Annotated in this window: 43 protein-coding genes; 19 read left to right on the forward strand and 24 right to left on the reverse strand. The window is 65.4% G+C overall.

Translation table 11 applies throughout. From position 1 onward, the window contains the following. The 4 genes from GJ698_RS28125 to GJ698_RS28140 form a co-directional block, all read right to left on the reverse strand. Positions 1-216 (reverse strand): hypothetical protein (locus tag GJ698_RS28125; RefSeq protein WP_154361161.1); only part of this gene is annotated, 216 nt, incomplete at its 3' end. Beyond that, positions 213-1832 (reverse strand): ATP-dependent DNA ligase, encoded by a 1620-nt coding sequence (locus GJ698_RS28130; RefSeq protein WP_154361162.1) that lies wholly within the window; start codon positions 1830-1832, stop codon positions 213-215. The genes GJ698_RS28125 and GJ698_RS28130, both read right to left, overlap by 4 nt. Next, positions 1825-2862, reverse strand: coding sequence for a ligase-associated DNA damage response exonuclease (locus tag GJ698_RS28135; protein WP_154361163.1), 1038 nt, complete (start codon positions 2860-2862; stop codon positions 1825-1827). The genes GJ698_RS28130 and GJ698_RS28135 overlap by 8 nt, the downstream gene beginning before the upstream one ends. Positions 2863-2937: 75 nt before the next feature. Next, positions 2938-3123 (reverse strand): hypothetical protein, encoded by a 186-nt coding sequence (locus tag GJ698_RS28140; RefSeq protein ID WP_154361164.1) that lies wholly within the window; start codon positions 3121-3123, stop codon positions 2938-2940. 167 nt (positions 3124-3290) lie between these two features. On the opposite strand from GJ698_RS28140, the gene msrC reads away from it, so the two are divergent. Continuing rightward, entirely contained in the window at positions 3291-3794 is a 504-nt protein-coding gene (gene msrC, locus GJ698_RS28145) for a free L-methionine (R)-S-oxide reductase MsrC (RefSeq protein ID WP_154361165.1), read from the forward strand. Positions 3795-3844: 50 nt separating this feature from the next. Here the strand turns inward: msrC and GJ698_RS28150 are convergent, their stop codons facing one another. The 7 genes from GJ698_RS28150 to GJ698_RS28180 form a co-directional block, all read right to left on the reverse strand. Next, complete coding sequence (locus GJ698_RS28150) at positions 3845-5104, reverse strand: RNA polymerase sigma factor (protein WP_154361197.1); 1260 nt, start codon at positions 5102-5104, stop codon at positions 3845-3847. A gap of 31 nt (positions 5105-5135) precedes the next feature. Further along, a complete protein-coding gene (locus tag GJ698_RS28155) occupies positions 5136-5978 on the reverse strand; it encodes a YciI family protein (protein ID WP_229260200.1) in 843 nt (280 codons plus the stop codon). A gap of 7 nt (positions 5979-5985) precedes the next feature. After that, complete coding sequence (locus GJ698_RS28160) at positions 5986-6399, reverse strand: YciI family protein (RefSeq protein WP_154361166.1); 414 nt, start codon at positions 6397-6399, stop codon at positions 5986-5988. A gap of 10 nt (positions 6400-6409) precedes the next feature. Beyond that, a complete protein-coding gene (locus GJ698_RS28165; protein ID WP_208023891.1) occupies positions 6410-6859 on the reverse strand; it encodes a VOC family protein in 450 nt (149 codons plus the stop codon). Between the two features lie 71 nt (positions 6860-6930). Beyond that, complete coding sequence (locus GJ698_RS28170; protein ID WP_371865461.1) at positions 6931-8349, reverse strand: heavy metal sensor histidine kinase; 1419 nt, start codon at positions 8347-8349, stop codon at positions 6931-6933. Beyond that, the gene (locus GJ698_RS28175; protein ID WP_154361167.1) at positions 8346-9017 is read right to left on the reverse strand and encodes a heavy metal response regulator transcription factor; all 672 of its coding nucleotides are present in this window, start codon (positions 9015-9017) and stop codon (positions 8346-8348) included. Before GJ698_RS28175 ends, GJ698_RS28170 begins: the two co-directional genes overlap by 4 nt. A 118-nt stretch (positions 9018-9135) precedes the next feature. Continuing rightward, positions 9136-9870, reverse strand: a complete 735-nt coding sequence (locus tag GJ698_RS28180) for an alpha/beta fold hydrolase (protein WP_154361168.1) — start codon at positions 9868-9870, stop codon at positions 9136-9138. A 271-nt stretch (positions 9871-10141) separates the two neighbouring features. Between GJ698_RS28180 and GJ698_RS28185 the strand changes: the two genes are divergently transcribed. The 4 genes from GJ698_RS28185 (at position 10142) to GJ698_RS28200 (ending at position 16551) form a co-directional block, all read left to right on the forward strand. After that, the gene (locus tag GJ698_RS28185) at positions 10142-13438 is read left to right on the forward strand and encodes an efflux RND transporter permease subunit (RefSeq protein WP_154361169.1); all 3297 of its coding nucleotides are present in this window, start codon (positions 10142-10144) and stop codon (positions 13436-13438) included. After that, positions 13428-14582, forward strand: a complete 1155-nt coding sequence (locus GJ698_RS28190; protein WP_154361170.1) for an efflux RND transporter periplasmic adaptor subunit — start codon at positions 13428-13430, stop codon at positions 14580-14582. The genes GJ698_RS28185 and GJ698_RS28190 overlap by 11 nt, the downstream gene beginning before the upstream one ends. Continuing rightward, positions 14579-15985 (forward strand): efflux transporter outer membrane subunit, encoded by a 1407-nt coding sequence (locus GJ698_RS28195; protein WP_371865462.1) that lies wholly within the window; start codon positions 14579-14581, stop codon positions 15983-15985. The genes GJ698_RS28190 and GJ698_RS28195 overlap by 4 nt, the downstream gene beginning before the upstream one ends. Before the next feature lie 83 nt (positions 15986-16068). Further along, positions 16069-16551, forward strand: coding sequence for a Dps family protein (locus GJ698_RS28200; RefSeq protein ID WP_154361171.1), 483 nt, complete (start codon positions 16069-16071; stop codon positions 16549-16551). A 38-nt stretch (positions 16552-16589) separates the two neighbouring features. Here GJ698_RS28200 and GJ698_RS28205 read toward each other — a convergent pair whose 3' ends face one another. After that, positions 16590-18317: a methyl-accepting chemotaxis protein gene (locus GJ698_RS28205; protein ID WP_154361172.1), complete on the reverse strand. Its 1728-nt coding sequence runs from the start codon at positions 18315-18317 to the stop codon at positions 16590-16592. 354 nt (positions 18318-18671) lie between these two features. On the opposite strand from GJ698_RS28205, the gene GJ698_RS28210 reads away from it, so the two are divergent. Genes GJ698_RS28210 through GJ698_RS28250 form a run of 9 tightly spaced genes read left to right on the forward strand, consistent with a single transcriptional unit; the run spans position 18672 to position 29477 of the window. After that, a complete protein-coding gene (locus GJ698_RS28210; protein WP_166454956.1) occupies positions 18672-21110 on the forward strand; it encodes a TonB-dependent receptor in 2439 nt (812 codons plus the stop codon). Positions 21111-21135: 25 nt separating this feature from the next. Next, on the forward strand, positions 21136-22173 hold the full coding sequence (locus tag GJ698_RS28215; protein WP_154361174.1) for a LacI family DNA-binding transcriptional regulator: 1038 nt from the start codon (positions 21136-21138) through the stop codon (positions 22171-22173). 33 nt (positions 22174-22206) lie between these two features. Then, a complete protein-coding gene (locus tag GJ698_RS28220; protein WP_154361175.1) occupies positions 22207-22962 on the forward strand; it encodes an SDR family NAD(P)-dependent oxidoreductase in 756 nt (251 codons plus the stop codon). A 19-nt stretch (positions 22963-22981) separates the two neighbouring features. Further along, positions 22982-24976 (forward strand): DUF4962 domain-containing protein, encoded by a 1995-nt coding sequence (locus GJ698_RS28225; RefSeq protein WP_154361176.1) that lies wholly within the window; start codon positions 22982-22984, stop codon positions 24974-24976. Positions 24977-24988: 12 nt separating this feature from the next. After that, the gene (locus tag GJ698_RS28230; RefSeq protein ID WP_154361177.1) at positions 24989-25933 is read left to right on the forward strand and encodes a sugar kinase; all 945 of its coding nucleotides are present in this window, start codon (positions 24989-24991) and stop codon (positions 25931-25933) included. Positions 25934-25968: 35 nt separating this feature from the next. Continuing rightward, positions 25969-27240 (forward strand): MFS transporter, encoded by a 1272-nt coding sequence (locus tag GJ698_RS28235; RefSeq protein WP_154361178.1) that lies wholly within the window; start codon positions 25969-25971, stop codon positions 27238-27240. A gap of 13 nt (positions 27241-27253) precedes the next feature. Next, on the forward strand, positions 27254-28006 hold the full coding sequence (locus GJ698_RS28240) for a GDSL-type esterase/lipase family protein (protein ID WP_154361179.1): 753 nt from the start codon (positions 27254-27256) through the stop codon (positions 28004-28006). Beyond that, positions 28003-28767 (forward strand): polysaccharide lyase family 7 protein, encoded by a 765-nt coding sequence (locus tag GJ698_RS28245; RefSeq protein WP_154361180.1) that lies wholly within the window; start codon positions 28003-28005, stop codon positions 28765-28767. The genes GJ698_RS28240 and GJ698_RS28245 overlap by 4 nt, the downstream gene beginning before the upstream one ends. Further along, positions 28764-29477, forward strand: a complete 714-nt coding sequence (locus GJ698_RS28250; protein ID WP_154361181.1) for a ribonuclease activity regulator RraA — start codon at positions 28764-28766, stop codon at positions 29475-29477. The genes GJ698_RS28245 and GJ698_RS28250 overlap by 4 nt, the downstream gene beginning before the upstream one ends. 4 nt (positions 29478-29481) lie before the next feature. Here GJ698_RS28250 and GJ698_RS28255 read toward each other — a convergent pair whose 3' ends face one another. Continuing rightward, positions 29482-30330: an oxidoreductase gene (locus GJ698_RS28255; RefSeq protein ID WP_154361182.1), complete on the reverse strand. Its 849-nt coding sequence runs from the start codon at positions 30328-30330 to the stop codon at positions 29482-29484. Positions 30331-30427: 97 nt separating this feature from the next. On the opposite strand from GJ698_RS28255, the gene GJ698_RS28260 reads away from it, so the two are divergent. Beyond that, positions 30428-31333: a LysR family transcriptional regulator gene (locus GJ698_RS28260; protein WP_229260202.1), complete on the forward strand. Its 906-nt coding sequence runs from the start codon at positions 30428-30430 to the stop codon at positions 31331-31333. Here GJ698_RS28260 and GJ698_RS28265 read toward each other — a convergent pair. Together GJ698_RS28265 and GJ698_RS28270 are read right to left on the reverse strand one after the other, a co-directional pair. Next, positions 31330-31983: a hydrolase gene (locus GJ698_RS28265; RefSeq protein WP_154361183.1), complete on the reverse strand. Its 654-nt coding sequence runs from the start codon at positions 31981-31983 to the stop codon at positions 31330-31332. The genes GJ698_RS28260 and GJ698_RS28265 overlap by 4 nt on opposite strands. Before the next feature lie 139 nt (positions 31984-32122). Then, positions 32123-33130 carry a glycoside hydrolase family 53 protein gene (locus tag GJ698_RS28270; RefSeq protein ID WP_154361184.1) on the reverse strand — a complete coding sequence of 336 codons (1008 nt, stop codon included), beginning with the start codon at positions 33128-33130 and terminating at the stop codon, positions 32123-32125. A gap of 112 nt (positions 33131-33242) precedes the next feature. Here GJ698_RS28270 and GJ698_RS28275 point away from each other — a divergent pair, with 112 nt between their 5' ends. Next, positions 33243-34115 carry an ion transporter gene (locus tag GJ698_RS28275; RefSeq protein ID WP_154361185.1) on the forward strand — a complete coding sequence of 291 codons (873 nt, stop codon included), beginning with the start codon at positions 33243-33245 and terminating at the stop codon, positions 34113-34115. Here GJ698_RS28275 and GJ698_RS28280 read toward each other — a convergent pair. After that, positions 34079-35107 (reverse strand): zinc-binding dehydrogenase, encoded by a 1029-nt coding sequence (locus GJ698_RS28280; RefSeq protein WP_154361186.1) that lies wholly within the window; start codon positions 35105-35107, stop codon positions 34079-34081. The genes GJ698_RS28275 and GJ698_RS28280 overlap by 37 nt on opposite strands. 115 nt (positions 35108-35222) lie before the next feature. On the opposite strand from GJ698_RS28280, the gene GJ698_RS28285 reads away from it, so the two are divergent. Then, complete coding sequence (locus tag GJ698_RS28285; protein WP_154361187.1) at positions 35223-36098, forward strand: LysR family transcriptional regulator; 876 nt, start codon at positions 35223-35225, stop codon at positions 36096-36098. Between the two features lie 51 nt (positions 36099-36149). Here GJ698_RS28285 and GJ698_RS28290 read toward each other — a convergent pair whose 3' ends face one another. Both GJ698_RS28290 and GJ698_RS28295 read right to left on the reverse strand, forming a co-directional pair. Continuing rightward, complete coding sequence (locus GJ698_RS28290; RefSeq protein ID WP_154361188.1) at positions 36150-38906, reverse strand: TonB-dependent receptor; 2757 nt, start codon at positions 38904-38906, stop codon at positions 36150-36152. A gap of 368 nt (positions 38907-39274) precedes the next feature. Next, the gene (locus GJ698_RS28295) at positions 39275-39913 is read right to left on the reverse strand and encodes a TetR/AcrR family transcriptional regulator (protein ID WP_154361189.1); all 639 of its coding nucleotides are present in this window, start codon (positions 39911-39913) and stop codon (positions 39275-39277) included. Between the two features lie 71 nt (positions 39914-39984). Here GJ698_RS28295 and GJ698_RS28300 point away from each other — a divergent pair, with 71 nt between their 5' ends. Together GJ698_RS28300 and GJ698_RS28305 are read left to right on the forward strand one after the other, a co-directional pair. Beyond that, positions 39985-40791, forward strand: coding sequence for an inositol monophosphatase family protein (locus tag GJ698_RS28300; RefSeq protein ID WP_154361190.1), 807 nt, complete (start codon positions 39985-39987; stop codon positions 40789-40791). Continuing rightward, entirely contained in the window at positions 40757-41404 is a 648-nt protein-coding gene (locus GJ698_RS28305) for an NAD(P)-dependent oxidoreductase (RefSeq protein WP_166454957.1), read from the forward strand. The genes GJ698_RS28300 and GJ698_RS28305 overlap by 35 nt, the downstream gene beginning before the upstream one ends. Here GJ698_RS28305 and GJ698_RS28310 read toward each other — a convergent pair. From GJ698_RS28310 to GJ698_RS28335, 6 genes are all read right to left on the reverse strand, one after another. Further along, positions 41401-42153 carry an alpha/beta fold hydrolase gene (locus GJ698_RS28310; protein WP_154361192.1) on the reverse strand — a complete coding sequence of 251 codons (753 nt, stop codon included), beginning with the start codon at positions 42151-42153 and terminating at the stop codon, positions 41401-41403. The two genes, GJ698_RS28305 and GJ698_RS28310, sit on opposite strands and share 4 nt — an antisense overlap. Positions 42154-42177: 24 nt before the next feature. Continuing rightward, positions 42178-43302: an alkene reductase gene (locus tag GJ698_RS28315; RefSeq protein ID WP_154361193.1), complete on the reverse strand. Its 1125-nt coding sequence runs from the start codon at positions 43300-43302 to the stop codon at positions 42178-42180. Positions 43303-43304: 2 nt separating this feature from the next. Next, positions 43305-43985, reverse strand: a complete 681-nt coding sequence (locus tag GJ698_RS28320) for a type 1 glutamine amidotransferase domain-containing protein (protein WP_154361194.1) — start codon at positions 43983-43985, stop codon at positions 43305-43307. A gap of 111 nt (positions 43986-44096) precedes the next feature. Further along, positions 44097-44702, reverse strand: a complete 606-nt coding sequence (locus tag GJ698_RS28325) for a TetR/AcrR family transcriptional regulator (RefSeq protein ID WP_154361195.1) — start codon at positions 44700-44702, stop codon at positions 44097-44099. Positions 44703-44741: 39 nt separating this feature from the next. Beyond that, on the reverse strand, positions 44742-45335 hold the full coding sequence (locus tag GJ698_RS28330) for a TetR/AcrR family transcriptional regulator (protein WP_166454958.1): 594 nt from the start codon (positions 45333-45335) through the stop codon (positions 44742-44744). A gap of 132 nt (positions 45336-45467) precedes the next feature. Continuing rightward, positions 45468-46087, reverse strand: a 620-nt coding sequence (locus tag GJ698_RS28335; RefSeq protein ID WP_166454959.1) for a TolC family protein, incomplete at its 5' end; no start/stop codon positions are given.

The following is a 46087-nucleotide window of genomic DNA, read 5'->3' on the forward strand; positions in this document are numbered from 1 at the left end:
GCCGGCACGGCGCGCCCTGGCGCCGCCGCGGACCGGCGGCGCGGCTTCGCCATAGCCGGCGCGCTGCAAGGCGGCGAACCAGACGGCGTAGGTCTTGCCGGCGCCGGTGGTCGCATGCAGCAGGCCGGAGCGGCCGGCTGCCGCCGCCGCCCACACTTCGCGCTGAAACGGAAACACCGTCCAGCCGCGCGCGGCGAACCAGGCGTCCGCGTTCATGGCGCCACGAGCAGGTTCTTCAGCGACTCCAGCGTATCGGCCTCGTCCACCGATTTGTCTTCACGCCGCCGCAGAATGCGCGGGAAACGCACGGCGATGCCCGACTTGTGACGCGGCGAACTGGCGATGCCTTCAAAACCGATTTCAAACACCATGCTTGGCGTCACGCTGCGCACCGGCCCGAATTTCTCGATGGTGGTCTTGCGGATCGCCTGGTCCACCTGCGCGATCTCCGCATCGGTCAGGCCGGAATACGCCTTGGCGAAAGGCACCAACCGATGCTCGTTATCCCACACGGCAAACGTATAGTCGGTGTACAGCGAGGCGCGCCGCCCATGGCCGGCCTGCGCGTAGATCAGCACCGCGTCGATGCTGTAGGGATCGATCTTCCACTTCCACCATGTACCGACGCTCTTGGTGCGGCCCACGCCGTAGCGGGCGTCGACCGCCTTCAGCATCATGCCTTCGACGCCGCGATCGCGCGACTCGGCGCGGATCAGCGCCAGCTGCTCCCAGCTGTCCGCCACGATCACCGGCGCCAGCCGCAACTGCGGCGCGCCTTGCAGGCTGGCCATCAGCTGTTCCAGCAGCATGCGGCGCTCGGACTGCGGCAGGTCGCGCAGGTCGCGGCCGTCCAGCTCCAGCAGATCGTAGGCCAGCAGCACCGCCGGCATCTCCCCCAGCAAGCGCGCCGACACCTGCTTGCGGCCCATGCGCTTTTGCAGGTCGGCAAACGGCGCCGGCGTCGCGCCGCCGTGCCAGATCAGGATTTCACCGTCCAGCACCACGCCGTCCGGCAAGCGCAGCGCGGCCAGCTCGGGGAAGCGCTCGGTGATCAGGTCCTCGCCGCGCGACCACAGCCAGTTCTTGCCCTCGCGCCGCACCAGCTGGGCGCGCATACCGTCGTACTTCCATTCGACCTGCCAGTCCGACAGCTCGCCCAGCGTGGATGGATCGCGCTCCAGCTGGTGCGCCAGGAAGAAGGGATACGGCTGGCCGCCGCGCTGCGCCAGTTCCTCCGGCGCATGTGCGGCGGTCAGCTGCTTAAAGCCGGCCGCCGTCGGACTGACACTACCGTCAGTCCACCCCATCAGGCGCTGCGCGATCAGTTTGCTGTCCAGTCCGGCGATGGCGCTCAGGGCGCGCGTCACCAGCAGCCGCGACACGCCGACGCGGAAGCCGCCGCCGATCAGCTTGGTCAGCAGGAAACGTTCGCGCGTGTCGAGCTGGTCCCAGTAGGTGAACAGCGCTGCCCGCACCGCTTCCGGCGTGGCGCCGCGCAACGGCGCGATACCCAGCTCGACCCAGTCGGCCAGGCCGATTTCGCTGGGATGCTTGGGCGGCGGCAGGATCAGGGCGATGGTCTCGGCCAGGTCGCCCACCGCGTGGTAGCACTCGTCGAACAGCCACTCGTCCAGGCCGGCGTACTCGATCGCGTACTGGCGCAGCAGCTTGGTCGGCACCGCCTGGCGCGGCTTGCCGCCGGCCAGGAAATACACGGCCCACGCGGCATCCTGCGGCGCGGCGCTCGTGAAATAGCCCTGCAAGGCGGCCAGCTTGCGGCTGGTGGCGGTGGTTTCGTCCAGTTCGGCATACAGGCGGGCGAAGTCACGCATGCTCGGCCTCCCCGGCAGCCGGGAGCGGCGGACCGCTGTCCTCGGCCTCATCGTCGCCATATTCGGTATCGAAACCGCTGGCCTGCAAGCCCTGCTGCTGAAGCCAGCGCACCAGCACCGCAATCGAACCGTGCGTGACGATCACGCGCTGCGCGCCAGTGGCGGCAATGGCCTCCAGCAGCCCCGGCCAATCCGCATGGTCGGACAGCGCAAAGCCGCGATCGACGCCGCGCCGGCGGCGCGCGCCGCGCAACTGCATCCAGCCGCTGGCAAAGCCGTCGCTGAAATCGCCGAAGCGCTTGATCCACGGCGAGCCGGCGGCCGACGGCGGCGCCAGCACAATCGACTTGCCGATCTCGCTCTTCGGCACATCCCCCACCATGACGGTCGGCGGCAGCCACACGCCCTCGTCGCGGTAGACCTGGTTCAAGGTCTGCACCGCGCCGTGGCAGATGATGGGACCGATGCCGGAATCCAGCCCGCTCAACAGCCGCTGCGCCTTGCCGAAGCTGTAGCCCAGCAGCACGGTGGCGCGGCCCTGCTCGGCATTGGACTGCCACCAGGCGTTGACGTCGTCAAAGATTTCCTGCTCCGGCTGCCAGCGGTAGATCGGCAGGCCGAACGTCGATTCGGTGATGAAGGTATCGCAGCGCACCGGCTCGAAGGGCGCGCAGGTGCGGTCCGGTTCGACCTTGTAGTCGCCCGAAACCACCCACACTTCGCCGCGATATTCCATGCGCACCTGCGCCGAACCCAGCACGTGGCCGGCCGGATGCAGCGACACGGTGACGCCGTTGTGCACCACCTGCTCGCCATAGGCCAGCCCGGTGATGTTGATCGGCCCCAGCCGCGATTTCATGACATTCACGCCGGGCGTTGCCGCCAGGTAGTGCTGGTGGCCGCCGCGCGCATGGTCGCCGTGCGCATGGGTGATGACAGCGCGTTCCACCGGCCGCCACGGGTCGATGTAAAACTGGCCGGGCACGCAATACAGGCCCTCCTTGCGGACTACCACCATATCTGCGGACATAGAGCGCTTTCGACGGAGACGATGGCCGATTGTGGCGCCGCAATACGTCCCCGTCTGTCACCCAACGCACCGAGGCTAGACGGTATCGATCAATTCCGACATAAAGCTAATATTGTCGTCTTCTTCACAGACGATATGCACACGTTCCTCGCCGATGGTCAGCAAGGCATCGATGTCAATGGCGCAAGGCGAAGTCGGCGGCATGGCGGGCCTGGCCTTGTTTTGACGCGGCGGTTCTGCGTTCTTTTTTCTGGTGGACATATTTACCCCGCTTGGTTTATGACGCGCTGCACACCAGAGTATCCTGCGCGTGGCGGGCGCGCTATCGGATACTGCCTACAAAAAGGGTAGGAAGTCTTCGTAATTTCGACGGATCGGCTAACATAGAGGCCTCGGCGCGCCTGCGCTTATCTACTGAACAACACATCATGACCTTCACCCTCAGCGACACCGCCTACGGCACCGACAGCGCCGATGCCAAAAACGCCATGTACAACGACCTGCGCCCGCAGCTGCAAGGCCTGCTGCACGGCGAGACCGACCTGATCGCCAACACCGCCAATTTCAGTTCGCTGGTGTTCAACAGCATGCCGGGCCTGAACTGGGCCGGCTTCTACTTCCTCAAGGGTGACGAGCTGGTCCTGGGGCCATTCCAGGGCAAGCCGGCCTGCATCCGCATCAAGAAAGGCCGCGGCGTCTGCGGCACCACCGTGGTGGAAGGCAAATCCATCGTCGTGCCGGACGTGCACGCCTTCCCTGGCCACATCGCCTGCGACGTCAATTCGCGTTCGGAACTGGTGGTACCGGTGCGCGGCCCGGACGGCGCCATCGTCGGCGTGTTCGACCTGGACAGCCCGCTGCCGAACCGTTTCGACCAGACCGACGCCGACGGCATCGAATCGTTGGTCAAGCTGTTGGAAGCCACGTTGTAAAAACCGGGGTCAGTTCTGCCAATCGCACACGAGCCCTGCCGTAGCGGTCGCTACGGCAGGGCTCGTGTGCGATTGGCAGAACTGACCCCGGTTTGGGTGGCACGGGCCAGCAGCAGCTGGCGCTCGCGCTCGTTTTGCGTCAGCGACGCGGCGCGCTCGAACTCGGTGCGCGCTTCGTCGTGACGGCCCAGCTTGGCGAGCAAGTCGCCACGCACGCTGGGCAGCAGATGGTAGTTCTTCAAGGCCGGCGCATCCAGCAGGCCATCCACCACTTCCAGTCCCGCCTGCGGTCCGTAGGCCATCGACAGCGCCACCGCGCGGTTCAACTCCACAATCGGCGACGGCGACAGCTGCGCCAGCGCGTCATACAGCGCGGCGATGCGCTGCCAGTCGGTGTCGCCCGCCTGCCGGGCGCGCGCGTGGCAGGCGGCAATGGCGGCTTGCAGGCCATACGGCCCGAGTCCGCGCCCTGTCCGTCCCGCGCGCTCCAAGGCAGCCAGACCGCGCCGGATCAGCAACTGGTCCCAGCGCGCGCGGTCCTGCTCCAGCAACAGGATAGGCTCGCCCTGCGGCCCGACACGGGCGCGGGCGCGCGAGGACTGGATTTCCATCAGCGCCACCAGCCCGTGCACTTCCGGCTCGTCCGGCTGCAGCCCCGCCAGGATGCGTCCCAGCCGCAGCGCTTCCTCGCACAGCGCCGGCCGCATCCAGTCCGCGCCGGCGCTGGCGGAGTAGCCTTCGTTATAGATCAGGTAGATGACTTGCAGCACCGAGGCCAGCCGTTCGCCCAGCTCGTGCGCGCGCGGCGCTTCGAACGGCACCCTGGCTTCGGCCAGCGTGCGCTTGGCGCGCACGATGCGCTGCGCCACGGTTTTTTCCGGCACCAGGAAGGCGCGGGCGATTTCGTCCGTGCTCAGGCCGCCCAGCATGCGCAAAGTCAGCGCCACGCGTCCGTCGGTGGACAGCACCGGATGGCAGGCCACGAACACCAGCCGCAACAAATCGTCGCCGATATCGTTTTCCAGCGCATCGGCCACCGCTGCGTCCAGATCCGGCGCGGCATCCTGCAACTGGCTGTCGATTTCGTAGCTGATGGCCGCTTCTTTTTGCTGATGCATCTGGCGATGGCGCAGCACATCCAGCGCGCGGTTCTTCGCCACCGCGGTCAGCCAGGCGGCCGGCTGCTCCGGCACGCCGTTGGCCGGCCAGCGCTCCAGCGCCAGCACCAGGGCGTCCTGCGCCAGTTCCTCGGCCTGGCCGACGTCGCGCAACATGCGCGCCAGCACAGCGATGATCCTGGCGGACTCCATCCGCCATACCGCCTCGATGATTTTGTGGACGTCAGCCGCCACGGGCCGCCGCGGTGAAGGCGTCGCGCAGGCCCGCTTCCAGCAGTTCGGCGCGCAGCCGTTCTTCCGCCTTGACCATCTCGGGCGTGAACTCGGCGTGCGCGATGCGTTCGCAGGCCTCGCGGATTTCCAGCGTGATATCGCCCGGCTGCGGATACGGATAACCCTTGGCCCAGGCAATCGCCGCCTCGCGCGAGGCGGCCTGTATCATCCAGTAACCAGCGATCAGCTCCTTCACCTCCGTGAACGGACCGTCGACCACCGAGGTTTTGGAATTAGCGTAGTGCACGCGCACCGCGCTGCCCGTGCCTTTCAGGCCTTCGCCGGCCAGCAGCACGCCCTGCTGCACGCCGGCTTCGTTGAATTCGTTCATCACGTCGATGACTTCCGGCGGCGGCACGGCGTCGGTTTCCGCATCGGCGTCGGAGCGCAGGAAGATCACGTAGCGCGTCAGTTCCTCCTTGCGCTGCGGCAGCGTGCCAGCCGCCGTGCCGCGCTCGTCGAAGCCGACGCAGTTGCCGGGACAGCCGGCGTCGCGGATTTCATACACCGCGCCGCTGTCGAACAAGGGCCACCAGCGCACCTGCTCGACGATGTCCTCGCGCGATTCCGCCTCCAGCAGCACGAAGCCGGCGACCAGTTCCTTGGGCGGAAACGGTCCCTTGACTTCGCTCCACTCGCCGTCCCGGCGCTGCAGCCGCACCGCTTCCACGCTGGGGCGCAGAAAGGTGCCCGGCTCCAGCGCGGGCGGTTGCGTTCCTCGTTCCGTGCTTTGATTCGCGCGGCGCAGTACCATGAATTCCATTACATCGAGCTCCAGACTGGTGTCAGCCATAAAGGTATCACAGCCGGGCGCGCAAAGCCTCCTCCTGAGCCACCAATTCCGGTGTGGCGGCGTCGCCGAAGTCGCTCATTTCATACACCTGGCGGATTTCGATTTCCGACGGGCCGTCGAACGGGTTCGGACAGCGCTTCATCCACTCGATCGCCTCTTCCTTGGATTTCACCTGGATCAGCCAGAAGCCGGCGATCAGCTCCTTGGTCTCGGCGAACGGACCGTCAATCACGGTGCGGCTGGCGCCGTCGTAGCGGATGCGCGCGCCCCTGGAACTCGGGTGCAGGCCCTCGCCCGCCAGCAGCACGCCGGCGTTGACCAGTTCCTCGTTGAACTTGCCCATCGCCGTCATCAGCTCCACGCTCGGCATCTTGCCGGCTTCGGAATCGGCGGTGGCTTTTACGATGATCATGAATCGCATGGACGGCTCCTTATTGGCAATCGGATTGTTGTTTCATCGCAGCCATCATTTCTTCCGGCGTCATGTCCTTGATGTGGGTGGCGATCGACCAGTGGTGGCCGAAGGGATCCGTCACCTGGCCGTAGCGGTCGCCCCAGAACATGTCGGCCACCGGCATGCGCACCGTGGCGCCGGCATCCACCGCCTGCTGGAAGGCGGCATCCACGTCGGGCGAATACATGTGCAGCGTGACCGGGCTACCGTTCAGCGCTTTCGGTCCCTTGCCGCCGTACTCGGGGAACGCGTCGGCCAGCATGAGGGTGGAATCGCCGATCTTCAGCGCGGCGTGCATGATGCGGCCGTCCTCGCCCGGCATGCGCATCATTTCCTCGGCGTTAAAGGCCTTTTTATAGAATTCAATCGCGTCCGCTGCGCCTTCGCAAACCAGGTGCGGGATGATGTGGGTGCTTTGCATTGCCATGGTGGTCTCCTCGGTTAAAGTGTCAATCTATACCTACGACGACCCGGCACCACAGAAATCGACACGGATTTCTAATTATTTTTGGCTTTTTTGAACAACAGGCAAAAAGTGGTGCTGGCGCCCGGCTGGCTGTCCACTGAAATTTTACCGCCATGCAAATCCACGATGGCGCGGACGATGGACAGGCCCAGCCCGGCCGAATGGGCCTGGTCGGAGCGCGCCTGGTCGGCCCGGTAGTAACGATCGAAGATGTGCGGCAGGTGTTCGGGCGCGATGCCGGGGCCGGTGTTGCAGACGGCCAGCTCCACGCCCTCCGCCACCTCGCGCGCCGACAGCCGCACCGAGCCGCCCGGCGGCGTATAGCGAATGGCGTTCGACACCAGGTTGTTGATGGCGCGCTGCAATAGCACCGGGTCGATGTCGGCGCGCAGCGGCGCGGCGTCCACGGTCAGGCGCACGCCCACGTCGTCGGCCAGGATTTCGAAATAATCGTGGATGCGCTGCAACTCGACCTGCAGGTCCAGCGACTCGCGCTGCAGCGCCAGCTGGGCGTTGTCGACGCGCGCCAGGAACAGCGTGTTCTCGATCATGCGCGCCAGCCGTTCGTACTCTTCCGAATTGGATGCCAGCAGCGCCTGGTATTCCTCCACCGTGCGCGGCCGCGACAGCGCCACCTGGGTTTCCACCATCAGCGTGTTGACCGGCGTGCGCATGTCGTGCGCCAGGTCGGCGGCAAAGCCGGACAGGCGCTGCACGCCGTCCTCCAGCCGGTCCAGCATGGCGTTGAAGGCGGCGCCCATCTGCCGCAGCTCCACCGGCGCGTCCTGCACCGACAGCCGCGTGTTGAGGCGGCTGGTGTTGATTTCATCGGCCTTGGCGATCACCGAGCGGAACTGGCGCATGCTGTAGCGCACCACCGCGTAGCCCAGCGCCGTCGCCAGCAAGGCGCCGCCGCACAGCGCCACCAGCAGGTCGACCACGTAGTCGCGCAGCAGTTTCAGGCGATCCGAGCGCTCGCGCGCCAGCGTGATCTGCACCGGCTCGGCGCCGGAGCGGCCGTCGTCCACCAGCGCGGCGGCGCGCACCATGCGGCCGATGCCGCTGGCGGGTTGCCAGTCGTGGATGTCGTCCAGCGTCAGCTCGCGCTTGGCCGGCACGCTGTCCACCTGCGGCAGCGGGCGCGAGGTGGTCGAGGTTTGCAGCAGCGGCTTGCCGTCTGCCGCGTTCACCCGCAGCATGAAATCGTTATGGCCGAACAGGGTGTCAGTCAGCAGCCTGGCGTTCTGTTCGATGGCGACGTCCGACGGCAGCGCGGCGATCACGCGGCGCAACTGGTCCACCTTGGCGATCAGCTCGACGTCGTCGCGGCTGGCCATCTGCCGCTGCAAGGTGTGGTACAGGTAGGCGCCCACCGCCAGGAAGGTGGTCACGGCCACCGCCGACAGCAGCAGCGCCACGCGCAGGGTCAGCGACAGCGGCCGGCGCTTCACGTGCGCTCTTCCAGCAGATAGCCCATGCCGCGCACGGTTTGCACCAGCTTGAGCGGATACGGATCGTCGACCTTGACGCGCAGGCGGCGGATCGCCACGTCGACCACATTGGTGTCGGAATCGAAGTTCATGTCCCATACCATGGAAGCGATCTGGGTGCGCGACAGCACTTCGCCCTGGCGCTTGGCCAGCAGGTGCAGCAGCGCGAATTCCTTGGCGGTCAGCTCGATGCGCTGGCCGGCGCGCGTGACGCGACGGCGCAGCACGTCGATTTCCAGGTCGGCTACGCGGATCACCTCGGCTTCGCGCACCGGGCCACGGCGCAGCAGCGTTTTGACGCGGGCCAGCAGTTCGGCGAAAGCGAACGGCTTGACCAGGTAATCGTCGGCGCCCAGTTCCAGGCCCTTGACGCGGTCGATCACGTCGTCGCGGGCGGTGAGGAACAGCACCGGCGTTTCCTTGCGCTCGCGCAGCTTGCTGAGGACGGTCCAGCCATCCATTTGCGGCAGCATCACGTCCAGCACGATCAGTTCGTAGTCGTGCTCCAGCGCCAGCGACAGGCCGTCGACGCCGTTGCGCGCGAGGTCGGCCACGTAGCCGGACTCATGCAGGCCCTTGACCAGGTAGTCGCCGGCTTTCGGTTCGTCTTCAATGATTAGTATTTTCATGGTGCATTCATTATCGGCTGTTTTGTGCTGCCAGTCATAACCCGCACTGCCAGGTGGGGGCCGGCCCACCTGGCAGGCGGGCGAAGCCCTATCCGGCCCCTGGATCAGCCTTGCGGGTTTACTTTGCGGCCTCGAGGATCAGGTTGGCGATCTCGTCGGCGTGGGAGATCATCGACAGGTGGCTGGACGCCAGCTCTATGGTCTTGGCCCCCATGCGCTTGGCCAGGAAACGCTCCAGATCCGGCGACGTCGTCCGGTCATTGGTCGACACCGCATAATAGGTCGGCTTGACCTTCCACGCCGCCTGCGTGGTGCGGGCGCTGAACAGCGTCTGCGAGATGCGCCCCTGCCCCGCATACAGCACCCGCGCCTTGGCCGGGTCCAGATCGCCGCCGAAATCGCGCACAAACGCCTCTTCGCTCAGCTGGGCAAAACCGTCCGCCGACTTCACCAGCCCGGCGCTGGCAGGCGGTGCCGGGAACTTGGCGGCCAGGGCGCCGTAGTCCTCGCCCGCGTCCGGCGCGCGCGCCGCCACGTACACCAGCGCCTTGACCTTCGGATCGACGCCGGTCTCGCTGATCACCGTGCCGGCCCACGAATGGCCCACCAGAATCGTCGGCCCATCCTGCAACGCCAGCACCCGGCGCGTCGCTTCGGCGTCATCCGCGAGCGACGTCAGCGGATTTTGCACAGATGTGACATGCTTACCTGCTTTTTGCAAACGCGCGATGACGTCGTTCCAGCACGATCCGTCCGCGTATGCGCCATGCACAAGCACGATATTATTAACCGCAGCCGACGCCGCGCCGGAAAACAGGGCGGCAAACGCGCCGGCAAGTAACAGCTTTTTCATGACGATTTCCTTGGTGAATGAGAGTGATCCCAGTATAGAAATGTCGCGCTGACGGCAACATGACGCCAAGATTACAAACAGATGACATTCCACCAGATACAGGCTGATACATGCCAGAAACAATTCTTAAGGCAACTATAACGATTAAAACGATAAAATTATTCACTAATGTAGCAAAAGTCAGTAATTCCGCTGCACTACATTATCCGCATCACCTCGGCATTGATTAGCCTGGCTCATAAGGTCATGCGATTCCGCCGCATTATTCAAAATGCTGCACCGCGCTATATTGTCCGGTCAGTCTGTCCCTGGGGGTAATTTTGTGTTAATTGATATCGTCCGCGTGGCGCTCCGGCGTCCCTATACATTTGTGGTCATGGCCTTGCTGCTGCTGATCGCCGGTCCGCTGGCGGCTTTGCGCACGCCGACCGACATTTTCCCCGACATTAAGATCCCGGTGATCGCGGTGGCGTGGCAGTACACCGGCCAGCCGCCGGACCAGATGGCGGGGCGCGTGTCCACCCTGTTCCAGCGCGCGCTGACCACCACCGTCAACGACATCGAGCACATCGAAGCGAACACCTTCACCGGCGTGTCCATCGTGAAGATCTTCTTCCAGCCCGGCGTCAACGTGGCGGTGGCGAATGCCCAGGTGACGGCGATCTCGCAGGCGCTGCTCAAGCAGATGCCGGCCGGTATCACGCCTCCACTGATCATCAACTACAACGCCGCCACCGTGCCTATCCTCCAGGTGGCGCTGTCCGGCAAGGGTCTGTCGGAACAGCAGCTGTCCGACCTCGGCACCAATACGGTGCGGACGCCGCTGGTTAGCGTACCGGGCGCGGCAATCCCGCTGCCGTATGGCGGTAAGCAGCGCCAGGTGCAGATCGACGTCGATCCGGCCCTGCTGCAGGCCCGCGGCCTGTCGGCGCAGGACATCGCCAACGCGCTGGCGGCACAGAACGTGCTGACCCCGGTCGGCACGCAGAAAATCGACTCGCTGGAATACACCATCCAGCTGAACAGCGCGCCGTCGGCCATCGCCGACCTGGCGCGCCTGCCGGTGAAAGTGGTCAACGGCGCCACCATCTACCTGGGCGACATCGCCAACGTCCACGACGGCAACGCGCCGCAGACCAACGTGGTGCACGTCGACGGCAGCCGCTCGGTGCTGATGTCGGTGCTGAAGAACGGTTCGGCCTCGACCCTGGCCATCGTCGATGGCATCCGCTCGAAAATCGACACGCTGAAGGCCGGCTGGCCGGACGCGCTGAAAGTCACGCCGATCAATGACCAGTCCGTATTCGTGCGCGCTGCGATCAAGGGCGTGGCCTCGGAAGGCGTGATCGCCGCCGCGCTGACCAGCCTGATGATCCTGCTGTTCCTCGGCAGCTGGCGCTCGACCATCATCATCGCGGTTTCCATCCCGCTGTCGATTCTCGGCTCGATCGTCGCCCTGGCGGCCATCGGCGAATCGCTGAACCTGATGACCCTCGGCGGCCTGGCGCTGGCCGTGGGTATCCTGGTCGATGACGCCACCGTGACCATCGAAAACATCAACTGGCACCTGGAACAGGGCAAGTCGGTGGAAAACGCGATTCTGGACGGCGCCGCGCAGATCGTCACGCCGGCCTTCGTTTCGCTGCTGTGTATCTGTATCGTGTTCGTGCCGATGTTCTTCCTGGACGGCGTGTCGCGCTTCCTGTTCGTGCCGATGGCCGAAGCGGTGATCTTCGCGATGATCTGCTCATTCATCCTGTCGCGTACCCTGGTGCCGACCATGGCCAACTACCTGCTGAAACCGCACGACACCGGCGAGGGCCATGCCCACGCCCACGGCGGCCACGGTGCGCCGCCACCATCGAGCAATCCGCTGGTGCGTTTCCAGCGCGGCTTCGAAGCGCGCTTCGAGAAGGTCCGCGCCGGCTACATGGGCATCCTGGAATCGGCCATCGGCAACCGTCCGAAGTTCGTGATCGGCTTCCTGGTGGTGGTGCTGGCCTCGTTCGTGCTGGTGCCTTTCCTGGGCAGTAACTTCTTCCCGTCGGTCGACTCCGGCCAGGTGCTGATCCACGTGCGCGTGCCGGTCGGCACCCGTATCGAGGAAACCGCCGCCCGCTTCGCCCGCATCGACCAGGCCATCCGCCGCGTGATTCCGGCCAAGGAAATCGTCACCATGACCGACAACATCGGCATGCCGGCCAGCGCGATCAACATGGTGTACAACAACACCGGCATGATGGGCACGCAGGACGGCGACTTCCAGATCGCCCTCGGCGAAGAACACGAGCCGACCGCCGAGTACGTGCGCAAGCTGCGCAAGGTGCTGCCGGAAGAATTCCCGGACACCACCTTCTCGTTCCCGCCAGCCGACATCGTCGGCCAGATCCTGAACTTCGGTTCGCCGGCCCCGATCGACGTGCAAATCCGCGGCGGCAAGATCGACGAGAACTACGCCTACGCCGACAAGCTGCTGAAACGCATCCGCGCCATCCCTGGCGTGGCCGACGCCCGCATCCAGCAGTCCAACAAGGCGCCGGTGTTCAACGTCGACGTCGACCGCAGCCAGGCGCAGCAGCTGGGCCTGACCACGCGCGACGTCACCAACAGCATGGTGGTCAACCTGGCCGGTTCCTCGCAGGTGGCGCCGACCTTCTGGCTGAATCCGGCCAACGGCGTCAGCTACCCGATCGTCATGCAGACGCCGCAACCGCAGCTCGATTCGCTGTCGTCGCTGGCCAACCTGCCGGTCGGTAACGGCGCCAACACCAGCGGCGCCACGCTGGGCGGCGTCGCCCGCTTCCAGCGCGGCACCGCCTCGGCGCTGGTCAGCCAGTACGACATCGCGCCGATGGTGCAGATCTACGCCACCACCCAGGACCGCGACCTCGGCGCCGTCGCCAAGGACATCAACAAGATCCTGGAAGAAACCAAGGCCGAGCTGCCGAAGGGTTCGTCGGCGCAGATGCTGGGCCAGGTGAAAACCATGGACCGCGCCTTCTCCGGCCTGCTGTTCGGCCTGCTGGGCGCCGTGGTGCTGATCTACTTCCTGATCGTGGTCAACTTCCAGTCGTGGCTGGACCCGGCCGTGATCGTCTCGGCGCTGCCGGCCGCGCTGGCCGGCATCGTCTGGATGCTGTTCGCCACCAACACCACGCTGTCGGTGCCGGCGCTGACCGGCGCCATCATGTGCATGGGCGTGGCCACCGCCAACTCGGTGCTGGTGATCTCGTTCGCCCGGGAACGTCTGGACGAACTGGGCGACGCCACCGCCGCCGCGCTGGAAGCCGGCTCGGTCCGCTTCCGTCCGGTGCTGATGACGGCGCTGTCGATGATTATCGGTATGTTGCCGATGGCCCTGGGCCTGGGCGACGGCGGCGAGCAGAATGCGCCGCTGGGCCGCGCCGTGATCGGCGGCCTGATCTTCGCCACCACGGCCACGCTGCTGTTTGTACCGGTGGTGTTCAGCATCGTCCACAAAAAACATGCGCCGGGGACCAAGTCCTCGCCGTCGCCGCAACCTCATAACGACCAACCTATTTCCGGAGCACCTGTCCATGCAAACTAAAACTTCTCGTATGGGGCACAAGCCGCTGACCCTGGGTCTGATCGTCCTTGCCGCCGCGCTGGTCGCGGCCGGGGTGCTCAGCCGCCGTTCGGTGGCCGAACAAGTCAAGGAAGCCAGCACGCCGGTCGTTCCGGCGGTCAGCATCCTGCCGGCCGGCCAGATGGCCGGCGCGCCGATCGACCTGTCGGCCCGCATCGAACCCTGGGCGCGCGCGCCGATCTACGCCCGCGTCAGCGGCTACCTGAAAAGCTGGAACGTCGACATCGGCGCGCCGGTGAAATCCGGCCAGACGCTGGCCGACATCGAAACGCCCGACCTCGACCAGCAGCTGCTGCAAGCCAAGGCCGAACTGGCCACCGCGCGCAGCAACCTGACGCTGGCGGCCAGCACCGCCAAGCGCTGGCAGGGCCTGCTGACGGCGGACGCCGTCTCGCACCAGGAAGCCGACGAGAAAGCCGGCGACCTGGCGGCCAAGCAGTCGGCGGTCAACGCCATGCAGGCCAATGTCGACCGGGTGCAGGCGCTGCAGCGCTACACCCGCCTGGTGGCGCCGTTCGACGGCGTGGTCACCGCGCGCAACACCGACGTCGGCGCGCTGATCAACGTCGGCGGCACGCCGGGCAGCGAGCTGTTCGTGGTGTCCGACATCAGCCGCCTGCGCGTCTACGTCAACGTGCCGCAGCGCCAGGTGGCCGCCATCAAGGTCGGCGACAAGGCCGAGCTGACCGTGCCTGAACGTCCGGGCAAGACCTTCACCGCCACCGTGCAGTCGCTGTCGCAGGCCATCAACGCCAGCTCCGGCGCCATGCTGATCCAGCTGACCGTGCAGAACGACAGCCGCGAGCTGCTGCCGGGCGGCTACGCCTCGATCCACTTCGACGCGCCGCAGGCCACCGCCTCGCTGAGCATTCCGCCAAGCGCGCTGATCTTCAACAAGGCCGGCACGCAAGTGGCGACCCTGGGCAAGGACAACCGCGTGGTGGTGAAACAGGTCACCGTCGGCCGCGACCTCGGCAACGTGGTCGAAGTCGCCTCCGGCCTCGACAAAGGCGACCAGGTCATCGCCAATCCGCCGGACGGCGTCGCCACCGGCGACATGGTCCGCGTGGCTGCCGCAACCGCTAACGCCAAGGCCAAGCCGTGAAGATCCTCTACGCCACTACCCTCGCCCTGGCCCTCGCCGCGTGCGCCGAGGCCCCGGTCCAGGCGCCGCCAGCGGTGCCGATGGCCGACAGCTTCCGCGACGTGCCGCCCGGCTGGAGCGCCGCCAGCGACAAGGCGCCGATGCTGCCCGCCGACTGGTGGAAGATGTACGCCGATCCGCAACTCGACCAGCTGCAACAGCAGCTGATCGACAACAGCCCGGACCTTGCCAGCGCGCTGGCGCGCTACCGCCAGGCGCAGGCCGCCACCGGCGTGCTGCGCTCGGCGCAGTCGCCGACGCTGGGCGCTTCGCTCAACAGCCAGCGCATCCGCCAGTCGGATCTCAAGCCGCTGCGCGGCGCCACCTCGCCGGCTGAATACAACAGCGGCACGCTGGAGTTCGACCTCGGCTACGAAGTCGACCTGTGGGGCCGCATCAGCAAGCAGGTCAGCGCCGGCGTGGCGCAGGAACGCGCCGCCAACGCCGACCTGGCCGCGGCGCGCCTGTCGCTGCAAACCCAGCTGGCCGACACGCTGCTGGCCCTGCGCGGCGCCGACGCCGACCTCAAGCTGCTGCGCGAGACCGAAGTCGCCTACAAGCGCCAGGCCGACCTGATCACCCAGCGCCACAACGGCGGCACCGCCTCCGGCCTGGACCTGGCGCGCGCCGAAACCCAGCTGGAATCGACCCGGTCGCAACTGCGCCAGCGCCAGGCGCAGCGCAATACGCAGGAACACGCGATCGCCGCGCTGGTCGGCGCCAATGCCGCCAGCTTCACCGTCGCGCCGATGGACAGCAATGCCTTCGTCACGCCGGCGGTGCCGCTGGGCCTGCCGTCGCAGCTGCTGCAGCGCCGCCCGGACATCGCCGCCGCCGCGCTGCGCGTGGCGGCCGCCAGCGACCAGGTGGGCGTGGCCCGCACCGCGCTGTTCCCGTCGCTGACCTTGAACGCCGCCGCCGGCTACCAGTCCAGCGACTTCGACAAGTTTGCCCGCGCTTCCAACCTGTTCTGGGCGGTCGGTCCGACCCTGGCCGTCAGCCTGCTCGACGGCGGCCGCCGCAAGGCGCAGATCGCCGGCGCCGAAGCGCAGCTGGATGAAGCCGGCCAGCGCTACCGTTCGGTGGTGCTGACCGCCTTCCAGCAGGTGTCCGACCAGCTGTCGCTGCTGACCAACTACGACGAAGCGGCCAAGTCCGACCACCTGGCGGCCACCGCCGCCAAGCGTGCGCTGGACCTGGCGCAGAAGCGTTACGACGAAGGCGCGGCCAGCTATCTGGAAGTGGTGACGGCGCAAACGGCCTACCTGCAATCGGCCCGCAGCGAGCTGGACCTGACGACCCGCTACCGCCAGGCCGGCGTGCAGCTGGTCAAGGCCATCGGCGGCGGCTGGACCGAAGGCTAAGGAGACTCTGGCAACCGGGACAGGCAAGATCGGCGTCGTGGCGCTACAATGACTGAGTCCAAGACTAACCAAGGAGCGACACGATGGCTAAAGCAATCAAGATCGATATCGGTCTGACCGATAAAAGCCGCGCGAAAATCGCGGCTGGCCTGTCCGGCCTGCTGGCCGACAGCTACACGCTGTACCTGATGACCCACAACTTCCACTGGAACGTCAAAGGTCCGATGTTCAACTCGCTGCACCAGATGTTCATGACGCAGTACACCGAACAATGGACCGCGCTGGACCAGATCGCCGAACGCATCCGCGCGCTCGGCTACCCGGCGCCCGGCACCTACGCCCAGTTCTCGAAGCTGGCGACCATCAAGGAAGTGGAAGGCGTGCCGGTCGCGCTGGACATGGTGCGCCACCTGGTGGCCGCGCAGGAAGCCACCGCCCGCACCGCGCGCAAGCTGCTGCCGGTGGTCGACGAATGCGACGACCAGCCTACCGCCGACCTGCTGACCCAGCGCCTGGACGTCCACGAGAAGACCGCGTGGATGTTGCGCAGCCTGCTGGAAGAATAAACGTCATCAAATAAAAAGGGCCGCAAGGCCCTTTTTATTTAGAACTCTTCCCATTCCTGACTGTTGTCGGCTGGCGCCTTGCGTGGCGCTGCGGCGGCGGCCGGTTTGGCAGCAGGCTTGGGCGCCTTCAGCGCCGGCTTGCGCGCTGCCGGTGCCGCCGGCGCCGGGCGGGCTGCGGTGCGCACCGGCGCCGAAGCGGTCTTGCGGGCGGCGATATTGCCGCCTTCGACCTGGAACACCGCTACCATCTCGGCCAGCCTGGCGGCCTGCTCCTGCATCGCCTGCGAGGCGGCGGCGGCCTGCTCCACCAGCGCCGCGTTCTGCTGCGTGACAGTATCCATCTCGGCCACGGCGGTGTTGATCTGCTCGATGCCGACTTCCTGCTCGCGGCCGGCCGAGCTGATCTCGCTGATGATGTCGGTCACGCGCTTCACGCTGGTGACGATCTCTTCCATCGTGGTGCCGGCCTCGTTGACCAGCGCGCTGCCGCTGCCGACCTTCTCCACCGAATCGGTGATCAGCGCCTTGATGTCCTTGGCCGCCGCCGCCGAGCGCTGCGCCAGGTTGCGCACCTCGGTGGCGACCACCGCGAAGCCACGGCCCTGCTCGCCCGCACGTGCAGCTTCCACCGCCGCGTTCAACGCCAGAATATTCGTCTGGAAAGCGATGCCGTCGATCACGCCGATGATGTCGGCGATCTTGTCCGACGATTGCGTGATCGACCCCATGGTGTCGATCACCCGCGTCACCAGCTCGCCGCCCTTGACGGCGATGTCGGACGCCGACGAGGCCAGCGTGTTGGCCTGGCGCGCGTTGTCCGAATTCTGTTTGACGGTGGAGGTCAGTTCCTCCAGCGACGACGCGGTCTCTTCCAGGCTGGCGGCCTGCTGCTCGGTGCGACGCGACAGGTCCAGGTTGCCGGCGGCGATTTCGCTGCTGGCGGTGGCGATGGCGTCGCTGCCCTCGCGTACGCTGCGCACGGTGCCGGCCAGGCGTTCCTGCATCTGCGCCAGGCCTTCCATCATCTCGCCCATCTCATCCTTGCGGCCCAGCTGGATATGGTTCGACAGGTTGCCATGCGCCATGGCCTGGAAGTAGCCGATGGCCTGGTTCAGCGGCGCCATCACCGCGCGCAGCAACAGCACGCCGGAGACGGCGGCCAGCAGGATGCCGATCACGATGGCGGCGATCGCCAGCGCCATGTTGCGCTGGTAGGCGGCCTGGCTCTGGTTGTACTGCTCGGCCGAGGCGTCCAGCTGGTAGGTGCTGAGCTTTTCCGAACTGTCGGTGTAGAGGCGGAACAGGCGCGTGACTTCGCTCAGCATCATGCGCTCGATTTCCGGCTTGTTCCTGTCGTTGATGGCCTTGATCGCCACCATCAGGCCATCCTTGACCAGCGCCTCGCGCTGCGCGGCGACCTTGTCGGCCAGCGCCTTTTCGCCGTCGCCGAACGGCAGCGCATAGTAGGTTTTCCAGAACTTCTCGCTGTTGTCGATGAAGTCCTGGGTGCGCTTCAGCGTTTCCGGCACGTTGGCCGCGTCCGGCGCCATGGCGACACGGTCGAGCGACAGGCGGGCGCGGTCGATCTGGATCTGCGCTTCATAAATGGCCTTCATCGAGACCATGGAATTGCTGTACACATCCTTCAGCACGTCGTTGGAGGTGCGCAGCGTCTGGATGCCGCGCACGCCGATAAAGATGATGAGCAGGCCCAGCAAGGCCATGGTGCCGATGAGGCGGGTGCGTATCGTCAGGTTTGCAAACATGATTTGTATCCAATCGAAAGAACATCGATATTCGGACACGGCAGGGATGGGGCCGTATGGCTAGCTGCGGAGGCTAAAGTGCCAGTAGCTTATCGGATTACTTTCTCCGTAACAAGGTATATCCGGCAGGCGCCGCCATGGACGCAACAGCGGCTGGCGCACCGCAACATCGAAAATGTTTGACTTCTGCAATCGATGCTTTATGCTTACTGCATCGTTACAGTAAATCGATACAGTAGCGATTTGAAGCCGCTAGCCATACGTTCCATCCATATTTTTTTTCCCGAGTTACTGTAACGATACAGTAAATCGTTGCAGTACCCAGATGATAAATATAAGATAACGGAGACTATGATGACTGGACCAATAACGCCCGGCGCCCCGCGCTGCCGCCTGACCCCGATCGCTGCCGCCGTGGCCTTGGCCCTGCTGGGCGCCCTGCCCGCGCACGCCCAGCAAGCCGGCGACGCCGCAGCGGCCGCCGCGCCCGAGCAGCTGAAGCTGGAATCGGTGGTGGTGACCGCCAACCGCCGCGTCGAACGGCTGGAAGACGTGCCGGCCTCGATCTCGGTGCTCAGCGAGGAAGCCATGCAGCGTAACAATGTGCGCGAGCTGGTCGACATCATCAACCTGTCGCCGGCGCTGTCGGTGTCGGTCGGCACCCAGGTCGGCACCAACAGCATCAATATGCGCGGCATCGGCACCACCTCGAACAACCTCGGCATTGAAGGCGACGTCGCCATCCTGGTTGACGACATCCCGTATTCGCAGACCCAGCAGGCGTTCAAGGACATGACCGACATGGCCCGCGTCGAAGTGCTGAAAGGCCCGCAAAGCACGCTGTTCGGCAAGAGCGCGATCGCCGGCGCGGTGGTGATGACCACCAAGCCGATCGGCGCCGGCCCGATGCAGACCCGCGTCAGCGTCTACGACACCAGCGACCACGAATACCGCGTCGCCGCCTCGCTCAGCGGCCGCCTGAGCGACACCGTCGGCCTGCGCCTGTACGCCAGCAAGACCAACTTCCCCGGCATGCTGCACAACCTGACCAACGACAGCATGCAGAACGGCTCCGGCGCCAAGACCTTCATGGCCAAGCTGCAATGGAAAATCTCCAACGACCTGGACGTGCTGATCACGCCGCGCTTCGACCATTCGCTGGCCACCGGCAACACCGCCGCCATCACCTCGATCGGCGACGGCGTCGGCTATCTGTACAACAAGAACTACACGGCGCTGTCCAACACCGCCGTGCTGCGCGGCATCCATGTCAGCCAGTGGAACCGCGAGATCCGCAACGATTCGCCGACCGGGCTGGAAGCCACCGACCGCGCGCTGGGCGTGCGCGTCAACTACCTGTTCCCGGACAGCTCGCCGCTGGCCGGCCACGCGCTGACCTCGATCACCTCGGTGGACAACAACCTGTCGAACGACTTCCGCGACAACGACAACATCGACCTGATCTCGACCTATTACCAGGTCAACGCCGCCGGCAAGCCGTCCGGCATCGCCGATGCGCCGATGATCAACGGCACGCTGGCAAGCAAGACCTCGACCCAGGAATTCCGCCTGACCTCGCCGGACAGCGGCAACTTCCGCTACCTGGTGGGCCTGTGGGCGGCGCGTAACACGCTGTACCGCACCTATTTGCGCGGCAACGCCTTCGTCAAGGAAACCAACTACACCAACTACGACACCAACTCCGGCAGCCTGACGCACGCGATCTACGCCAACACCAACTGGGACTTCGCGCCGAAGCAGAGCCTGAGCGCCGGCCTGCGCTACAACCACGAGGCCAACGACTACTCGTTCCACACCATCGACAGCCTGTCGTCGACCGCCGCCAACAATGTGCACACCGGCGAGAACCTGTACGTGGCGCCGCAGAACAAGGAAAACGCCGTCACCGGCAAGCTCGGCTACACCTATCACCTGAACGAAGAGATGATGGTGTACGGCACCGCCTCCACCGGCCACAAGGGCGTGGCCTACGACATGACCAGCGGCGCCAACAACGTCAACGTGTTCGCCCACCTGCCGCTGGCGCCGGAAAAAGCCACCAGCTTCGAGGCCGGCTTCAAGGCCAACCTGTGGAACAACCGCGCGACGCTGAACGCGGCCATCTTCCAGACCCGCTTCCGCGACTACCAGACCTCGGCCACCGAGCGCTTCACCGACGGCAGCCAGGCCAGCGTGCTGTACAGCATTCCGTCGCTGCAGACGCGCGGCTTCGAGGCCGACGCCACCGTGCTGGCCACCCGCGCGCTGCTGTTCAACGCCAGCATGGCCTACACCCGCGCCGTGGTGCGCGACTGGACCCAGGGTCCGTGCTACAGCGGCGCCACCGACTGCACCATTCCCAACCTGCTGGTGCCCGGCTCCTTCCTGCGCGACGCCAGCGGCGGCATGATGCCGAACGCGCCGAAATGGAAGGCCAGCATGGGCGGCGAGTACACGCTGCCGACGGTGTCGTGGATGCCCTACGTGGCGGCGATCAACGCCCAGTGGCGCACCCAGACCAAGGTGCAGGGCGCGATCAGCCAGGACCCGTCGCTGCAACGTCCCGGCTATGGCATCTTCGACCTCGGCGCCTCGATCAAGGACGCCAAGGGCAAATATAAATTGTCGTTCGGCGTCAAAAACCTGTTCGACCACCATTATGCTGTCGGCAATGTCGGCTCCTTCCTGAACTTCAAGAAGGCCGCCGGCGGCTCCGATATCAGATCATACGGCTGGCAACCCGCCCGCGACGCGTTCCGCTACACCTCGATCCGCCTGGACGTGGCGTTCTGAGCGCATAACACTCAACAAGGAAATCATGAGCGAACCAAAAATTCAGGATGTAGCGAGACTGGCCGGCGTATCGACCACCAGCATCTCGAATTTTCTGAACAACCGCATGGAGCAGATGCGGCCCGACACCCAGCGCAAGATCCAGCAGGCGATCGAGCAACTGGGCTACCGGCCCAACAACGCCGCCCGCCAGCTGAAGACCGGCGTCGCCTCCATGGTGGGACTGCTGGTGCCGTCGCTGGCCAATCAGTTCTTCGGTTCGCTGGCCTGCGCGGTGGAGACGGCCGCCGCGCGCCACCACTGCCACGTGATGACCTTCAGCACCTTCCGCGATCCGGAGCGTGAACGCGCCGTGATGGCCGACCTGCTGGCCTACGGCGCGCAGGGCATCATCACCGGCTCGGCGCTGAACGACACCGACCACCTGGTGGCGATGACGGCGCGCTGCCCGGTGGTGGCGTTCGACATCAAGCGTTCCGACGACAGCCACGAACGCATCACCACCATCTCGGTCGACAACGTGGCGGCCACCACCAAGGCGGTGGAACACCTGGTGGCGCTGGGCCACCGCGCCATCGCGCTGGTGACGCCGCCGCCGTACACGCTGAACCGCCAGGACCGCGTCAAGGGCTTCCAGCAGGCGACGGCGGCGGCCGGCGTCAGCGGCGAGCTGGTGATCGCCGACGCCACCGAGGCGCCCACCGACCTGCACGGCGACACCCAGCTGTTCGAACTGGGACGCAGCGCGGCGGCGCGCCTGCTATCGGCCACCAGCAAGCCGACCGCCGCCATCGCCATCAACGACATGATGGCGATCGGCATCGGCATCGGCCTCAAGCAGCTGGGCAAGCGGCTGCCGCAGGATTTTTCGCTGATCGGCATCGACGATATTTTCTTCTCCGCCGCCAACGACCCGCCGCTGACCACGCTGCGCCAGCCGATCCAGGCCATGGCCGACGCGGCGGTGCAACGCATCCTCGCGCCGAACACGGCGACGGCGGGCGGCGAGCTGTTTGCGCCGGAACTGATCGTCCGGGCGTCCACCGCGGCGCCACCAAAGTAGTTTCTTCAACCTTTTACCTGAAAGAGCATAGCCATGGAACTTATCGGAAAACGCGCACTTGTGATGGGCGGCGCCTCGGGCATCGGCAAAGCCAGCTCGCTGGCCTTGGCGCAAGCCGGCGCCGACGTCGTGCTGACCTACTGGAGCAGCGCCGACGAAGCAGCGGAAGTGGTGGCGCAGATCCGCGCCCTCGGCCGCAACGCCCAGGCCATCAAGGCCGACCTGACCGATGACAAGATCGCCGAACAGGTGTTCGCCGAAGCGGAAGGCGCCATCGGCGAGATCGACATCCTGTTCGCCAACATCGGCGGCCTGATCCAGCGCTGCCGCGTATCGGAAATGCCGCTGACCTTGTGGAACGAGGCGCTGAACCTGAACCTCACCACCACCTTCCTGATCAGCCAGGCGGCGCTGAAGCGCATGGAACCGCGCGGCCGCGGCGCCATCATCACCATGTCGTCGCTGGCGGCGTTCGACGGCGGCGGACCGGGTTCGGCGCACTATGCGGCCTCCAAGGCGGCGATTGCCACCTTCACCCGCGCGCTGGCCAAGGAAGTCGGCCCGCTGGGCATCCGCGTCAACGGCGTCTCGCCGGGCCTGATCGCGACCCGCTTCCACGACACCTTTAACACGCCGGCCAACCGCCAGGCCATCGCCGAACGCACGCCGGCCCGCCGCGAAGGCACGCCGGAAGACGTCGCCAACGTGGTGGTGTTCCTGGCGTCCGAACGCGCCGCTTTCCTGGCCGGCGAAATCATCCAGGTCAACGGCGGCCTTGGCCTCTACTGATTCCCTTCCGGAGCCATCGATGAATCAAACCTTCACACGGCGCCGTTTCCTTGGCGCTGCGGCCCTCTCCTTGCCGGCGTTTTCGCTGACCAGCGCGCTGGCGCAGGATGCGCGCGAGTCGCTGGGCACCATGCAGGGCAAGGCGATGTCCGGCCCGCATCCGCTGGAAACGCTGATGAAAGCGCATCCGGCGGCATTGCGCCCCGAACTGCGCGGCGTGCATCCGCGCGTCTACACCACCAAGGCCGGGCTCGAAGACCTGCGCCAGCGCGCCAAGGGCAGCCAGCGCGCCGAATGGCAGAAAGGCCTCGCCGGCCTGGTCGCCATGCGCGAAGCGCCAGCCGCCGCGCCGGCGCAGAAGCGCCGCGCGCAGAACAACACCGCTATCGGCATCATCGGCGCGGCGCTGGCCTACCAGATCGAGGGCGACGCCAAGTACCTGGAAGCGGCCAAGCGCTACATGGACGCGGCAGTCAGCTACGAAGTCTGGGGCTACACCTTCAGCAAGCCGGACATCGACCTCGCGGCCGGCCACCTGCTGTACGGCCTGGGCGCCGGCTACGACCTGCTGTACGACGCACTGACCGAGGAAGAACGCAAGCGCTACCGCGACAAGCTGATACGCCAGGCCGGCATCCTGGCCAAGCACTTCTCGCCGAAGCCGGGCAAGTCGTACTCGTACAGCCAGAACCACTGCTTCATCCCGATCGCCGGCCTGGCCGTCGCGGCCTATGCAGTGTGGGACGACACGCCGGAAGCGGCGCAATGGGCGGCGCTGTCGCGCGCCATCTTCACCCGCGTGCTGGAAGTGGCCTCGCCGGACGGTTATTTCTACGAAGGCGTGGAATACTGGATCTTCTCCATGCCGTGGATCATCCACGCGCTGGACGCCTTCGCCCACGCCGCCGGCGACGACCTGTACGACACGCCGGCATTAAGCAAGGCGCACCTGTACATCGCCCACTCGATCACGCCGAACGGCCAGGACATCTACGACTTCGGCGACGCCTTCGAAGGCCCGATCACGCGTTCCCGCGTCGGCGAGGAACCGGCGCGCACGCATCCCGACGGCAAGCTCAATTCCAACTACAATCTGCTGTACCGCCTGGCGGCGCGCTTCAGGAATCCGGAAGCACAAGGCGTGGCGGACTGGATGGCATCGCTGGGCCACGTCTGCGCCGAGGATTTCTGGACCTTGCTGTGGCGCGATCCCGCGCTGAAATCGTCGCCGATGTCGGCCATGACGCCGCACCACCATTTCGAGGACCTCGGCACCGTCTACTGGCGCAGCGACTGGACGACCAAGGCCACCGCCTTCGCCTTCCGCGCCGGCCCGCCGGAAGGCCACCACGTGGCGCACGTGATCGACAAGCTGCCCGACTGGCACCTGGAAATGGGCCACTCGCATCCCGACGCGGGCAGCTTCATCCTGTTCGGCGGCGGCAGCTACCTGACCGGTCCGATGGGCTACGCCGGCATCCCGAAAAGCAACCTGAGCAACACGCTGCTGATCGACGACCAGGGCCAGGCCAACGAAGGCGGCGGCCATGACGCCTTCCACGACTATCCGTACGCGCGGCTGGACAGCATCCGCATCGCCAGCGCCAAGCTGGAACGCGACCGCGCCGACATCGTCGCCGAACTGGCCGGCGCCTACCGTCAGGAACTGGGCGTGGAGAAGCTGGAGCGCCGCTTCAGCTATGCACGCGGCGTCTGGACCGTGACCGACACACTGCGCGCCAGCAAGGCGGTGGTGCTGACGGCGCAAGTGCATGGCGACCGCGCCATTACCCAGGCCAGCGCACAAAGCTTCATCGTGCCGGGTCAGCCGGCATCGCTGAAAGTGGATGTCGCCACCGCCGGCGCCAAAGCCGTCATCGCGCCGGGCATCGTGGTGGCGGCCGGCCCGCCGGGCAATGTCGACAAGGGACCAAAGGAAGAACGCGGCTCCGTGCTGCGCCTGTCCCTGCCGGCCAGCAAGGCCGCCACGCTGACCACCACACTGAAGTTCTAAGGAGCCGCACGCATGCAGATACCCGATGTAGTCACCATGGGCGAGGCGATGGCCTTGATGATCGCCCGCCAGCCCGGCCTGCTGGAGGAGGTGCGCGAATTCGAGCGCGCCACCGCCGGCGCCGAGCTGAATGTGGCGGTGGGACTGAGCCGGCTGGGCTTTCAGGTCGGCTACATCAGCAGCCTGGGGCAGGACAGCCTGGGCCGGCATCTGCGCGCGTTCATGGCGGCCGAGGGCCTGGACCTGCGCCACCTGCGCACGGACGAGCGCTATCCCACCGGCTTCATGCTCAAGCAGATGGTGGCCGACGGCAGCGATCCGCAGGTGGAGTATTTCCGGCGCGGTTCGGCCGCCAGCCATCTGTCGCTGCTGGACATGCCAGCGCCGGGCAGCGCATTCCAGCAGGCGCGCCTGCTGCACCTGACGGGGATTTCGCCAGCGCTGTCGACCGACTGCGGCGAGCTGGCGTTCGCGCTGGCGCGGCAGGCGCGCGCGGATGGGCGGCTGGTCAGCTTCGATCCCAACCTGCGGCCGCGCCTGTGGCCGTCGCGGGAAGAGATGATCGCCACCATCAACGCGCTGGCCAGCCAGGCGGATGTCGTCATGCCCGGCCTGGCGGAAGGACGCTTGCTCACCGGCTGCGAGGACGCCGCCGGCATCGCCGACTGGTATCTGGCGCGCGGCGCGCGCCATGTGGTCGTCAAGCTGGGACCGGAAGGCGCTTACGCCGCCAGCGCAGGCGGTGACGGCTGCATCGTCCCCGGCCTGCCGGTGCGCGAGGTGGTCGATACGGTCGGCGCCGGCGACGGCTTCGCGGTCGGCGTCATCAGCGGCCTGCTCGACGGCCTGTCGCTCAGCGACGCCGCCGCGCGCGGCAACGCCATCGGCGCCCGCGTGGTGCAGTTCCGCGGCGACTGCGAAGGCCTGCCCACCCGCGCACAACTGGCTTCAGCCTGACACGCCTGCCCCACAAAAATAACGGAGACAAAGGCATGAAAACAATCAAAGGTTTGCGCTGGCTGGTCATCACCCTGGTCGCCATCGCCACCATCATCAACTACATCGACCGCTCGGCGCTGGCGGTAATGTGGCCGGGCATCGCGGCCGACCTGGGCATGGACAAGCGCGACTACGCCAACATCATCACCGTGTTCCTGATCGGCTACGCGGTCGGCCAGTCGCTGTTCGGCAAACTGTTCGACGCGCTCGGTACGCGCATCGGCTTTCTGCTGTCGATCGTGGTCTGGTCCGGCGCCATCGCCCTGCACTTCGTGGCGCGTTCGGCGCTGTCGTTCAGCCTGTTCAGGATCATGCTGGGCGTGGGCGAGGCCGGCAACTGGCCGGGCGCAACCAAGGCCATTGCCGAATGGTTTCCGGTGCGCGAACGGGCACTGGGACAAGGCATCTTCGGCGCCGGCGCCTCGCTCGGCTCTGTCATCGCGCCGCCGCTGGTGGCTTTCCTGTACGCCTATGTCGGCTGGAAAAGCACCTTCATCCTGATCGGCGGCCTGGGCTTCATCTGGATCGTGCCATGGCTGATCGTCTACAAGTCCGGTCCCGGCAGCCATCCGTGGATCAGCGAAGAGGAACGCCAGTACATCCTGAACGGCCAGCAGCAGACCGTGCAAGCCGTGCAGGATGAATACGTGCCGACGCTGGGCCAGCTGCTGCGCCATCGCCAGAGCTGGAGCGTGATCGCGGCGCGCTTCTTCATCGATCCGGTGTGGTGGCTGTTCGTCAGCTGGCTGCCGCTGTACCTCAACGAAAAATTCCATTTCGACGTCAAGCAGATCGGCATGTTCGCCTGGGTGCCGTACGTCGGCGCGGCGGCCGGCGCGCTGTCCGGCGGCTGGCTGTGCGGCAGCCTGCTGGAACGCGGCTGGTCGGTCGACCGCGCCCGCAAGCTGGTCATCGCCATCGGCCTGCTGCTGATGCTGCCTGCCCTGCTGCTCAGCGCCGCCGCGCAGACGCCGCTGCTGGCCGTGCTGGCCATCGGCGTGATCCTGTTCGGCTTCCAGGCCGCCATCACCAACATCCAGACCCTGCCCAGCGACTTCTTCTCGGGAAAAACGGTAGGCTCGCTGGCGGGACTCAGCGGTACGTCGGCGGTGCTGGGCGTGATCATCTGCATGCAGCTGGTGCCGGAACTGACCACCGGCGGCAACTACACCCCGTTCTTCATACTTGGCGCGCTGCTGCTGCCATTGGTATTTGTGTCCATCTGGCTGGGCGGCGCCGTGGTGCGCGTACAGCCGAAAAACTAAACAGGAGATCACCATGAATTTCTGCAAAAGCCTGCTGCTGGCCCTGCTGCTGACCAGCAGCCAGCTCACCGCATACGCCGCCGGCCCCAAGCTCAGCGCCTCGGAAGCGTTCGAGAAAAAGGACGACGGCACTTTCCTGAAAAAGCATGAAGCCATCCTCGCGCGCGGCAAGAGCGGCCCGGTGGGCCTGCTGTTCCTCGGCGACTCCATCACCGAGCGCTGGAAGATTGCGCCGCATATCTGGGAGGCCTACTACGGCAAGTACCAGCCGGCCAACTTCGGCATCGGCGGCGACCGCACGCAGAACGTCATCTGGCGCATCGAGCATGGCGAGCTGGATGGCATTTCGCCCAAGGTCACCGTGCTAATGCTGGGCACCAATAACAGCCTGGACTACACGGCCGAGGAAATTGCCGCCGCCGACCGCAAGATCGTCGATATGATCCGCGCCAAGCTGCCGCAGACCAAGATCCTGCTGCTGGGCGTGTTCCCACGCGGACCGCGCGATCCGAAAGGCGCACCGGTGACCGAGGCCGGCGTGGCCGAAGCGGCCAAGCGCATGCAGACCATCGACGCCATCAATGTCGACCTGGCCAAGCTGGATGACGGCAACACCGTCCGCTTCCTCAACATCAACCACGTGTTCCTGGGCCAGGACGGCCGCATTCCGAACACGCTGATGCCGGACCAGCTGCACCCCGGCGCCGCCGGCTACCAGCTGTGGGCCGACGCCATGCAGCCGCTGCTTGAAAGCATGCTGAAATGAGGGCCGCCCTCCCCGCCGCCCTGGCGTTGCTGGCCGCCATGACGCTGCCGGCCGCCGCACAAACCTTCACGCCGCAGGCAACGCTGGAAAAGCTGTTCACGCTGGAAGGCAACACGCCCTATCCATCGCCGTACGCCGGCACGCTGAACTTCAGCGCGCTGACGTCGAAATACGATTCCGGCCACGGCCACGGCTATCGCAATGAATTGAAGGTCGCCGACAAGCTGCGCCTGAGCGCCGCGCAAACCCACGAACACTTCGCCGCGCGCGTGACGCCAACGCTGCCGGCCGGCGCCAAGACCATCGTCGCCCAATACCATGTGGAAGGACTGGACACCATCCTCAAGGTCTATGTGCAGGACACGGCCGACAAGCAGGGCCTGGACGGCAAGGCTGGCAACGGCGTGTTCGACATCCTGGTGCGCATCCTCGGCACCGACGGCAAGGAAGTCACGACCGCACTGGGCACGGTACGTTCGGGCGAGGGCTTCGACCTAGACATCGCCTTCCATGCCGGCGAAGCGCTGGTGACGGCGCGCACGGCCAGCGGCGAGATCAAGACGCAGCGCACCCGCATCAAAGGGGATGACCGCAAGATCTACTTCAAGTTCGGCGACTACCTGCAGGCGCTCGATCCCGACACCGGCAAGCACACCATCGAACCCGCCAAGTGGGACCAGTACTACCGCCAGAACCACATCGACGGCAGCCAGATCAGCTTCAGCCACACCATTTTTGAACGCAACGGAGTCCAGCCATGACCACCACCGTATCCGCCGAAACGCTGGCGACCCTGAAGACCACCGCCACCTCGACGCTGACCACGCTGCTGTTCAAGCGCGGCTTCCGCAACGTCTTCATTCAGGGCGCGCGGCCGCTGAAGACCGGCCAGCGGCTGGCCGGTCCGGCCTTCACACTGCGCTACATCCCGGCGCGTGAAGATCTCGACGGCATTGACGCCTTCCTCGATCCGCGCCACCCGCAGCGCGTGGCGGTGGAGGAAATTCCGCCCGGCGCGGTGCTGGTGATGGATTGCCGGGGCGACGTGTCGGTGGCGTCGGCCGGCAGCATCCTGGCCACGCGCATGCAGATGCGCGGCGTGGCCGGCATCGTCACCGACGGCGGCCTGCGCGACGCCAGCGGCATCGCCAAGCTGGAGATTCCCGCCTGGTGCTCCGGCCCGTCCGCGCCGACCAATTTGATCCGCCACCATGCGCTGGACATCAACGCGCCGATCGGCTGCGGCGACGTGCCGGTCTATCCCGGCGACATCATGGTGGGCGACGACGACGGCGTGGTCTGCATCCCCGCCCACCTGGCCGACGAAATCGCCCGCGACGCAGTGCCGATGGAGCGCTACGAAGATTTCGTGCTGGAACAGGTGCGCGGCGGCGCCAGCATCATCGGCCTGTATCCGCTGACCAAGCCGGAAAACCGCGCGCTGTTCGAAAGCTGGCTGGCCGCAAAATAACGCTTTAGATCGCGTTCAGCGCCTGCACGGTGGCGGCGTCCAGCTCCAGCGCGCCGGCCGCGACGTTTTCGCGCAGGTGCGCCACCGACGAGGTGCCGGGTATCACCAGCATGTTCGGCGAACGTTGCAGCAGCCAGGCCAGCGCCACCTGCATCGGCGTGGCGTGCAGCGCGGCGGCGGTCTGCGTCAGCACATCCGATTGCAGCGGCGAGAAACCGCCCAGCGGGAAGAACGGCACGTAGGCGATGCCTTGCGCGGCCAAGGTGTCGATCAGCGCGTCGTCTTTGCGGTGCGCCAGATTGTAATGATTCTGCACGCAGACGATGTCGGTGATCCGCTGCGCCTCGGCGACCTGCTCCGCGTTGACGTTGCTCAGGCCAATGTGGCGTATCAGACCCTCTTCCTTCAGGCGCAGCATGGCCGACAGCGGCTCGGCGATGGACGAACCGTCCGCACCTTCCAGCCCCGGCGCGCGGTAGTTGACCACGTCCAGCACATCCAGTCCCAGGTTGCGCAGGTTGTCGTGGACGGCGGAGCGCAGCTCTTCCGCCGACGCCGCCGGCAGCCACGACTGGTCATCACCGCGGCGGAAGCCGATCTTGGTGACGATGGTCAGGTCGTCGCGGTACGGGTGCAGCGCTTCGCGGATGATCTGGTTGGTGACGTGCGGGCCGTAGAAGTCCGAGGTGTCTATATGGTTGACGCCCAGCTCCATCGCGGCGCGCAGCACGGCCACGGCGGCGGCGCGGTCTTTCGGCGGTCCCCAGACGTGCGGGCCGGCCAGTTGCATCGCGCCGTAGCCGATGCGGTTCAGGTGCAGATCGGTGTTCCTGGGGGTGTAGTGCTTGCTCATGACAACTCCGTGTTGAGGAAAGATGAGCCATCATAGCCACAAGCATAGTGTGTGATAATCGGGTCAATCCCGCACAGGCTGTACGAAAATCCGCACAATGATGAATACGACTCCTTCCATGGCCGATCTGGCGACGTTCGCGCTGGTGGTCCAGCACCAGGGCTTCCGCCAGGCCGCGCGCGTCAGCGGCCAGTCTGCATCGGCCCTGAGCGAATCGATGCGCCGGCTGGAAAACCAGCTTGGCATCCGGCTGCTGGTGCGTACCACGCGCAGCGTGACGCCAACCGAGGCCGGCACCTTGCTGCTCGGCCGGCTGCGGCCGGCGCTGAACGAAGTGGCCAGCGCGCTCGATGTGCTGAACGACTTGCGCGACAGTCCGCGCGGCACGCTGAAGCTGAATGTGCCGGTCAGCGCGGCGCGGTTTTTCCTGCAGGATATCGTCAACCGCTTCATGCAGGCCTATCCGGAAATCCTGGTGGAAATCGTGGTGGACAATAATTTCGTCGACGTGGTGGCCAGCGGTTGCGACGCCGGCATCCGCTACGGCGAGCGGCTGGAACAGGACATGATCGCGGTGCCGATCGGGCCGCGCGTGGAACGCTTCGCGGTGGCAGCGTCCCCCGACTATCTGAAGGGGCACGGCACGCCGGCCCATCCGCGCGACCTGCTGGAGCACGCCTGCATGCGCGGCCGCTTCCTCAGCGGCACCATCTATGCGTGGGAATTCGAACGCGACGGCCAGAAACTCAGCCTGGAGCCGACCGGTCCGCTGATCGTCACACCGACCGTGTCGGACCTGTCGATCAGCGCGGCCATCGCCGGCCACGGCATCATCTACCTGTTCGAAGAATGGCTGAAGCCCTACATGACCTCCGGCCAGCTGCGGCCGATCCTGGAAGACTGGTGGCCGAGTTTCCCCGGCCCCTTCCTCTACTACTCCGGCCGCCGCCACCTGCCGGCGCCGCTACGCGCTTTCGTCGACTTCATTCAAGCCAGGAATTAATGGCCTTCGGCAGCGTTGAACATGGTCTTGGCGTAGATCAGACCCAGACCGTAGCCGCCGCCGTGGGCGATCGAGGTGGCCACGGTTTCGTTGTAGGTTTCGCTGCGGGCCCAGTCGCGTTGCAGTTCCAGCAGGTATTGCAGCGAGGTCATCGGGCGGGCGCCGGCCTGGATCATGCGGGCCACGGCGCGTTCGTGGGCTTCGTCGGAGACGTCGCCGCTGGCGTCGGTGATCACATACACTTCAAAACCCTGGTCCAGGGCCGACAGGGCCGGACCGACGATGCACACCGAGGTCCACAGACCGGCCAGCACAATTTTATCCTTGCCGATGGCGTTGACGCGTTCGGCGATGCGCGGGTCTTCCCAGGTGTTCATCGAGGTGCGGTCGATCGCCACTTCGTCAGGGAATACTTCCTTGATTTCGTTGAAGATCGGGCCGGAGAACGATTTTTCCGCCACCGTGGTCAGGATCGTCGGCACCTTGAATTCTTTCGCCGCCTTGGCAACCAGCGCGACGTTGTTGCGCAGCTGGACCGGGTCGATCGATTTGGTGGCGAACGCCATCTGCGACTGGTGATCGATCATGATCAGGGTGTGGTTGGTTGGGCTGATCAGCGTTTTACCTGGTTGGGCGATGGCGGTTGGCATAATATTTTCTCCTAAGATATTCAATAATTTCGATTGGTTTGTCGCGGTGTTCTGCCCTGTTGAAATGAATTATGCGGGATCGCATCCCAATCAAAAAGCGGAAAAATTACCTGCCTACATTCGAAATATTCGATAACCCTCAATCGGCGCGGAATGCCTCCATGGCCTGGGTGGCGCGGCCGTCGTCGCCCCAGGCGCTCAGCTCGTAGTGGCTCCAGCTGCGCGCGCCCTGCGGCTCCCAGTAGATCACGCCCAGCCCTTTGTGATCCGGCACGGCCTTGACCTTGCGCTGCACGGCCACCAGCATGTCGTAGGTGTTTTGCGGCTTGCTGTCCTCGCCGCCGACTTCCACCACCATCACTTCCTTGCCGTAGCGCGCCGCCATGTCGTTCATGTTGGCGGCCAGGTCGTTGATCGAGGCGGTGTAGTCGGGCCGGCCGTCCAGCCAGTACGGGTAGTAGGACATGCCGATCACGTCGTACTTCGCGCCATGCGCCCTGGCGTTGTCGAACCAGGTGCGGAAACGCTGGCTGTCGTTGCCACGGTCCAGATGCAGCACCACTTTCGAGCCCGGGCTGACGGCCTTGATGGCGTCGTAGCCCTGGTTGATCAGCTGCGCCAGTTGCGGCCAGTTGTCGGTGTGGCCTTCCGGATAGATCATGCCGGTCGGCGTTTCGTTGCCCACCTGTACCCACTCGGGTGTCACGCCGGCCTGCTTCAGCGCGCGCATCACCTCGTGGGTGTAGCTGTAGACATCCTTCAGCAGCTGCGGGAAGTCGTGGCCCTGCCATGCCGCCGGCTTGCGCTGCTGCTGCGGATCGGCCCAGCTGTCGCTGTAGTGGAAGTTGATCATGATGCGCATGCCCATCTTCCGCGCACGCACCGCCATGGCCACGGTTTCGTCCTTGCTGTTGTGGCCGCTGACGCGGTCGCTGGAGGGATTCACCCAGGTGCGCAGGCGGATGGTGTTGATGCCGTAGTCCTTGAGGATCTGCAGGCAGTCCTCCTCCTTGCCCTGGCTGTTGTAGAACTTGTAGCCGGTGGCTTCCATCTGCGGCAGCCAGCCGACGTCGGCGCCTTTGACGAAGGAGTCGGCGTGGGCCGCAAAGGCGGCCGTCATCATCAGTGCGATCAGGATTTTTTTCATGCGCTCATGCTAGCCCAAAGGCGGATCGTGCAGGCATGAGGAAAGTGACACAATCCATGCCCTTTCGATATGGACGCGCCGCGCTGGCGTTTGCCGGTAAGATAGCACCGCCATGAATGCCCAAGACACCACCACCGTCCTCACCTCCGATCCCCACCAGCGCCTCGGCAAGCCGGCCGGCGGCTGGCGCGCCGCGCTGTACGCCATCATCTTCGAATCCGACACGCCGAAAGGCCGCGCCTTCGACCTGGCGCTGATCGGCGCCATCCTGCTCAGCGTGCTGGTGGTGGTGCTCACCAGCGTCAAGCCGATCGCCGACAAATACGGCGACTGGCTGCATGCCGGCGAGTGGTTCTTCACCGTCCTGTTCACCGTCGAGTACGTGGCGCGCTACCTGTGCGTGCAGCGGCCGGTGCTGTATGCGCGCAGCTTCTTCGGCGTGATCGACCTGATGTCCATCCTGCCCAGTTATGTGTCGCTGTTCATTCCGGCCGCGCACGTGGTGCAGGGCATCCGCATCCTGCGCCTGCTGCGCATCTTCCGCATTCTCAAGCTGACCCTGTACATCCAGGAATACAGCATGCTCGGCGACGCGCTGCTGGCCAGCCGGCGCAAGATCTTCGTGTTCCTGTCGGTGGTGTTCCTGATCGTGTTCCTGCTGGGCACCGTGATGTACGTGGTGGAAGGGCCGGAGAACGGCTACACCAGCATACCTACCGCCGTCTACTGGGCCATTTCGACCATGACCACGGTCGGCTTCGGCGACCTGGTGCCCAAGACCGACATCGGCCGCACCATCGCCTCGTTCATGATGCTGCTCGGCTGGGGCATTCTGGCCGTGCCGACCGGCATCATCAGTTCTGAGATCACGCACCAGCGCGGCCAGCGCGTGCTGTCGCTGCGCGCCTGCCCCAGCTGCCACAGCGCCGGCCATGAGCCGGCCGCGCGCTACTGCAAGGACTGCGGCACCACGCTGCCTCCCTGAGCAATCAGGATCGCCTTGCGGCCGCCGGACGAGGCGTAGGCCATGGCCTCGCCGATCTGCTCGTAGCTGAACTCCTGCCCCAGCCAGGTGGCGAACATGGGATCGGCGATCAGCGGTTCCAGCGCCTTCAGGGCCGCCACCAGCCGCGCCGGCTGCTTGACGGTCGCGCTTTCGAAATTGCTGAAGCGGCGGATGGTCAGGTTCTTCATCATGAACAGCGTGGTGTGCATCGCGGCCGGCGCTGCGGCGCCCAGGAATCCGTAGCAATACACCGTGGCGTTCATCGGCAGCGCCGGCGCGATGTTGCCCAGCAGCTCGCCACCGACGCCATCGAATACGGCGGTTGCCTGCAACGCCGCAGCCAGCGTTGCCAGCTGCGCGGCATAGCCATCCGAGGTGACGATGACGTGCTCGACGCCGAGCGAGCGCAGCGTCTCGGCCGCGGCTTCGCTGCGCACCAGGAAAATCGCCGGCATGCGCCGTGCACGCGCCAGCGCCGCCATGGCATGGCCGGTGGCCGAATTGCCGGCCGTGACGATCACGCCCTTGTGCCCTGCTTCGGCGATTTCCTCAAGAAAGGCATAGGCGGTGATGACGTTGACCAGCGAGCCGCAGTAGTCCCTCGCATGCACGTGGTCCGGCAGGATCAGGCAGCTGGTGTAGGGAATGGCGGCCGTCTCGCACCACAGGCCGACGCTGTCCGCGCTGCGCGTCAGCGAACGGTAGATCGCCACTTGCTTGCCGGCGTAGTCGGTCGGCACGCCGGCGCCCAGCGCCAGCACCCTGCCCGCGCCCGAGGCGCCCCAAACGTCGTGGCGCGACGCTGGAATCTGCGGACCGGCCGCCGCCGGCATTTTCAGGAAGGTCTTGTCGCCATGGTTGATGGCCGATGCCGTCATCGCTACCAGCACGTGGCCGGCGGCAGGCTGTTCAGGTGTGGGGATGTCGCGCACTTCGAGGTCGCGACTGGCGGTAACACAAATGGCTTTCATCACTGCACTCCGTTTTTTGTTGTCCAGGCCGCATCATAGGAAACCTCATCGATTGACGAAACGCAGGCTGGCGACATACCATCGATTCCACTTTGGAATGGATGGAGCAAACGAAATGGATCGACTGGATGCCATGCGCCTGTTTGTCCGGCTGGTGGAATGCGGCAGTTTTTCCGCCGTCGGGCGCGAGGAAGGCATCGGCCAGCCGGCCGTCAGCAAGCAGATTGCCGCGCTGGAGCGCCACCTCGGCGCGCAGCTGGTGTTGCGCAACTCGCGCAACGTCGTCATTACCGAGGCCGGGCAAGCGTTCTACGAATCGGCCAAGCAGTTGATCGACGATTTTGACGCGGTGGAGTCGTCGGTGGGCGACCGCCAGCAATCGCCGCGCGGCCTGGTGCGGGTCAGCACCGCGCCCGGCCACGGCAGGCTGTGCGTGACGCCGCTGCTGGCCGGATTCTTCCAGCGCTATCCGCAGGTATCGGTGGAAGTCTCGGTGTCCGAACGGCCGGTCGACCTGCTGGCGGAAGGCATCGACATCGCCATCCGCCACGGCCGCCTGCTGGACTCCACGCTCACCGCGCGCAAATGGTCGGACACGGATTTCGTGCTGGCGGCCAGCCCGGCCTATCTGGCGGCACATGGCACGCCGGCCACACTCGATGATCTGGACCGGCACACCTGCATCGTCTTCGCGCGCGGACGCGAGCGCTATCCGTGGCGCTTCGGCACCGGCGCGGAAACCACGTCCTACCTGCCGCGCGGCGCGCTGCTGACCGGCGACGCCGAACACGTCCGCGCCGCCGTGCTGTGCGGCCTGGGCATCGCGCAGGCGCCGCGCTGGCTGCTGGCCGAGGAAATCCGCAACGGCCAGGCGCAGGTGCTGCTACCGGCCTTGCAACCGGAACGGCTGCCGCTCAACATCGTCTATGCGGCCGGTCGCCGCGTGCCGATGCGCGTGCGCGTACTGATCGATTATCTGCTGGCACAATAAAAAAAAGCCCCCGGCATTGCTGCCGGAGGCTTCAGGGACGATCGCTACAGCTTAGAACTTGTAGCTGGCCGACACGTAGCCGGTGGCGCCGTGTGCATCGTAGTAGGTTGGATCATAGCCAGCCTGGAAGTAGGTACCCAGACCGATGATTTCCGGTGGCGCGCGGTTGAACAGGTTCTTCACGCCGGCACGCAGGGTCAGGTTCTTGATGCCGGTGTACGCCACTTGCGTATCCCAGGTCGAGAACGCACCAACGTGCACTGCATCGGTACCGGTAGCCGAGTCCGCGCGAGCGGCATCGTAGTAGCCCGACTGGAAGTTCTGGGTCAGGTTCACGCCCCAGTTGTGGTATTTCCAGTCAAACGCCAGTTGATGCTTCCAGCGGAAGATGATGCCGCCGTTGGCCACGGCGTTCAGCGGCGAGCCGTCGGCGCCGATGGTGCGCGCTACGCTCTGCTGCACGGTGCCGTCAGGCAGCGTCATATCGTACTTGGTGGTGTAGGTGCCGTTCAGACGGGTGCCGAAGGTGCCGTAGTTGGCGGTCTTGGCGATGGTCCAGCGGGCATCGACGTCCACACCAGCGGTCTTCAGGCCGCCTGCGTTCAGGTTGGTGCTGGTGATCTGGGTGATGTTGCCAGCCGAATCACGTTGCACCAGACCAGCGTACAGCGGGTTGGTCTGACCTTGTTCGACGATGAACTCCGGGTTCAGCGTGGTCACCAGGTTGTTGACGTTGATCTTCCAGTAGTCGATCGCGATCGACGCGCCTGGGATCGGATCGATCACGATACCCACCGAAGTCTGCTCCGATTTTTCCGGTTTCAGGTTCGGGTTACCGCCGGTCAGCACGTTGAACTGGCCATTGGTGCCGGTTTTCGGATCGGTGAAGGTGGCGCTGGTGCCCAGGGTCTGCGGGTTGTTCAGCTCAGGCAGAGCCGCTTCGCGGAAGCCACGGCCGTAGGAAGCGCGCAGCAGCACTTGTTGCAGTGGCTGATAGCGGAAGCTGACCTTCGGATTGGTCGCGGTGGCGTTCGGGTAGCGGTCGGTACGGACTGCCAGGTCGCCTTCCAGGTTTTTCAGGATCGGCGCGTTCAGCTCGGCGAAGATCGCCGACGAGTTACGCGATGCCGACAGCGGCAGCGTCTGGCCGCCGTAGCCCGAAATGTCGCCCGACTGGTAAGCCGCCGACGGGTTCAGGTCCAGCTTCTCGTCGGTGATCGACGCGCCCACTGCGAACTTGGCCATACCGGCCGGCAGCTGGTACAGGTCGCCCGAGATGCGTGCGTTCAGCGCGTCATTGCTCAGGGTCGAGTTGATCATGTTGCCAACGTAGTTGGTGGCGTAGATCTGCTTGGCCAGTTCCGGCGACTGCGTGGCAGCCCATGGATTGAAGGCGTTGTTGTTGCTCAGCAGTTTGACCAGCGCCAGCTGCGACTGGTAGCCGGAGATGGTGTCTTCGCTGACGTTGCTGGAGTTGTGGGTGTACGCCACATCATAGTCGTAACCCTTGACGGTGCCGCGGAAGCCCATCACCAGATGGCTCATCTTGGCGTGGTCGTCGTGCGAACGGCCGCCGCCGTCGAAGGCGCGGTAGCTGACGGTCACTGGCTGGCCGTTCACCGATGGGTAGTTGGCTGCCAGGTACGACGATGGGTAGTACGGGCTGCTCGGCGACAGGATGATGGCCGGGTACACATTGGCGGTGCCGAATGCGCTGTCGGTCGACAGGAACGACGCGTTGTACGGCGACGACTGTTCGGTGGTGGTGGTCTTCTGTTCCGAGTGGAAGCCTTCAACGAAGAATTCATTCTGCTCGTTCAGCTTGAAGCGGAAGCTGGCCGACACGTTCGCGCGGTCCACGTCCGGGAACAGCGGCACCGCGCCAGCCGAGTTGTAGCGGCAGCTGCCGGTGTTGGCATCGAACTGGCTGCCGTTGGTGGTGCAATCGCCGCTGTTCAGCGGGTTGCCCAGGCCGGCGCCCAGCGAGGCCAGCGAGTTAGGGATCACGCCAGCCGCATTCGGGGTCTTGGTCGGATCGAAGGTGCTCAGGTTGCCGCTCGGGGTCGCCGACGCGTCGCGCAGGCCGTTGTTGTTCCACGATTCGCGGGCATAGCCGCGCTGGCTGCCGTAGATGGCTTTGTCTTTGGAGACATCGGCCGACACGGTGAAGTTGTAGCGGTCTTCGTCGAAGTCGCCGAAGCCGGCAATGATCGACGCCTTGGTGGTGCGGCCGCCGCCATCCTTGGTGCCGCTGCCGTAGCCGGTCACTTCGACGCCGTTGTAGTTGTTGCGCAGGATGAAGTTGATCACGCCGCCGATGGCGTCGGAACCGTACACGCCCGAAGCGCCGTCTTTCAGGATTTCCACGTGGTCCACTGCGGCCAGCGGGATCGAGTTGATGTCGACCGAAGTGCCGTCGGTGGCGAAGTTGGCCAGGCGGCGACCGTTGACCAGCACCAGCGTTTTGCTGGCGCCAATGCCGCGCAGCGAGGCGGAGGCCAGGCCGTAGGTCGAGGCGCCGGCGCCCTGGGCGCTCACGGTGCCGCCGACGGCGGTGTTGGCGGTGATGCTGGCCAGCAGTGCTTCGGTGCTGGTCACGCCGGTTTTGGCGATGTCTTCACGCGTAACGGTCTGAACCGGCAGCGCGCCTTCGACTTGCGCACGTTTGATGGACGAACCGGTGATTTCCACGCGGGCGATGGGTGCGTCTGGCGCCGTCTGCGCATGCGCGCCGGCGATGGCGCCGAAGGCGACCGTGCCGGAGAACATCAGACGCAGCGAGCGCGAGATAACAGTTTCTTTGGTCATTATAAATTCCCGATTTGTTGTGTGAGCCTTAGCGACTTCGTGTTGACCTTGAAAGGGGTAGTCAAGGTCGGCTCGTATCACAACACGCGAGAAAGATTTCACCAACGACAGCGTTTACAAAAAGCCTCACTTTTGCCGCGCAAGTGTAAAAAGGGCGCAGCATTAAGGGAATTTTAAGAATCACCCTTGTAGCGAAGTTCTTGACGCCGTTTTACCGGATTTTTCATTTATAAAGTATTTATTTACCGAATAAAGTGCTTTCTTATCCAGGCATTTAGCGAGAAACGTTGCAAATAAGCGTTATCAGTCCGCCAGCTTCGGGAACATCCCGTTACAACTGATACGAAACTCACTTGGAAATTTGAAAATCAATATGAAACTGGTTCTTGCCCAATAGAGATGCTTTGTAAATAACCTCGCACGGCGCCTTCGATACGGTCCGCCAGCGCAGCCGGCTCGACCGCGCCGCGTCGCCCGGCGGCATCTGTTAGTGCACTGACAATCGCCATCAGCTCGGAGGCGGCCAGTTGCGGCGCCAGCGTCGCTGCGCTCAGGAAGCTGGCCAGCGCGACGCGCATGGCGGTGGCGTTGCCGGAACTCGGCATCAGCGCCGCCAGCCGGCGTTGCTCGACATCCAGCAGCGCGGCCAGCGCGGGCCGGCGCAGCTGGTGGCGTACCGCGATCTCGATCAGCTGGCGCAGCGCGGCGGCGCGGTTCGGCAACGCCAGGGCCTGTGTCGCTTCCCGCACCAGATCGGTCAGCTCGCGCTCGATCAGGGCCACCGTGACCGCATCCTTGGTCGGAAAGTACTGGTACAGCGAGCCGATGCTGACGCCAGCGCGATCGGCGATGGCGTTGGTGGTGTAGGCATCCAGTCCGCGCTGTTCCAGAATGTGAGCTGCCCCCTCAAGTATGGTCTCGACGGTTTGTGTGGAACGGGCCTGGGACGGCTGTTTGCGCGGGTTCAGCAGCCGCGCGCCGGCCGGTCTGGATTGCGAGTTGTTCATGGCAGGAGATGCTCATATCATTTTTGCTCCTAGTCAAGCCTATTTTTCCCATGAACCAGAGCAAAAATTCCATGAGTCCAGCCGCCGGCGACACCGCGCTGCTGGCGCAAACGATCGCCGCCGTGCAGGCAGCGGGGCGGGCAGTTGCCGCGCGCTTCAACGCCGGCGCACGTCCGTCCAACCGCGACGAGATCGGCGCAGCAATCGCCGCCAACGACGCCGTGTCGCTGGCCGTGCTGCGCGCCGCGCTGTTGGCCGCACATTCCGCCGCGCGCTGGGACGACGATGAAGAAGGCCTCGGCGCGCTGCCGCCCGGCGAATGGTGGGTGGCCGATCCGGTGGAGGGCGCGATCAATCACATCCATGGCCTGCCGGATTGGGGCGTCACCGCAACGTTGGTGCGTGACAACCAGCCGGTGCTGACCGCCGTGCATCTGCCGCTCCGCGGCGACACCTACAGCGCCTTGCGCGGCGCCGGCGCGTGGCTGAACGGCCAGCCGATTCGCGCGTCGCAGAAAACCGCGTTGAACAGCGCCGTCGCCGGCACCGGCCAGGCGATGCCGCAGGAAGGCAGCGTCACCTATCGCCGCATCGGGCAGTCGGTCAGCGCCATGCTTGAGGCGGCGCTGGTGGTGCGCGTGTCGGTGCCGTCGACGCTGCAACTGGTTCAGGTGGCGGCGGGCCGCCAGGACATCTTCTGGCAATACAGCCAGGTGCGCTCGGGCTTGCTGGCCGGTGCGCTGCTGGTGAACGAAGCCGGCGGCAGCGTGAGCGATCTGCATGGCGCGCCGTGGCATCCGGGAAGCGACGCCCTGCTGGCCAGCGCGCCGGCCCTGGCGACGAATGCCCTCGCGGTACTGGCAAGGAGCGCCGCATGAAGCTTCCATTTTCGGCGCCTCGGGCACCACCGGACGCCATCTCGTCAAACTCGCGCTCGACGCCGGCCACGACGTCAGCGTGCTGCTGCGCCGTGCGGACGGGCTGCCACTCGACCACCCTCGCCTGTCACGCATCGTTGGCGGTTTTGACGACGCGGTCGCCGTGCAAGCGGTCGTGCAGAACGCCGACGCCGTCATCAGCGTACTCGGTTCACGCAAAGGCGCGCCAGCCACCATCTGCACCGACGGCGTGCGCTGCATCCTGCCAGCCATGCAGGTAGCCGGTGTGCGGCGGCTGATCGCACTCAGCGCTTACGGCGCCCTGGAGACCAGCACCGTGACGTGGTTCATCCGCTTCGTGCGCAGCGTGATCGCCGACAAGATGCGCGACAAGGACAGCATGGAACTGCTGGTGCGCGACAGCGATACCGACTGGACGCTGGTGCGTCCGCCCGCGCTGACCAATGGCCAGGCGCAAAGGCGTTACCGCGTCGGCGCCGCCTTGCGTCCCGGGCTGACCGGACATCTGTCGCGCGCCGACCTGGCCGCCTTCATCCTGGCGACGGCAGAAGGCGGCAACTACATCCGCGAGGCGCCGGTCGTTGCTGCCTAGTTGCGGGCTGCGGCTTGTTCGATCACCTTCGCCACCTCGGCAGGGTGCGCGATAAAGGCGACATGGCTGCCGTCGATTTCCAACACCTTGCTGCCGGCACGCTTGGCCATGAAGCGTTCCAGTTCGGGATTGACGGTGCGGTCGGCGGTCGACACGATCGCCCAGCTCGGCTTGGTTTTCCACGCGGCCTGCGTCACCGCGGCACCGGCTGTTTTAACGGAAGGCAGAACCTGCGACAAGGCCATGAAGCGCGCTTCAGCCGGCGACACATCAGCGGCAAAGTCGGCGTGGAACAGCGCCGGGTCGAAGTACAGATGACCGTCGGCGGTTGGCTTGATCGCATGGCTGGCCGGCGGCATCTGCTTGACCAGATCCAGCAGGCTCTCGCCCACCGCAGGCTGGAACGCGGCAACGTAGACCAGGCCCGCCACCTTGGCGTTGGCGCCGGCCTCGGTGATGACCATGCCGCCGTAGCTATGGCCGACCAGGATGGCGTCGCCGTCCATGGCGTCGATGGCGGCGGTAGTGGCTTGCACGTCCTCGGCCAGCGAGGTCTCCGGCTGCTGCACCACGGTGACGTTATAGCCATCCTTCAGCAGGATGTTGGCGACACCCTGCCAGCCGGAGCCGTCAGCGAAAAAACCATGGACCAAAACGATGTTCTTGACCGGCGCGGCGATGGCCGACATCGGCGACAAGGCGGCGAAAGCCAGTGCGAGTGCTGCAGAAACCAGGCGGATTGCATTCATTTTTATGCTCCTCAAAAAATTCAATTAGTTGGCATATGCCGGGTAGTCAGTCAGTCCTTGCTCGGCGCCGCCGTACAGCGTTGCCGCGTTCAGCGGATTCAGCGGCCAGCCGTTCGCCAGCCGCGCCGGCAGATCCGGATTGGCGATGAACGGGCGGCCGAACGCGATCAGGTCGGCCAGGCCGGCATCCAGCAGGCGGTTGCCGCGTTCCGCCGTGTAGCGGCCGGCGTACATGATGCGGCCGCTGTAGGCCAGCCGCACCGCGCGCCGGAAATCCTCCGGCAGATCGGGCGCGTTTTCCCAATCCGCTTCGGCGATCGACAGGTAGGCCACGCCCACCTGCTCCAGCACCTTGACCGCTTCGATATAGGTTTCGTGCGGATCGTCTTCCACGAAGCCGATGTACACGCGGTCCTCCTCGGTGCTGGTGAACAGCGGCGTGAAGCGCACGCCCAGCCGTTCCGGCCCCACCACCCCGGCCACCGCCTGCACCACTTCGCGCAGGAAGCGCAGGCGGTTCTGCAGCGAACCGCCATATTCATCGGTGCGGGTATTGGCGTGGGTCGAAATGAACTGGTTCACCAGGTAGCCATTGGCCGCATGGATCTCGACGCCGTCGAAGCCGGCGGCCAGCGCGTTGCGCGCCGCCTGCGCATACAGCGCCACCAGTTCACCGATCTCGTCGGCGCTGAGCGCCTTGGGCATCGACGGCGCCACCAGCGTGCCGGCGCCCGGCCCGGTTTCGATGAAGGCTTTCGCCTTGTCCGCCGCAATCGCCGATGGGGCGACGGGCGCAGCGCCGTCCGGCTGCAAGGCCGTGTGCGATACGCGGCCGACGTGCCACAGCTGCGCGAAGATCACGCCGCCTTCGGCGTGCACCGCCTCGGTGACCTTGCGCCAACCGTCGATCTGTTCCGGGCTGTAGATGCCCGGCGTCCAGGCATAACCTTGGCCGCGCGGCTCGATCTGCGTGCCTTCGGTGACCATGAAACCGGCGCTGGCACGTTGACGGTAATACAGCGCCATCAGCTCGGTCGGCACATCGCCGGGCTGGCCGGCGCGCTGGCGCGTCAGCGGCGGCAGCACGATGCGGTTTTTCAGGGTGTACGGCCCAAGCTTGACGGGGGCCAGCAATGCGGTGTTCTTCATGATCAGCCCAGGCGTTGCAGCAACAGCGCGGCGGCAGCGGCCGACGAGGCAGGATTCTGGCCGGTGATCAGCAGCCCGTCGCTGACAACGTAGGAACCCCAGTCCTCGCCCTTGGAATACACGCCGCCCTTGGCCTTCAGTTCGTCCTCGACCAGGAATGGCACCACGTTGGTCAGGCCAACCGCGTCCTCTTCGGTGTTGGTGAAGCCGGTGACCTTCTTGCCCTCCACCAGTGGACGGCCGGCGGCGGTTTTCACGTGGCGCAGCACGCCTGGCGCGTGGCAGACCAGCGCCACCGGCTTGTTGGCGGCGATGAAGGATTCAATCAGCGCGATCGAATTGCGGTCTTCGGCCAGATCCCACAGCGGGCCGTGGCCGCCTGGGTAGAACACGGTGTCGAAGTCAGCCTGGTTGACGCTGTCCAGGCGCACGGTGGCGGCCAGTTGCGCGGTGGCGGCCGGATCGGTTTCAAAGCGGCGGGTCAGTTCGGTCTGGAACGACGGCTCGTTGCTCTTCGGATCCAGCGGCGGCTGACCGCCCAGCGGCGAGGCCAGCACCACCTGCGCGCCGGCGTCCTTGAAGGCGTAGTACGGCGCGGCCAGCTCCTCCAGCCAGAAACCGGTTTTGCGGCCGGTGTTGCCCAGTTTGTCGTGCGAGGTCAGAACCATCAGTACTTTTTTCATGGTGATACTCCTTTGATAAAGTTAAACATTCGCGCCATTAGTAGACCAGTCGTCTATAAACTTGGCAAAAAAAAGCATCTCCTATGGAAATGCTCCGGTTCCACCGCCCCTTTACTGGGGGAGGTGGAGAATTTGATGCGTGGTCAACAGCGCCGTGTCGAACGGCTGCGTGCTGCGGCTGATCTTGACCATCACGCTGGCGCCCAGCCAAAGCTGATACAGGCTGCTGGCCGTGCTCTCGGCATCGGCGTCGATGGTCAGCGAGCCTTCCGCCGCGCCGGTTTCAATCGCCGCCGCCAGACGGCTGACGATGCCGGCGGTGCCGCGCTTGAGCGACAAGCGCATGGCTTCCGACAAGTCCGCCACTTCCGCCGCCAGCTTCACCGCCAGGCATTTGCCCTGGCAGTCCAGGAACGACTGCGTCTCCTGCCAGACCTGGAAATAACGCATCAGGCGCTGCGCCATGTTCTGGCCGGGTTGCGCCAGGGTGCGGTCCAGATCGGCCAGGTAATCCACAAAATAACTGTCCAGCAAAGCCTCGCCAAACGCGTCCTTCGAACCGAAGTAATGGTAGAAGGAACCTTTGGGCACACCGGCGCCGGTGAGGATCTCGTTCAGACCCACCGCGGAAAATCCCTTGCCGGCCATGATGCGTTGGCCGGTCGCCAGGATGTTCTCGCGGACATCAATCGGTTCGGTGGTGGTTGCTGTGTTCATGGAAGACACTTTAGCACCGAATAGACCAGTCGTCTACAACTATTTTTGCACGTTGCGACGCTCACGTTCGACCTTGACCATCGCGCAGGCGTAATCGGCCATGCGTTGGGCCCAGGCCGCCAGGCCCTCGGGGCTATCGAACAGGTGGGGATCGGCCTTGCAGATTTGCTCGCGGCTCAGGTAGGAGTACGCCACCAGCGCACGGATCGAAAAGGCCAGCGCCAACAGGTCGGGATCGCTGGTCGGCACACCCAGCGCACGTTCCAGCACCCGCAGCAGGCGCTGCTCCTGTTCGGCCTTGTAGCGCTCGTCGTCCAGCAAGCCGGTAGGCTCGAACGATTCGCGCATGCGCAGGCGCACGCTCAACATGATGGCTTCGCCCTGCCCCAGCGGCAGCAGGCGCGAACGGGCGAAGCGCAGCATCGATTCTTCGATGCTCAGGCCGGCTTCGTCGAACGGCGCGCCTTCGTCGTTCATTTTTTCGCGCACCGGTTCGTACAGCGCGGCGCGGTACAGGCCGACCTTATCGTCGAAGTAGTAGCGGATGGCGGCGGTGTTGACGTTGGCCTCGCCGGCGATATCGCGCACCGAGGTGCGGTGATAACCCTTGGCGACAAACAGGTTCAGCGCCACGGAGAGTATCCGGCTGCGCGCCTGCGCGCCATCCGTGCGGAGCTTGCGTGAACCTGCGCTCGCCGAAGGATTTTCATCATCCATATCTATACTTTGCAATAAGCGAAAACCGCAATTATAAAGTTTAGCCGGTCAGGAGCCGCGCCAGCCCAATCCCAGCGCCTTTTGCAGGGCGATGAAGTCGTTGGTCAGCGCCGCCTGCGCCTGCGCCAGATTCTGCTCCGCCGTCAGTTGCTGGCGCTCGGTATCGAGCACGTCGATCAAACTCGCGGTGCCGGCGCGCTGGCGGGCGGCGGTCAGCACGGCCGCGCGGTCGGCGGTGGCTTTGGCGCGGGCGATGGTCGCCACGCTCGTGCGGCGCTGGCGGAAGCGCGACAGCGCATCCTCGGCATCGCGCAGCGCGCCCAGCACGGCAATGCGGTACTGCGCCTCGGCTTCATCGCGCACGCCTTGCGACTGCTCGATATTCGCATTCACCCGGCCGAAGTCGAGCACATTCCAGCTCAGTTGCGGCGCGATGATGGCGGAGTAATCGTCCAGGTGCGTCAGGTCGCTGACGTGGGTGCCGCCGATGCCGATCAGTCCCATCAGGGACAGCTTGGGAAAGCGCGCCGCCTGCGCCTGGCCGATCTGCGCCTGGCGTTGCGCCAGGGTGCGCTCGGCGGCGCGGATGTCGGGACGACGGCGCAGCATGGCGGTCGGATCGCCGACTGCCACGCTGGCCGGCGGCAGCGGCACCGCCGCCGCGTTGG

This window comes from Duganella aquatilis (assembly GCF_009674565.1).
In the GTDB taxonomy this organism is placed as follows: Bacteria; Pseudomonadota; Gammaproteobacteria; order Burkholderiales; family Burkholderiaceae_D; genus Rugamonas; species Rugamonas aquatilis.

Excerpts from the sequence above, each read along its gene's own strand:
- GJ698_RS28150 (WP_154361197.1), bottom strand. The coding sequence starts at position 5,104 with ATGGAGTCCGCCAGGATCATCGCTGTGCTGGCGCGCATGTTGCGCGAC.
- GJ698_RS28220 (WP_154361175.1), top strand. The coding sequence starts at position 22,207 with ATGGAACTTATCGGAAAACGCGCACTTGTGATGGGCGGCGCCTCGGGC.
- GJ698_RS28235 (WP_154361178.1), top strand. The coding sequence starts at position 25,969 with ATGAAAACAATCAAAGGTTTGCGCTGGCTGGTCATCACCCTGGTCGCC.
- msrC (WP_154361165.1), top strand. The coding sequence starts at position 3,291 with ATGACCTTCACCCTCAGCGACACCGCCTACGGCACCGACAGCGCCGAT.
- GJ698_RS28160 (WP_154361166.1), bottom strand. The coding sequence starts at position 6,399 with ATGCGATTCATGATCATCGTAAAAGCCACCGCCGATTCCGAAGCCGGC.
- GJ698_RS28135 (WP_154361163.1), bottom strand. The coding sequence starts at position 2,862 with ATGTCCGCAGATATGGTGGTAGTCCGCAAGGAGGGCCTGTATTGCGTG.
- GJ698_RS28275 (WP_154361185.1), top strand. The coding sequence starts at position 33,243 with ATGAATGCCCAAGACACCACCACCGTCCTCACCTCCGATCCCCACCAG.
- GJ698_RS28310 (WP_154361192.1), bottom strand. The coding sequence starts at position 42,153 with ATGAATGCAATCCGCCTGGTTTCTGCAGCACTCGCACTGGCTTTCGCC.
- GJ698_RS28240 (WP_154361179.1), top strand. The coding sequence starts at position 27,254 with ATGAATTTCTGCAAAAGCCTGCTGCTGGCCCTGCTGCTGACCAGCAGC.
- GJ698_RS28215 (WP_154361174.1), top strand. The coding sequence starts at position 21,136 with ATGAGCGAACCAAAAATTCAGGATGTAGCGAGACTGGCCGGCGTATCG.
- GJ698_RS28180 (WP_154361168.1), bottom strand. The coding sequence starts at position 9,870 with ATGAAAAAGCTGTTACTTGCCGGCGCGTTTGCCGCCCTGTTTTCCGGC.
- GJ698_RS28280 (WP_154361186.1), bottom strand. The coding sequence starts at position 35,107 with ATGAAAGCCATTTGTGTTACCGCCAGTCGCGACCTCGAAGTGCGCGAC.
- GJ698_RS28290 (WP_154361188.1), bottom strand. The coding sequence starts at position 38,906 with ATGACCAAAGAAACTGTTATCTCGCGCTCGCTGCGTCTGATGTTCTCC.
- GJ698_RS28175 (WP_154361167.1), bottom strand. The coding sequence starts at position 9,017 with ATGAAAATACTAATCATTGAAGACGAACCGAAAGCCGGCGACTACCTG.
- GJ698_RS28245 (WP_154361180.1), top strand. The coding sequence starts at position 28,003 with ATGAGGGCCGCCCTCCCCGCCGCCCTGGCGTTGCTGGCCGCCATGACG.
- GJ698_RS28325 (WP_154361195.1), bottom strand. The coding sequence starts at position 44,702 with ATGAACACAGCAACCACCACCGAACCGATTGATGTCCGCGAGAACATC.
- GJ698_RS28305 (WP_166454957.1), top strand. The coding sequence starts at position 40,757 with ATGCCCTCGCGGTACTGGCAAGGAGCGCCGCATGAAGCTTCCATTTTC.
- GJ698_RS28255 (WP_154361182.1), bottom strand. The coding sequence starts at position 30,330 with ATGAGCAAGCACTACACCCCCAGGAACACCGATCTGCACCTGAACCGC.
- GJ698_RS28315 (WP_154361193.1), bottom strand. The coding sequence starts at position 43,302 with ATGAAGAACACCGCATTGCTGGCCCCCGTCAAGCTTGGGCCGTACACC.
- GJ698_RS28225 (WP_154361176.1), top strand. The coding sequence starts at position 22,982 with ATGAATCAAACCTTCACACGGCGCCGTTTCCTTGGCGCTGCGGCCCTC.
- GJ698_RS28270 (WP_154361184.1), bottom strand. The coding sequence starts at position 33,130 with ATGAAAAAAATCCTGATCGCACTGATGATGACGGCCGCCTTTGCGGCC.
- GJ698_RS28155 (WP_229260200.1), bottom strand. The coding sequence starts at position 5,978 with ATGGCTGACACCAGTCTGGAGCTCGATGTAATGGAATTCATGGTACTG.
- GJ698_RS28205 (WP_154361172.1), bottom strand. The coding sequence starts at position 18,317 with ATGTTTGCAAACCTGACGATACGCACCCGCCTCATCGGCACCATGGCC.
- GJ698_RS28185 (WP_154361169.1), top strand. The coding sequence starts at position 10,142 with ATGCTGCACCGCGCTATATTGTCCGGTCAGTCTGTCCCTGGGGGTAAT.
- GJ698_RS28265 (WP_154361183.1), bottom strand. The coding sequence starts at position 31,983 with ATGCCAACCGCCATCGCCCAACCAGGTAAAACGCTGATCAGCCCAACC.
- GJ698_RS28200 (WP_154361171.1), top strand. The coding sequence starts at position 16,069 with ATGGCTAAAGCAATCAAGATCGATATCGGTCTGACCGATAAAAGCCGC.
- GJ698_RS28295 (WP_154361189.1), bottom strand. The coding sequence starts at position 39,913 with ATGAACAACTCGCAATCCAGACCGGCCGGCGCGCGGCTGCTGAACCCG.
- GJ698_RS28190 (WP_154361170.1), top strand. The coding sequence starts at position 13,428 with ATGCAAACTAAAACTTCTCGTATGGGGCACAAGCCGCTGACCCTGGGT.
- GJ698_RS28260 (WP_229260202.1), top strand. The coding sequence starts at position 30,428 with ATGATGAATACGACTCCTTCCATGGCCGATCTGGCGACGTTCGCGCTG.
- GJ698_RS28140 (WP_154361164.1), bottom strand. The coding sequence starts at position 3,123 with ATGTCCACCAGAAAAAAGAACGCAGAACCGCCGCGTCAAAACAAGGCC.
- GJ698_RS28285 (WP_154361187.1), top strand. The coding sequence starts at position 35,223 with ATGGATCGACTGGATGCCATGCGCCTGTTTGTCCGGCTGGTGGAATGC.
- GJ698_RS28300 (WP_154361190.1), top strand. The coding sequence starts at position 39,985 with ATGAGTCCAGCCGCCGGCGACACCGCGCTGCTGGCGCAAACGATCGCC.
- GJ698_RS28230 (WP_154361177.1), top strand. The coding sequence starts at position 24,989 with ATGCAGATACCCGATGTAGTCACCATGGGCGAGGCGATGGCCTTGATG.
- GJ698_RS28130 (WP_154361162.1), bottom strand. The coding sequence starts at position 1,832 with ATGCGTGACTTCGCCCGCCTGTATGCCGAACTGGACGAAACCACCGCC.
- GJ698_RS28210 (WP_166454956.1), top strand. The coding sequence starts at position 18,672 with ATGACTGGACCAATAACGCCCGGCGCCCCGCGCTGCCGCCTGACCCCG.
- GJ698_RS28250 (WP_154361181.1), top strand. The coding sequence starts at position 28,764 with ATGACCACCACCGTATCCGCCGAAACGCTGGCGACCCTGAAGACCACC.
- GJ698_RS28320 (WP_154361194.1), bottom strand. The coding sequence starts at position 43,985 with ATGAAAAAAGTACTGATGGTTCTGACCTCGCACGACAAACTGGGCAAC.
- GJ698_RS28165 (WP_208023891.1), bottom strand. The coding sequence starts at position 6,859 with ATGGCAATGCAAAGCACCCACATCATCCCGCACCTGGTTTGCGAAGGC.